The sequence below is a fragment of the Neptunomonas sp. genome, assembly GCF_016744175.1.
In the GTDB taxonomy this organism is placed as follows: domain Bacteria; phylum Pseudomonadota; class Gammaproteobacteria; order Pseudomonadales; family Balneatricaceae; genus Neptunomonas.
Genome location: NZ_JADGEV010000025.1, coordinates 13,580 through 58,181, shown reverse-complemented (window position 1 = coordinate 58,181; position 44,602 = coordinate 13,580). Strand labels below are relative to the sequence as shown.

The following is a 44,602-nucleotide window of genomic DNA, read 5'->3' as shown; positions in this document are numbered from 1 at the left end:
TCTACTCAAAAAGTAAGTATTACCGCGTTCTTATGTTTAAGAGGCAGAAGGTCCACCTCGAGAATGAATTGGCAGCATACTACTCCAATATGAAGAAGATTTTTCGGCTTGTTCTGCTAATCGACGAAGATGGCTAAGAGCATCGAGTAAAGTGACACTCTCGGTTGCATCTAATTTCCCTGATGTGGCGGCATTCAAAATATCTGTTTTTAATGCTTGATAGTTATATTCCAGTTTGTGCAGGATTTTTCGTGCAGGATCGCTTTCGGTGTCGCTCTCTTTTTCAATACGGCTAGCTTGAAGCAATTTGCTAATATCTTTCTTAAAGATAAATACGTTTTGTTTAATGCTGGTATCTGAAATATTTTCAAGTGTTTTATGGTAATCAACAAGGCGAGTTGATAGTCGAGCAACTTCGTTGAGGTAGCGAGCTATACGCATTGATGAAGGCAAAATGTCTGTAATGTCAGGGTCAAGATTTTGCTGTGCGATTTGTTGGTTGAACTTGCCGACAGCGGATACGAGTGTCATTACGCTGCTTAAGTCTTTATCTAGTTGTGGTGGGTTGGGGCCTTCTTCACTGACAGCAGCGAGTGCCATTGAAGAACACAGCCTACTTACCCTTCCTAATTCCATTGTCATTGCTTCAACAGCGAGGTACGGCGTCGATAGTATATTTTTATCCAAATATTGAGGTTTGCTGATGTTTTCTTCTTGAGAAAGAAAGCGCTGTTTTAATAGTTTCACCATCGCATCAGTTAAGGGCCACATGATAACGACACCTAATACGTTGAAGACTGTGTGGAACAATGCAAGTAGTGTGACGGTACTGATAAAGTCTTGATTGTGAAGGTTGTTAACTTGTGATGAGAATAGTAGTAAAAGTGCAAATCCTACAGCGCCAGTGATGACGTTAAAAATAACATGAGCGGCAGCAATTCGTTTGGCATTGGGTGTTGCTCCGATGACTGCGAGCATGGCCGTTGAGGTAGTACCTAAATTAGCACCGATAACAAGCGCTGCAGCTGCCGTAATGCTAATAGATCCGGTAGCCGCTAATGATAAAGTAATAGCCATTGATGCTGCAGATGCTTGCATCAAAAATGTAAGCATGAAGCCTGCAACTAAAAACAATAGTAGGCTGAAAGGTAGGGCACTAATAACAGTGAGATCTATACTTTGTTCTAGATCTTCAAAGCTCTCTTTGAGAAAGTCTAGGCCAATAAAAAAAACGCCAAAGCCTGCTAAAGCGAAACCAATTTGGCGAAACCGCTCTTTTGATGACGCGATATTCATCAGCATACCTAAAGCAATGATAGGTAGAGCAAATGCACTTATTTTAAATTTGAAGCCTATTAGCGCAACGAGCCAACCGGTCATTGTCGTGCCGATATTACAACCATAAATCACCGCAACGGACTGCGGAATGGTTAGTAGTCCGGCATTTACAAAACCGATAGTGGCCACGGTGACGGCACTTGATGATTGGACAAGAGCCGTAATTAATGTGCCAGATAGCAATCCCTTTAGGCGGCTTTTCGTGGCCGCATGGAGCACATTTTTTAATGACTTTCCTGCTGCTTGGCGAAGCCCTTGTGTCATTAAGTGCATGCCCAGTAGGAAAAGACCAATACCGCCCGCGAGGCTACCTAAAATCGTAATATCCAATTACGAACTCCTTTAATTATCGCTTTTAATAATCATAGTCTGAATGAATAAGAGGATCTATTGATTCGGAAAAACTTTGTAAATCAAGTGATAGTAATATTTTCACTATGTGAAATTTATTAATCAGGTGCGGGTGTGCGGGCGATAACCCAGATATCAATTCTTTGTATTCCCGCAAGTCGCAAAACGTCACTGATTTCTTTAACTGTTGTACCTGTCGTAACCACGTCATCAACGAGGGCTATATGGTTATAGCTTGGGCCTTGATAGCTAAAAGCATTCTGTAAATTGGTTTTTCTATCTTGAGCTGATAGCGTTGATTGAGATTTTGTGCGCTTGATTTTTTTTAGATGATTAAGCACTAGCGGAATTTTTAGGTGCTGACTTAGATGGCGAGCGATAAGTGAAGACTGATTAAAACCGCGGCTGATTAGTCGAAACGAGTGAATAGGTACGGGGATAATCGCGTCTGGCCAGGCTTGGGGTTGTTTTAATAAGCGGTTTAATAAGCAGCTGGCGAGCCATGATGTATGATGTAACCCATGGTGGTGCTTAATTTTTGGAATAATGGCATTGATTGGAAAGCGATAAAGAAACACGGCCTGTGTGCTGGAGTATGTAGGTGGGCTTTTTAAGCACTGTCCACAAATACGAGGAGTGTTTGTTGGAATGAGAGGGAGGGCGCAGATGTGGCATGCAGAGGTAAGCCAGGGAAGATCGTTATAACAGTTTTTACAAAGGGCTAGCTCAGAAGATGCTTTTGAGTGGCATAATGCGCAATTCTGGTCTATTTTCGTACAGATGTTTTTAATTAAGCTAAACATGAGTTGACAGTTCCTTCTGTCGAATTATCATTAGTAGTTAATAACAGCATATTGATGTTGAACATCAGATTAAAAGAGGAAGGCTCGCATGACTGGTAAAGCACCTGTTCGTAATGATTGGACTGTAGAAGAGGTGCAAGCCCTTTTTGATCTTCCCTTTAATGACCTTATGTTTAATGCACAAACAGTACATAGGCAATACTTTAATCCTAATGAAGTTCAAGTAAGCACCTTGCTGTCTATTAAGACAGGTGCATGCCCTGAAGATTGCAAATATTGTCCGCAAAGTGGGCACTATAATACGGGCCTTGAAAAAGAACGTTTGATGAAAGTGGATAAAGTGCTTGAAAAAGCCCGTCAGGCAAAAGCTTCAGGATCAACACGCTTCTGTATGGGGGCTGCTTGGAAGCACCCGGCAGATAAAGATATGCCTTATGTCGTTGATATGGTGAAACAGGTTAAAGCATTGGGGCTGGAGACTTGCATGACGTTAGGCATGCTGGATGAAGGAAAGGCAGACCAACTCGCAGATGCAGGCTTGGATTACTATAATCATAATTTAGATACATCTCCTGAATTCTACGACAAAATAATTACTACCCGTACTTTTCAAGATCGCTTAGATACATTGCAAAATGTACGTGACTCTGGAATGAAAATTTGTAGTGGTGGTATCTTAGGTATGGGTGAAACCGCGACGGACCGCATTGGCTTATTGCGTCAGTTAGCAAACATGTCAGTTCAACCAGAAAGCGTACCGATTAATATGCTAGTGAAAGTCAAAGGCACGCCAATGGAGAATGTTGAAGATCTTGATCATCTAACGTTCATTCGTACCATTGCTGTCGCTCGCATTATGATGCCTGCTTCTCATGTGCGCTTATCTGCAGGTCGTGAGAGCATGAGTGACGAAATGCAAGCGATGACTTTCTTTGCAGGGGCAAACTCGATCTTTTACGGAGATTGTTTACTGACAACGCCAAACCCGGAAACAAATCGCGATTTACAACTGTTTAAGCGTCTGGGAATCAATCCTGAGCAGCGGATCTCTGTCGACGATGATGTGCAGGAAGCCGCTATTATCAAAGACCTGCAAAAGCAGCAAGATAGTAAGCATTTTTACGAAGTTTAATGTGTTATCAGGCAGCCCGTTATGTGATGCGGCTGCCTTCCCTCATTCTTGTCTAGACACTCTCAGGTGAATAAAGATGTCATTCGATCAGTTAGCATCTGAGCTGCAGACACGTAAACAAGCATCCTTGTATCGTGAGCGTAGGGTCTTGCAAAGCCCGCAACAACCCGATGTGATTGTTGATGGTAAAGCCTACCTGGCTTTTTGCTCAAATGATTATCTTGGTCTTGCTAATCATCCTGATATCGTTGCCGCATTCAAGCAGGCTGCTGATGAATACGGTGTAGGTGGTGGTGCGTCACACTTGGTTAATGGCCATAGCTTCCACCACCATGCTCTGGAGGAAGAGCTTGCGGCATTTACGGGTCGATCACGTGCTCTGCTTTTTTCAAACGGCTATATGGCTAATCTTGGAGCAGTTAATGCTTTGTTAAACAAGCAAGATGCGGTGTTTGAAGACCGCCTTAATCATGCATCGTTACTCGATGCGGGCTTGCTCAGCGGTGCGCGATTTCAGCGTTATTTACATAATGATGTGAATAGCCTTTCGCAACGTTTGAGTAAAGCTACTGCAAGGCGCTCATTGGTAGTGACAGATGGTGTGTTTAGTATGGATGGAGATATAGCGGATCTCCCAGCTATATGCGAGACCGCCAACGATAATAATGCTTGGGTGATGGTAGATGATGCACATGGTATCGGTTGTTTAGGTCGAAAAGGGGCCGGCTGCGCTGAATTTTTTGATCTATCCCAAGAGCAATTACCTGTATTGATGGGTACCTTGGGAAAAGCTTTTGGGACATCAGGGGCGTTTGTCGCTGGCAGTGAAGAGCTGATTGAAACCCTAGTCCAGCACGCGAGAACTTATATTTACACCACGAGTATGCCTCCCGCGGTTGCTGCCGCAACAAGAGCAAGTCTCAAGCTGGTGCAGGCAGACCTCTGGCGGCGCGAACATTTGAATGAGCTTATTAAGCGCTTTCGTGATGGTTGCGAGCAGCTGGGTCTAGACCTTAGGGACTCGCCGACACCAATACAGCCTATTCTTATTGGTGATGCGGATAGGGCGATGTCTATGAGTGAGGCGTTACGTGAGAAGGGAATGTTTGTTACGGCTATTCGTCCGCCAACTGTCCCTAATGGCAGTGCGCGACTTCGCGTTACTCTCAGTGCTAGCCATTCATTGGAGCATGTTGACCGTCTACTAGATGCTTTGGATCAGGTGAAGTAATGGGCTTATATTATGAGTCTTTTGGCAGTAAAGATAATCCTGCACTGATTTTATTACATGGCTGGGGGATGAGTTCTTCTATTTGGAAGACCCTGCTTCCCATACTAACACCGCATTTTTATGTGACGGTTGTTGATCTTCCAGGGCTAGGCCGTTCAACAAGTACTGACGCCTCTATGACATTAGAGAAGATGTCCTCATCTATTGTTAGTGAGTTAGAAAGCAGCACCGCTGAGCCATTAGCACAGCCGGCCTATTGGTTAGGGTGGTCTCTGGGTGGAATGGTTGCTCTGCAAATTGCCAGTCAATACCCTGAAAAAGTACATGCTTTAATGACGGTCGCTTCTAATCCTTGTTTTGTACAAAAAGAAGACTGGGAACATGGAATGAATTCTGTGATGTACTGCCAGTTTAAAGCGGCGATAGAGTCTTCTCCAGAAAAAACTTTATCACGTTTTGCGATGCTGCAAATACAAGGTGGCCAGGCGGCTAAACCTATTTTAAAACAAATCAAGGCTGTTTTGGCTGATAGCAAGCCTACACAGCTGCTAGCAACATTAGCGTTATTGGAAAATGATCTTAGAGAGCCTTTATCTAAATTGAGTTGCCCTGTGTTACACATGTATGGAACTGAAGATCACTTAGTGCCCAAGAGTGCCGTTGCTGCTATTCAGTCACAGGCTAAGGAACAACAGCAAACAGTATCCTTTACAGGCGCGGGTCATTTACCTTTTTTATCGTCCCCTGACGCTTTTTTACAGGCGGTTTTAGCCTTTATTGACTCGATAAAAAAACATGGGTGAGTTGATAAATAAGCAGCGTGTAGCTGAGTCTTTTAGTAAAGCTGCTCCGACCTATGATAGTGAGGCTGCTTTACAGCGAGATATCGGCCACCAATTGTTACTTAAGTTGTCTGATGACCTAAAGGTGATTAAGCCTTCTAGCATCCTGGATTTAGGGTGTGGCACTGGCTACTTCACTTCGCAGTTGCATAGCATATATCCTGAAAGTCATTTAGTGGGCTTGGATATTGCCTCCGGTATGTTGGCTCATGCTCGCAGCCATCGCCATCTGGGCTGTGAGGTTTCCTGGGTGTGCGGCGATGCTGAGAGTCTTCCTTTAAAAAGCCAATCATCTTCAGTGGTGTTTTCAAGTTTAGCGATTCAATGGTGTGAGAACAGCCAAGCGCTTTTTTCTGAGATTTCTCGTGTTTTGCAGCCAGGCGGTGTTGCGTGCCTTGCTACCTTGGGCCCTAAAACCTTATTTGAATTGCGTGAGGCGTGGTCAACCGTAGATGATTATCGACATGTTAATCAGTTCCAGTCGATGATTAACCTTATTGATGCGCTGCCAAGTGATCTTGACATTGTCAAAAGCGAGAGTGAGATGCGAATATTGCATTACTCTCACTTAAAAGAACTGACTCGTGAGCTCAAAGGAATCGGTGCGCATAATATGAATGTGGGGCAGGCCAAGGGCTTAACAGGTCCAGCCAGAGTCAAAGCCTTTAGAAAGGCATATGAGTTGTTTCGTGACCCACAAGGGTGCCTGCCGGCAAGTTATGAAGTGTTCTATTTGATTTTGAGGAAGCGTTAATGGCCAAGCGACATTTTTTTGTGGCGGGAACTGATACCGATGTAGGTAAAACAGTGATAACCGCAGGCTTGCTTGAAAAAGCCAACCAAAAAGGCCTGCGAACCATTGGTTTGAAGCCTGTGGCAGCTGGTTGTGTGCAGACAGAAGAAGGGCTGCAAAACAGTGATGCACTGCTATTACAAAAAACTGCCAGTGTGAAGCTGAGTTATAGCGAAGTAAACCCTATCGCTTTTGAGGCCGCGATTGCTCCGCATATTGCTGCAGAACAAACGGGCAGACGATTATCAGCGGATCGAATCGCTGCCGTGTGCAGAGGTTCGATGATGAACCCTTGTGATTTTCTGCTAATAGAAGGTGCTGGTGGCTGGCGAGTTCCTTTTAGTCGTAAAGAAACTTTTGCTGATGTTCCAAAACTATTAGGAACTCCTGTGATTCTCGTGGTTGGAGTAAAACTGGGATGTATTAATCATGCATTACTAACGGCAGAGGCGATTGTAAGAGATGGGCTGCAGCTTGTTGGTTGGGTTGCGAATCGTATTGATCCAGATATGAGTTGCTACGAGGATAATGTGGCCACGCTAGAAACAATGTTCCAAGCGCCTTTGCTGGGTGAGGTGCCGTTTCTTGATGATGTCACTCCTACAGTTGTTGCAGGTTTTTTAAATATTAATGATTTGTTAGGCTGAAGTTGTACAAAAAACAGCCAATGTGTTAATTCTGTTCTATACTATGTTTGCGTGTTACTTATTTCACATTTCATATTGAGTATATAGGTTAATACTATGAACGTGATCGGAGCTCTTCAAACAGGTGTCATTGGATTAAACCGCACGTTGGATAACTCACTTAAGTCTTCTAGTGATCAGATTGGTAATGGTAAACCAGAAGTACCAGAGTTAGCATCGGGCAGAAGTTTAAATAATGCTGTAAATGAAACAACGTTGGAAGCAACTACACAGGCGCCTACAACAAAAGTGGTAACAGATGCGAGTGAAGTGTTAGGTACGAATATTGATACACGAGCTTAATTACACAAGCGGGTAACGTGTGGTCAGTCATTAAGTTGAGTCTAATAAAAAAAGGATAGCGGAGTGATTATTAGCAATTACTCTACAATATTGAGAACTGCGCAGGCCGATTCCTCTTCAGCTGCTAAGACGAATGTGTCTGCTCAATCCGAAACTCACCTTTCTTCCTCAAGCGCTCAAACACAATCGGCGATTGCTGACCCAACACAAAAAAATGATAAATTTTCATCTGAAAATGCTTCTCTGAATCAAACCAGTGTTTCTGCTTCGCAAGCAACAACTCACCAGTCTTCTGATAAATCCTCTCAGCAAATAGAAAATGACCAGTTAGTTGCTAAAGATTTAGCACGACGTGACCGAGAAGTGAGAAATCACGAGCGCATACATGCCTCTGTTGGCGGTGCTTTTACTTCAGCGCCGCACTTTAGTTATCAAAAAGGCCCTGATGGTCAGCTATATGCGGTAGGCGGTGATGTTAGTATTGATACTTCAGCAGTAGCCGGTGATCCGCGTGCAACCTTAGAAAAAGCACAAGTTATTATTCGTGCAGCGCTTTCTGTGCCTGAGCCCTCTGTACAGGACCGGCGAGTAGCGGCCCAAGCACGAGTCATGGCAACAGAGGCGCAAGCAGAAATTGCCCAGCTTGAGGTGCCAGGTGAGACGGTAGTCGATAAGGATATTACTCAAGCAACGAATAAGCCCGCTGAGGTAAATAACGAAGCACAAAGTGAAAAAAGGATAGAGGCTTCTGTAAACTCTTCTGAGAAAGAGACTGAAGACAAAGAGTCAGATGAAGATGACAAAAGCAGAAGAACGTTCGCAGAAATAAATGAAGAACAGAACGCTTCAGCGCAAGCTGTGGCCGAGTCTTTGCAAGAGTTTAATAATCGCTTGAATGATATCAATAAAACATTTCATGATATCAATCTTCGTTTAGTGGATGCGGGAGTATTTCAAAAACTATTCCCTGAAGGGACTATCATTGATAAAAATGTATAAGTAATTAACTTCTTACCTTCGTTGTTCAAATTCTACAGTTGTTCTCTTTTATAGACTAAAAGCATATTTTTTATGTCTGTTTTTAGTCAGGCTTGTAAGTAATTAAGTAATAGCTTTGTGAAAACTGTAGGTTTTTCTGCGTGTGGCCAGTGTCCGGCACCCTGTATCAGTTTATATGTTGCTTGAGGAAATAGCCCTAATATTGCATCCCGATGTGCTGCTTGAATATAGTCGGATTCAGCGCCTTTTATAAAGAGTACGTGTCCATTGAATGGGGCGCCTGATGGGGCTTTACTGATGTTGTCATATTCTTTGCTGAGGGTAGGTAAGTTCATTCTCCATTGAAATTTTTTATCACTATCTCGATAAAGATTTTTCAATAAAAAAGCTCTGACACCCGCTTCGCTAATGTAATTTCTGAGTTGCTTGTCTGCTTCAGTACGAGACTTAATGCAGGCAAGATCTACTGAGAATAAGCCTTTTAAGACATCTTTATGGTGGTGCGAATAAGTAACAGGGGATATGTCAACGACAATGAGTTTCTGAATGCGCTCAGGATAGCTGAGAGCTAATTGCATAGCTATTTTTCCGCCCATTGAGTGTCCCATCAAATCGACTGAATCCAGCCCTAACTCATTAAGCAGTTGGATAACATCTTCAACCATTGCCGTGTAATCCATGGTGTCAGAGTGGGGGCTGCGTCCATGGTTTCGTACATCTACAGCAATGACTTGGAAATGTTCAGACAGTGCTTTTATTTGGCTGCCCCAATTCTCCAACGTACCAAATAAGCCATGTAGGATAACCAAAGGTGTACCTGTGCCATGCTGCTGGTGGTGAAGTTTCATGAAAGACCTCGAAGGAAGGTGAGAAATAAAACCGGGCAATTGTTGTTGCCCAGTTTTAGCAACGTTCTACAGAATTTCGAGTAGTTCTACGTCAAATACTAATGTAGCAAATGGAGGGATGCCACCTGGAGAGCCCTGTTCGCCGTAAGCGAGGTGGTAAGGAACAGTTAAGCGCCATTTGGCGCCCGTGTTCATTAGCTGAAGCGCTTCAGTCCAGCCTGCAATAACGCCGTTCACCGGAAACTCAGCTGGTTGACCGCGATCATACGAGCTATCGAAAATCTTACCATCAGGGAAGGTGCCGTGATAATGCACGCGTACAGTAGATGCGGCTGTTGGCTTATCGCTTTCTGCATTACCCGCTTCTGTGACTTCATACTGAAGACCAGACTCAAGTACGACAACACCTTCACGTTTTGCATTTTCAGCCAAAAGAGCTTCGCCAGCGGCACCAGCTTCTTTAGCTGCTACTTCACGTGCTGCCTGAATACGAGTATTGATTTCGTTGAAAGCTGCTTGAATGCTTTCAACAGGTACTGCTAACTCTTCACCTGTGTAAGAGTCTTTCAGGCCAGCTGCAACTGCATCAAGGTCGATACCTTCGAAGCCGTTCTGTGCAAGTTGGTCACCCATTTGGCGACCAATACCATAGCTTGCGTGTTGTTCTAGTGTTTCAAATTTTAGTTCAGACATTCTCTTTTCTACCAATAAAAATGAAGCTGCAGATTAACATATTATTATTGGCTTTTCTCGGTCACAAACAGGAGAGGGTCGACGCGTGTATTGTTTAAGCTAACGCTCCAATGAAGGTGCGGCCCAGTAACACGCCCTGTCTTGCCAATCTTGCCTATTACATCGCCTGTGCTGAGTTTATCACCTACTTTGACATCAATTTTGCTCATGTGGCAGTACATAGTTGTTAGGCCGTTGCCGTGATCCAAAATAACGGTGTTACCATTAAAAAAATAGTTACCTACAGCTGCAACGGTAGCGCTTGCCGGAGCCCATATAGGATCACTCATTGGGGCTGCGATATCTAATCCACTATGAGGGTTGCGTGCTTGTTTGTTGAAAAAACGCTTCAACCCGAAAGGGCTGCTAAAAGGGCCTTTGGCAGGCAAAATAAACTCACTAACCGTTTGTGCCGGTGTAGTCCATTGTTTGAAAGCAGCCTTCATTTCAGCTTTCTCACGTTTCCAGCGTTCTATTTGCTTAGGATCTGGATTGACATGCTTCTTATTTTTAATGGTGAGATACTGTGCTTTGTATTCTTTATCTTCAATATGAAATGGGTAGGAAATGCCATTGGCGACCAATAACTGTTCTTTGGTATGTTTGGCTGATAGACGAATACCTACAATAGCTAACCATTTTGCCTTATCTTCATAAGCTGTGGCCTTACTAGTAACCACCATGACACGGTTACTACGGTACCAGGCATTGGGTAAGCGCTCTGCTGTAATACCCTCAAGTGGCACAATCACTATGCCTCCTGGGGTGTTGGAGTCTTTTGGTAAGGTTAGCGCGTAACTGCTAACTGAAAGTAAAAGGCCAATAAAAACCATAAAAGATTTAATCATGTTCATTCCTTGGATTAGCCGGTTTATTCTCTGGATAGATGGCTTCAATACGGCTGTTAAATGAGCCTTTGTGAAGGCGGTTAGTGACTATATCACCTATATTGATCTGTGCTGTTTGCGTAATCACTTGGCTATCACTGTTTTGAACAATAGCATAGCCTCGCTCAAGGGTGGCCAAAGGGCTGACAGCATTAAGGCGTGTGATAAGTTGCCCTAGAGAGTACCGCTTTTGATCATTGCGTTGATGTAGTAAATGAGTGAGACGCTCTTCATGCCTTAGCAGTAGTGAGCGCCTTTGCTCGATTTTACTGTTGGGGTGAAATTGATTGAGCTTTTGATCTTGTAAAGAGTAGAGGTGTTTGGCTTTTGTTAGGTATTGATTAATTGCCAAGATCAAGCGCTGCTCGGTGGTGTTTAGTTTGTTTTGTTGTCCTTTTATCCTCTCTCCAGGGTGGCGTAAGCGTTGGCGCAAATGCGAAACGCGTTGGTGTTGGTAGTTCAGTTTTTCTTTGAGTTGTCTGTGTAAGCGGTTTGTTTGCTGGTCTAGCAGAATACGCATGGCATCTTGATCAGGGCTGATCAGCTCTGCCGCTGCAGAGGGTGTGGGTGCTCTCAGATCAGCGACTAGATCTGCTATAGAAAAATCGACTTCATGCCCGACGGCGCTAATAATGGGAACTGGGCAGGCAAATATAGCCCGTGCTAGGGCCTCATCATTGAATGGCCAAAGATCTTCTAGAGAACCTCCGCCACGGCCAATAATGATTAAGTCGGCCTGTTTGTGTTGTAGGGCTAACGTCAGTGCCGCTTTTAATTGTGCAGCGGCTTCTGTTCCCTGTACGGCTGATGGATAAATAGTGACAGGAAGGCTTGGAAAGCGACGCTTAAGAACTGACAAAACATCATGAATGGCAGCTCCGCTTGCTGAGGTGATAACACCCAAGTGCTTGGGGTGGCTTGGGATTGCTTGCTTGTGAGTTGCGGAAAATAAGCCTTCTTTGGAAAGTGAGGTTTTTAGTGCCTCGTAGGCTTGTTGTAGTTGGCCTTCACCGTCAGCTTCAAGCATTTCTCCAATGAGTTGGAAATCACCGCGGCCCTCGTAAAGGCTAACTTTAGCCGTGAGTACTACTTGATCACCGTCTTTGGGTAAAAATTTAACGCGAAGGTTTTTATTGCGAAAAAGTGCGCATTTAACCTGTGCCTTTCCATCTTTTAAGGTGAAATACCAGTGGCCAGAAGAGGGCTTGGCAAAGTTAGAAATCTCCCCTTGAACCCTGACTTGTAAAAAGGAGGATTCGAGTAGTGACTTAACTTGGCGGTTAAGTTCGGAAACACTAAAAGCGTGATGAGATCGGTCAGAAAATGAGTGCATGTCACTATCTTAATCGAAGCTTTGCAGAATAGTCATTAAGCTAAAACATTTCAGTGCTTAAAATGCAAATATGATTGTTCGTATATAGCTAAATCTGTATAATTGATCGATTAAATTTTTCTTAAAGAAACGGGTTGTTTAGACAATGTTACGAATCGTTGAAGAAGCACTGACTTTTGATGATGTTTTACTGATGCCTGGCTATTCAGAAGTTCTGCCGAAGGACGTTTCTCTGGCCACTCAGATCACTAAAGGGATCTCTCTGAATATACCATTGGTGTCTGCTGCGATGGATACGGTAACTGAGTCTCGATTGGCGATTGCCATGGCTCAGGAAGGTGGTATTGGTATTATTCATAAAAACCTGACCATTGAAGAGCAGGCAAACGAAGTTCGTAAAGTTAAAAAATACGAAGCGGGCGTTGTTAGCGATCCTATTACGTGCTCTTCAGATATGACGGTTGGCGAACTGCGCCAAATGGCTGCTAGATTAGGTTTTTCAGGCTTCCCTGTGATCGATAATGGTGAGCTGGTCGGTATTGTTACTAGCCGTGATATGCGTTTTGAAAACTATCTGGATGCTACGGTTGCTTCTGTTATGACGCCTAAAGATCGTTTAGTAACGGTTGATGAGGGTGTAGATAAAGATAAAGTTCGTAATTTGTTACGTAAGCACCGCATTGAAAAGATTTTAGTCGTCGATGGAGCCTTTAAGCTAAAAGGCATGATGACTGTTAAAGATATGTACAAAGCTGAAGCTTTTCCACACGCGGCAAAAGACAGTAAAGGACGTTTGATTGTAGGTGCGGCTGTTGGTACAGGCCCTGAAACACCGGATCGTGTGACAGCACTGGCTGAAGCGGGAGTAGATGTTATTGTTGTTGATACAGCGCATGGCCACTCTAAGGGTGTAATTGAGCGCGTATCTTGGGTTAAGAAAAACTTTCCTAAGGTGCAGGTTATTGGCGGAAACATTGCTACAGCCGCTGCAGCGACGGCATTGGCTGATGCCGGTGCCGACGGTGTAAAAGTAGGTATTGGTCCTGGTTCTATTTGCACAACACGTATTGTCTCGGGTATTGGTGTTCCACAAATCACAGCAGTAGCAAATGTTGCTGAAGCCTTAAAAGGGCGCGGTGTACCTTTAATTGCTGATGGTGGTATTCGTTTTTCTGGTGATATAGCTAAGGCGATTGCAGCAGGAGCCTCTGCAGTAATGGTTGGATCTATGTTGGCGGGAACGGATGAAGCACCTGGTGAAGTAGAACTTTTCCAGGGGCGTGCTTATAAATCATACCGTGGTATGGGTTCTATTGGTGCGATGGCGCAAAGCACAGGTTCATCAGATCGCTACTTCCAAGATGCTTCAGAAGGTGCTGAAAAACTAGTGCCTGAAGGTATTGAGGGGCGTGTTGCCTGTAAAGGACCTATGGTAGGCGTTGTTCATCAATTGATGGGTGGTGTGCGTGCTTCAATGGGTTATACCGGTAGCCAGGATATTGAAGAGATGCGTACTAAGCCTCAATTTGTACGTATTACCAATGCAGGTATGAATGAGAGCCACGTACATGATGTGAGCATCACTAAAGAAGCTCCTAACTATCGCGTCGGTTAAATTTATAGATTTTTATCAAGTGGGGCGCTGCTATGGTTGCCCCATTTTTAGTTTTAAGGGCTGTTAAACAGCCATTTGGTGGAGCCGCTGAGCATGACTACAGATATTCACGCACAACGTATACTAATTCTTGATTTTGGATCTCAATACACGCAGCTAATAGCGCGCCGTATTCGTGAGATTGGGGTGTATTGTGAAATTCGCGCTTGGGATATGGAAGAGACTGAGATACGGGAGTTTAATCCAAAAGGGATTATTCTTGCCGGTGGTCCTGAATCCGTAACTGAGGGCGATTCGCCAAGAGCTCCAGCGCTAGTGTTTGATCTAGGTGTTCCCGTGTTGGGTATCTGTTATGGCATGCAAACTATGGCGGCGCAGTTAGGAGGCAAAGTAGAAACCTCTGACAACCGTGAGTTTGGGTATGCAAAAGTACGTTTGTCCGATAGCGCTAGTCGCTTATTGGAAGGTATCGAAGACCATATCGCTAATAATGGGTCTTTGTTGCTGGATGTGTGGATGAGTCATGGCGATAAAGTGACAGAGTTGCCGGAAGGCTTTTCTGTTATTGCCTCTACTGACTCTGCTCCAATAGCGGCTATCTGTAACCCTGCTAAGTATTTTTACGGTGTTCAGTTTCATCCTGAAGTTACACACACTAAGCAAGGTGGACGTATCCTTGAGCGTTTCGTGCGTGAAATTTGTCAGACAGAAGCGTTGTGGACTGCTGAAAATATTATCAGTGATCAGATTGATAAAGTGCGTGAGCAAGTTGGCGATCAAAAAGTGCTTTTGGGGCTTTCTGGTGGTGTGGATTCCTCTGTTGTAGCAGCATTGTTGCACAAGGCCATTGGTGATCAGCTGACATGTGTCTTCGTTGATAACGGTTTGTTGCGTAAGAACGAAGGTGATCAGGTGATGGACATGTTCGCTAAGAACATGGGCGTTAAAGTGATTCGTTCAGATAGTGCAGATCTGTTTTTAGGTCGTTTGAAAGGCGAAAACGATCCTGAGAAAAAACGTAAAATCATTGGTAATTCTTTTATCGAAGTATTTGATGAAGAAGCGACCAAGCTTAAAGATGTTAACTTCCTTGCGCAGGGTACTATTTATCCTGACGTAATTGAGTCTGCTGGTGCTAAAACGGGTAAAGCGCACGTTATTAAATCGCATCATAATGTGGGCGGTTTGCCTGATGACATGAAGATGGACTTAGTTGAGCCTCTACGTGAGTTATTTAAAGACGAAGTCCGAAAAATCGGTCTTGAATTAGGTTTGCCATACGATATGGTTTATCGCCACCCGTTCCCTGGGCCTGGTTTAGGTGTGCGTATCTTAGGTGAAGTTAAAGAAGAGTATGCGGATATTCTGCGTGAGGCGGATGCAATTTTTCTTGAAGAATTACACAAAGCGGATTGGTACCATAAAACAAGCCAAGCATTTGCTGTTTTCTTACCGGTGAAGTCTGTCGGAGTTGTAGGTGATGGGCGTCGTTATGAATATGTTATTGCTATTCGAGCCGTTGAAACAATCGACTTTATGACAGCGCGCTGGGCACATCTTCCTTACGAATTGCTGGAAACGGTATCAGGTCGTATTATTAACGAAATTCCTAAGGTTTCCCGAGTAGCTTACGACGTATCTAGTAAGCCGCCTGCGACTATCGAGTGGGAATAGCGCCATAGCTAGATTATTAATAACATTTAAAAGCTCACCTAAGGTGAGCTTTTTTATAGGTGGATAGATAAGTGCAGCAAGAAGATGAGCTAAAAAATGATGAGAGGAGTGAGTCTTCTCAACAAAAGTCTCAGCAAGAATTGATAGATCAGGGTTGGATGTTAAAGGCTTTGTTGCTTGCAGATAAGGCAGCGAACCTTGGAGAGGTGCCTGTGGGCGCTGTTGTGGTTCTGGATGGGGAAATCATCGGGCAAGGGTGGAATCAGCCGATCGGTCTTCATGACCCAACAGCCCACGCTGAAATAATCGCGTTACGTGAGGCGGCGTCTCACGTAGGGAATTACCGTGTTGTTAATGCAGACCTTTACGTGACACTGGAGCCTTGCTCTATGTGTGCTGGCGCGATGGTGCATGCGCGTGTTCGTCGTGTTATTTTTGGTGCTTATGAGCCAAAATCTGGTGTGATTGTGAGTCAGCAGCATTTTTTAAAGCAGCGTTGGTTGAATCATGATGTAGATTATACTGCAGGAGTTTTGGCTGACACTTGCAGTGAAAAACTAAGCCAGTTTTTTAAAGCTAGACGAGCACAAAAGCGTTTAGAAAAAGAACGCGAATAGTATGAGGTTATAATGTGGCGGGAATATTTTGTAGCTCAATTAGTGTAGCTGGCTCTGTTTTAGCCTTTTCTTCGGCGCGTAATGATGCGTCTCGTGCTTTTCTTATCTGCTGAATTTGTTTTTCCCATTCGAGCAGTTCTATGTACTTCTTTATGTTTGCAACGTACTGCACGGGTTCCTGACCACGCGCATAACCGTACTTCACGGTAGAAAAATATTTCTTTTTAGAGAGTAACGGTAAAAATTCTTTCACGTCATCCCATTTGTCGGGGTCTTTTTTTGCTCTTTGCGTTAGTACTCTGGCATCTTCTAAGTGGCCAAATCCTACGTTGTAACCTGCTAGGGCAAACCAAGTATGGTCAGGTTCTTTTATGCGCTCAGGGATTTTTCTTTTCACATTGAGTAAGTACTCTGCTCCTCCTCGAATACTTTGGATGGGATCGGTCCGGTCTGAAACGTTTACTTCTTTCGCGGCTGCTTTGGTTAGCATCATTATGCCTCTGACCCCGGTGGGGGAAACGGCATCGGCTTTCCAGTGAGACTCTTGATAGGCGATGGAAGCGAGTAGCATCCAATCAATATCTGTTTCTTGTTCTGCCATATAGAAGTATTGCTCTAAGCAGGCTAGGCGTTCTTCCATATCTTGTTTGAAAGTAACGGTGTCAAAATAGTTAAGAGGATTGCGCTTTTCGAAATATTTCGTTTTTAATTGAGCAATCAATTCTTTGGTTTGTGGCTTGCTAAGAAAAGCATCAACGGCACGTTGAAGCGAGCCGTCTTGGTTGGGAGTAAGAATCCAGGCGATGGGTTGGCTTTTCCCTATGGTGAATGCTGAGTTAAGGCCGGGGTAAAATGAGCTTTGAGACTCATAGACAGTTGAGTCTACAATGGCGTAATCGACTTCTTGCGTGAATACCTTGTCAAGAATATCTGTGTTGGTTAGTTCCTCTGTTTCTTGCCAGCTTAAATTTGCATGCTCTTTTTTGATGCTTTTGAGCTGCTCTGCTTGTATTGAGTTGGCCAATACCAGCGTTTTTTTGCCAATTAAATCAGTAATTGTGACAGGGGCGGGTATGCCTTGTTTGATTCGATAAATGACTGTGGAAATACTTTCAGCGTAAGGGGTTGAAAATTCGAAAGAGTTTTGGCGGACAGTGGATACGTTGATACCCGCCGCGACGATGTGGGCATCCCGCTTCGTGATTGTTTGGAAAAGTCCATCAATGGTATCAGGGACGATGAGGTCGACCTGTACTTCGAGTTCATCTGCAAATGATTTGGCTAGTTCGTATTCAAATCCTGCCGGTCCGCTTTTATCAATATAGTAAGAGCTGGGTGTGTTGCGTGTAGCGACTCTGATGCTGCCGTTAGTTTGTATGACTTCGAGTTGGGAAATGGTGTTATAGCTGACAAGCGCAGGTAAGCTGATAATCACGAGGATTGTCAGTAAGTGTAAAACATCTTTTTTTTTGCGTAAGTTAAATAACATAGGGTGCTTGTCTGGTACTCAAGTGGTTATTTCAGGTAAAATACTGCTTTTCTTTCCTGTCTGTTTTGGCTCATTCAAGAGGCTCGAGATCAACATGCTAGTAATGCGTGGAGCGCCCGCTCTTTCTGCCTTCCGTCACGATAAACTGTTAGCTGCTTTGCAGAGTGAAATTTCTGTAGTGACAGCCGTTTATGGTGAATTTTATCATTTTGCTGATATCTCTGAAGCATTGTCCGATGACGAGCAGCAAATACTGTCTCGAATTCTTCGTTATGGTCCAAAAGCCGAGGTCCAAGAGCCTGCAGGTTTGTTGCAATTGGTTGTTCCTCGTCCTGGTACTATCTCTCCTTGGTCAAGCAAGGCAACAGATATTGCCAGAAATTGCGGCCTAAGCAAAATTAATCGTCTCGAAAGGGGGGTAGCATACTCTGTCGAGTCCTCGGTAATACTGTCTGATGAACAAAAAAATGCTGTAGCAGCATTGCTACATGACCGTATGGTTGAGCGGGTATTACCTGCCATTGAAACGGCCAGTGAGTTATTTATTCATACACAGCCTAAGCCGCTTAACATTATTAGCCTTGAAGGTGACGGTCATAAAGCGTTAGCAAAAGCCAATGTTGAATTAGGTCTGGCGTTAGCTGAAGATGAAATCGATTATCTGGTTTCTAGTTTTACAACGCTGCAGCGTGACCCTTCTGATGTTGAGTTGATGATGTTTGCCCAAGCTAACTCTGAGCATTGTCGTCATAAGATTTTTAATGCATCGTGGGACATTGATGGTGAAGCACAAGATAAATCACTATTTTCGATGATCCGGAATACGAATGAGCTTGGCGGTGAAAATGTACTGTCGGCTTATTCGGATAACGCAGCTGTCATTGCTGGAAGTAAAGCGGGGCGTTTCTTTCCTGATCCACAAACGGCTGAATATTCTGCTAATCAGGAAGATATACATATCTTGATTAAAGTAGAAACGCATAACCACCCAACCGCGATTGCTCCGCATCCTGGTGCAGCGACAGGCTCCGGTGGTGAAATTCGTGATGAAGGAGCCACAGGAAAGGGTGGTAAGCCAAAAGCAGGCTTGTCAGGGTTTACGGTTTCGGATTTAAATATCCCCGGTTTTAGTCAGCCTTGGGAATCCCAATATGGTAAACCAGGGCGGATTGTTTCTGCGCTGGACATTATGCTTGAGGGTCCTATCGGTGGAGCAGCGTTTAATAATGAGTTTGGGCGCCCTAATTTGACGGGTTATTTCAGAACATTCGAGCAAAAAGTGAATGGCGCTGCAGGTGAAGAAGTGCGTGGCTATCATAAGCCGATCATGATTGCGGGTGGTATGGGCAATATCCGTGATGGGCATGTCGATAAAGGCCAGATTAGTGTTGGTGCTAAGTTGATATGTTTGGGTGGCCCGGCCATGTTGATAGGTTTGGGTGGTGGTGCTGCATCCTCTATGTCATCGGGTACTTCTTCAGAGAATTTAGATTTTGCTTCGGTTCAGCGTGATAATCCTGAGTTGGAGCGTCGTTGTCAGGAAGTGATTGATCGCTGCTGGCAGCAAGGAGAAAACAACCCTGTCGCATTCATTCATGATGTTGGAGCGGGTGGCTTATCTAATGCATTTCCTGAGTTAGTTAAAGATGGTGGCTGTGGTGGTCATTTTGAATTGCGTAATGTGAATAATGATGAGCCAGGAATGTCTCCTTTGGAGATCTGGTGTAACGAAGCTCAAGAGCGCTATGTGCTTGCCGTTAAACCAGAGGATATGGAGCGCTTTGAGGCTTTATGCGCACGTGAACGCTGTCCTTATGCGGTTGTAGGTGATGCAACAAAAGAGCATCACTTAACCTTGGGTGATACGCATTTTGACAACAAGCCTGTGGACCTGCCTATGAGTGTGCTTTTTGGTAAGCCGCCTAAAATGCATCGCTCAGTCGAGCGCATTGCTTATCAAGTTCCTGAGTTTGTAACGACCGATATTCAGTTGGATGATGCGATTGAGCGTGTTCTTAAATTCCCTGCGGTAGCTTCTAAATCATTCTTGATTACGATTGGTGATCGTTCTATTACGGGGCAGGTTGCGCGTGATCAGATGGTGGGCCCTTGGCAGGTTCCTGTCGCTGATTGTGCTGTTACTACTGCGGCATATGATACTTATGCCGGTGAAGCGATGGCTATGGGGGAGCGTACGCCCCTTGCTTTGGTTGATGCCGCCGCTTCAGGGCGAATGGCTATAGGTGAAGTGCTAACAAATATTGCAGCAGCGCCTATTGCTGATATTTCTGATGTTAAGTTATCCGCTAACTGGATGTGTGCAGCAGGGCACCCGGGTGAAGATGAAAAGCTGTATGATACGGTGAAAGCTGTTGGTATGGAGCTGTGTCCTGAGTTGGGCATTACGGTGCCAGTGGGTAAAGACTCTATGTCGATGCGCACTGTATGGAAAGATGGGGAGGAAGATAAAAGCGTAACAGCGCCACTATCGCTCATTATTTCTGGTTTTGCCCCAGTGACTGACGCGCGTAAAGCTTTGACGCCGCAACTGCGTTCTGATCAAGGTGTGACAGATCTGATTCTGCTTGATCTTGGTAATGGCAAAAACCGTTTGGGTTTATCTGCCTTAGCTCAGGTTTATAACCGAGTTGGCACGACGGTACCTAATGTTGATGATGCGCATCAGTTAGCGACTTTCTTCTCGGCTATTCAAGAGCTTAATAATTTAGGATTGTTGTTGGCTTATCATGATCGTTCTGATGGTGGGTTGTTGGCAACCATTACTGAGATGTCTTTTGCTGGACATATTGGTGTTGATCTTAATCTGGACCTCATTGCATCTGATAAGTCAGAGTGGCTTGCGTCGCTCTTTAATGAAGAGTTGGGTGCGGTTATTCAGGTTAAACGTGAAGATACTGAGCGCGTGCTGGTAGAGCTAAATGCTGCTGGCTTAGGTGATATTGTCATGGTTGTAGGATCTACTAACCCTGATGATGAGGTACGCCTGCACTTTGACGAAGATGAGATTTATAGTGCATCACGTGTGCAGCTGCAGCGCTGGTGGTCTGAAACTTCTTATCGTTTGCAGGCGTTGCGGGATAACTCAGCGTGCGCAGATCAAGAGTTTGATCGTGTGCTGGATAAAGAAGATCCCGGTATTCAAGTGGCATTGTCGTATGATGTTAATGAAGATGTGACTGCGCCGTTTATTGCCTCTGGTGAGCGTCCGCGCGTTGCGATTTTGCGTGAGCAAGGTGTGAATGGACAGATAGAGATGGCAGCTGCATTTGATCGTGCCGGTTTTTCTGCTATTGATGTTCATATGAGCGACATCCTTGAAGGGCGTGTTTCTTTAGATACGTTTAAAGGCTTGGTGGCCTGTGGTGGTTTCTCGTACGGTGATGTGTTGGGAGCAGGTGAAGGTTGGGCTAAGTCCATTCTTTTCAATCAGCTTGCGCGTGAGCAGTTTAGTGAATTCTTTAAACGCGAAGATACGTTTACGCTAGGTGTTTGTAATGGCTGTCAAATGCTATCTAATTTACATGAGCTTATTCCGGGTGCAGAGCTGTGGCCTCATTTCGTACGAAATATGTCAGAGCAGTTTGAGGCACGTGTTGCTACGGTTGAAGTTCAAGAAAGCGATTCTATTTTCTTAAAAGGAATGGCGGGGTCGCGGATGCCAATCGCTGTAGCTCATGGAGAAGGGCATGCGGAATTTGCATCTTCTGAGCAGCTGTCTGCGTTACAGGCTTCCGGTACGGTTGCATTAAAGTATGTGGATAACTACGGAAAAGTAACTGAGGAGTATCCTTTGAATCCGAATGGCTCTGCTGGAGGTATTACTGGACTGACTACGCCTGATGGGCGAGTTACTATTATGATGCCTCACCCGGAGCGTGTATTTAGAGCGGTTCAGAATTCTTGGGCACCGGATGAGTGGAGTGAAGACGGAGCGTGGATGCGGATGTTCCGCAATGCGCGTGTTTGGGTTGGTTAGTCGCTTATCTGCACACTAAATATATACCTTCAAAAGACAGCTAATTTAGCTGTCTTTTTTTATGATTTTTGTGTGGGGAAGTTGTATTTCCACCATGCTCGCATTCCCCCGCTGAGCTCATATGCATCATATCCATGGCGTAGTAATTCTCTAGTAATAGGAGTGCTTCGGTGTGCTGTTAGGCAGACGCAGACAATGGTTTTATCTTTGGGTATATTGGCTAAATTCGTCTTGAAAACTGGGTGAGAGTGGCTTGAGGGGATATGGCTTAATTTCCACTCAGTATGACTACGTACATCAAGTAAGAAAAAATTGTTATCCCCTGCTAGCTGAGTATTTAGTGCTTCAGCAGAGATTTGGGGAACGGGGGTAAATGAAAACCAGTCTTTTATTTTCATGGGCGTACGTATATATAGCCTTTTTGTTGTAGGTCTACAATGGTAGGTAAACCGGCCTGAACAACATCTTCTTCTTCAACTTCGTAAAGATCTTCGCGGGTAATGTTGTAACCGTCCAGTGTATTACCACACATAATGAACTGTACATCTCTAAGGCGAAGAGAGTCTATGGTGATCTGTTTTTCCTGACTTTTTAGTGCGTCGATAAAGTATTCAATAGCCTTTCCATGAACAACTACTTTGATATCAATATGACCTTCTCCGAGGGATTGGAGGTGGTTTGAAATATTGGTCATTGTTTCAGCTATGCGGCTCTCATCATGATAGTTCATATGATAGACAACTTTTTGATCGTTATAAAAGGAACTTGAAAGGCTCAAAGGGCTTAGTAATAAGCTGGCTATTAGCAAAAGTGTTTTAAGTGCGCGCATAAAATGACCTGCTGAAAAAAGACTAAAAAAAAGGCCGACACATGGTCAGCCTTTTTCTAAAAGCAAAGTATTACTTCTTGCCAGAGATCTGGATGTCTACACGACGGTCAGCACGTAGGCAGCTAATTAAAGCAGCACCGCGGCCAGAACACTGAGCGATAGGTGCGGTTTCACCAAGAGCGTCAACAGTCATAGCGTTGCTATCAACACCTGCAGAGCGAAGAGCAGAAGCAACGTTATCAGCACGACGACGAGATAGAGCGTCGTTGTATGCGCTTGAACCGATGTGGTCAGCGTTACCGATTAGGCGGATGCTTTTAACTGTAGCCAAACCATTAACGTAGTTTGCGATATCAGAAACGCTATCTACAACAGCGCTATCAAAATCAAAGAAAATAGCGAATTTTTTATCTGCAGCCATCATTGCTGGAGCAGCAACTGGAGCGGCAACGGTTGGAGCTGTAACAGCAGCCGCTGTTTGCTGGTATCCGTCACAACCAACAACGGTTGCGTCGTCTTTTGACCAGAAACCAGTATGCAGGCACTCACCAGAACCTGTGCGCCATACAGTATCACCAGGGCCAGTAACGTAACCGCTGTTGACTGGGTGAGCCAGGGCAGCAGCTGACATGCTCATCGCAAGAGCGAAACCTGCGGTCATAGCGAGCTTTTTCATATTAATATCCTTGTGAATAGTGGGTTATAGCATTCTTAAAATTTTATGAATCTAGCCCACTGTCTATTAACCTATATTTAACAGATCTGAAATGGGGAAGCATTCACACACATAAGCTTATATAGTATTTTACGTTGACTATGGCAAGTTTGGAACCGCTAAAAGCCACTATTATTAATAATTTAGTCTATTTATGGCAATACTTTCTTGTAAGGCTTAACAGTTACTTTGGCATAGACCCCTGCTTTGATGTAGGGATCATTGTTGGCCCAGTCTTGTGCGACTGTTAGAGAGTCGAATTCTGCAATGACTAGGCTTCCGGTAAAGCCAGCAGGGCCTGGGTCATCTGAATCTATTGCTGGGTGTGGTCCTGCAGCAAACAACTTGCCTTGTTCTTTAAGTTCGATAAGTCTGGCGAGATGATCTGGACGAGCCGCCATGCGCTCATCCTGTGTGCCAGGGTTGTCTTCTGCGATAATAGCGTAAAACATCAGATAAGCTCCTAATCAGTATTCTTTATATACTTGGACATATAAAGTCCTTGTATAACGATGAAGACGACGGTTAAGCCGAGCATGCCGAATAATTTGAAGTTGACCCACGTCTCTTCAGAAAAGTTGTAGGCAACAAATAGATTGATCACGCCCATAGCAATGAAAAAGAAAACCCAAGCGAAGTTAAGAGTTCTCCATGCATGTTGTGGTAGCTCTATGTTAGCGGCCATGATTCTTTCAATAATGGTTTTGTCACCTATGAACTGGCTCCCTAAGAAAACTACGCCAAATAGCCAATTAACAACAGTAGGTTTCCATTGAATAAAAGTTTTATCTTGGAATATGACGGTGGCACCACCCATTATTATTACCAGAAATAGGGTTACCAGCTGCATTTTTTCTATTTTTCGCTCTTTGGTCCATGTGTAAAGTATCTGAAGTAGCGTTGCAGGGATCAGAACAGCCGTCGCCATAATGATATCATCCGTGTACTTGTACACGCCGAAGAAAATAATTATTGGGAAAAAGTCGAGAAGTAGTTTCATAGTCGTATAATTAGTTAGAGGGCTCTAAAGTATATAGAGCTGTTCCTCGCTAATAAACCAGGAATTGATATGCTTGCGCATTCTTATGATTTTCACACTCATTCAACAGCGTCTGACGGGACTTTGGCTCCTTCTGTCTTGATAGAAAAGGCATGTGAGGCTGGTGTGAAGTTGATGGCTTTGACCGATCATGACTCAATGAGTGGGTATAAAGCACTAGTGGCGTCGGGTTATAGCTCAGATATTGAGCTTATTTCTGGGGTTGAGTTAACCTGTAAGCTAGAAAAACAGGTGGTGCATGTAGTTGGTTTGAATCTTGATGCGGCGCATGAGCGCTTAAATGTGCATTTGCTAAACCTTGATCAGCTGAGAATGGATAGAGCTAAAGCGATTGCTCTACGTTTACAAAAGGCGGGGTTGCCTGATTTGCTAGACGCGGCTATTAATTGTTCCAATGGTGGTCAAATAGGGCGTCCGCATTTTGCTCAGGCATTATTAAATCTTGGACTGGTGACGGATCAGCAGCAAGCATTTAAAAAATATTTAGGTGCGGGTAAAAAAGGGGATGTTAAGGTTGAATGGCCGAGTTTGGCCACGGTTATTGACATCATTCGTGAAGCGGCTGGTTTAAGCGTACTGGCGCATCCTACAAAATATAATTTAACATTAAACAAAGTTCGCTATTTGGTTGCACAATATAGTGAGTTGGGTGGTGATGCGTTAGAAGTTGGATATCCTGCTGTTACGGTTGACCATCAAAGATCATTATCAGCTTTAGTAGAAAAGCATCAATTAATGGCTTCTGGAGGAAGTGACTTTCATAATCCTGAATATCATTGGACAGGGTTGGGGTGTTTTCCGGGAGTACCGAATAGTCTGCCGCACGTATTGGATGCGATTTGTTAGCAGTAATTAAACTTGGGGTTATATTGTGAGTCAGTTTTTTCAAATACACACGGAAAATCCGCAAAAAAGATTAATCCAGCAAGCGGTAGATATTATTAATAAAGGTGGTGTTATTGTTTATCCAACGGATTGTGCTTATGCGTTGGGTTGTCATTTAGGTGATAAGTCTGCTTTAGATAAAATAAAGCGAATTCGTAAGTTAGATGATAAACATAACTTTACATTAGTCTGTCGTGATTTAAGTGAAATAAGTACATATGCCAAAGTTGATAATCGGATGTATCGGTTTTTAAAAGCTCATACTCCGGGTGCCTATACTTTTATATTAAAAGCAACGACAGAAGTTCCGCGTCGATTATTGCACCCAAAAAGACGTGCAATTGGTTTGCGGGTTCCGGATAATAAAATAGTTCAAGCAATTCTGGAGGAGCTAGGTGAGCCTATAATGAGTACCTCCTTGATAATGCCGGGAGAAAGTGAACCGCTGAGTGATCCTTATGATATCCGCGATTTATTGCAGCATGAAATAGATTTAGTTATTGACGGAGGTTATTGTGGAACTGCAGCCACAACAGTTATTAGTTTGATGGATGATCAACCTGAAATTATCAGGAAGGGAGCAGGTGATGTTTCTGATTTTGAATAAAAAGACGATATTTTAGGAAATATTAAATAATAAAATGTTAATTTCTTGAATTAATAATTTATTTGACGATAATGACTTGTAAGTTAATAACTATGAATAGAGTTGAATAATGACTGATATCGTAAAAATCTTAACAAGGAAGAATTCTCTGCGTAAGCAGTGTCAGGATTTATCAATCACGGATGTTGAAAAAATAATTGTAGATCTTTCAGATATATTGAAAGAAAAAGAAGCGTTTGAATTAGAGCGTGTCGAAGCTGATCGTGAGAAAAATGCGAAAATAGATATGATTCGCAAAACAATGCAGGAAGCGGGCATTGGCTTTGATGATATTAAAGATTTAGTAGCAACTACCACCAAGAAAAAGGTAGAGGCTAAGTACCGTATTACAGATGCAAACGGCGATACACATGAATGGTCTGGTCGTGGTAGAACTCCACTGGCCTTCCAGGAATACTTCGATACGCATGGCGTAACTAAGGATGCTTGTTTAATTAAGTAATTCTATTGTTTGTAATTTGTTATTATAAGCTCTTCGGCTTTTGTTGAAGGGCTTTTTTTGTTTTCTGCGTAGGAGCGTCACATGTCAGATGAAAAGTTACAAAAAGTGTTGGCGCGCTCTGGATATGGCTCACGTCGTGAGATGGAGCGCTGGATAGGTGAGGGGAGAGTGTCTGTTAATGGGCGTTCTGCTACTTTGGGGGATCGGGTTAGTCATCGCGACCAGATTCAAGTGAACGGGCGGGCAGCAACAATAGTCTCCGAAGCTGAAAGCCCGCGGCGAGTGCTGATTTATAATAAGCCTGTGGGGGAAGTGTCTACACGTCACGACCCAGAAGGCCGTCCTACTGTTTATGACCATCTTCCGCCGTTGCGAACGGGGCGTTGGATTGCTATAGGGCGATTAGATTTGAATACTAGTGGATTACTGGTGTTCACCACTGATGGTGAGTTGGCGCATATGATGATGCACCCATCTGCCAATATTGATCGCGAATACGCGGTACGTGTTTTAGGTAATGTGCCAGAAGAGATGCTGACGCGTCTGAAAGAAGGTGTTTTACTAGAAGATGGAATGGCTAAATTCACGGATGTTCGTTTCTTTGATGGCGATGGCGCTAATAAGTGGTATCACTGTGTGGTAATGGAAGGGCGTAATCGTGAAGTTCGGCGTCTGTGGGAGTCTCAGGGCTTGCAGGTTAGTCGTTTGAAGCGTGTGCGTTATGGTTCTCTGTTTTTGCCAAGTGATGTTAAGGCGGGTACTTGGAAAGAGTTGACTCAAAAAGACATTAAAGTACTGTCTTCAAAGTTAGGTTTGGACCAGAAGAAACCTGTGCGTATGAAGCCTGCAGAGAAGGAGAAGCTTGAGCGTCGCTATAAGCATCAGCAGATACGCCACAGTGTTGGGCCAAAACACCGTAAAGATTAATTATTGATATGGTTTCGATAAAAACGCAGCTTAAGAGCTGCGTTTTTTTTGAGTAGCTTGGCGAGAGTGGTTCGTTGTGGGTGTGCTTATTGGGCGTTCAGTGATTGCCCATTAATCTTGTTACTGTCATCGCCCATTAGGTGCAAATAAAGTGGCATGATTTCGGCTGGTTCGGGATTATTTTCTGGGTTTTCGCCTGGGTATGCGTACGCTCGCATTTGGGTGCGAGTTGCGCCAGGGTTGATGCAATTAACTCGAATGTTGGTAGTGTTATCAAGTTCGTCAGCCATGACCTGCATGAGGCCTTCGGTTGCAAATTTTGATACGCAGTATGCGCCCCAGTATGCTCGGCCTTCTCTTCCAACGCCTGAGGAAGTGAAAATGATGGATGCATTTTCGGAGCGGTGTAATAAGGGCATAAGTGTTTGTGTAAGAATGAAGGGGGCGTTAATGTTCACTTGCATGACTTGCTGCCAGATAATAGGGTCGTATGACTCTATAGGTGTTCGAACACCTAGCAGTGAAGCGTTATGCAGTAGCCCATCGATGTGCCCAAACTCTTTGTCTAGAATATTGGTTAAGTCGATGTAGTCGTGCTCTGTTGCTGTTTCAAGGTTCAGAGGCACTATCGCAGGTTTAGGGCCTCCGGCTGCTTCAATTTCATCATAAACCTGTTCTAATTTTTCAGTAGTTTTACCTACAAGTATAACGGTGGCTCCATGTGCAGCGTATGCCAATGCAGCAGCTCGTCCGATACCAGCGCCAGCGCCAGTAACAAGAATGATTTTATTATCTAATAGATTGTTGGGAGCGTGATATTTATACATCGAAAGCGTCCTTATTTCAGTGCGACGGCTCTCAAAAATGCGCGTCTATTACAGATAGAATCTGATCTGCATGCTTCACGTAGGCGTTAGCATTCCAGTTATCAGCGTTCTCCGATTTGTTAATATAGCCATATAGTGCGCCAATTGTGAACATCTGTGCGCGATTTCCTGCGTCAATATCGCGTATATGGTCACCAATATAAATGCAGTTTTGTGGAGTTGCTTGAATTTGTTGGCAGGCTAAAAGCAGTGCTTCAGGGTTCGGTTTTGTTTTGCTTACGTGGTCTGGGCAGATGGTGCTTGCGCTGCGAGTATTTAATTTAAGCTTTGATAAAATGGGAGTGGTGAAGCGTTGCGGCTTGTTGGTGACGATGCCCCATGGAATGCGCTCTTTTTCCAGCGAGCCTAGTAGTGCATCAATGCCAGGAAATAGCGTGCTGTCTATCGCTAAGTGCTGATCATATAGGTTGAGCATCTGTTTGTGTAAAATAGGAAGTTTACAGTCGTTTTCATTAAGCTGAAATGCTGCTTTTAACATAGCGTTAGCGCCGTTAGAAACATGTGTGCGTAGTTCGGCATAGGCTTGTGTTGGTAAGCCGTGTTCAGTCAGTAGTTGGTTGATTACCCAGTGAAAATCTGGCGCTGTATCGAGTAGAGTTCCATCAAGGTCAAATAGGACAGCTTCGGGTCTTTTTGTATTACCTATTTTCACTATTATAGCTCGGGGCGTGTTGTCGCAATGATGAAATTGACGTCAACATCAGATGGGTCTAAGCGATATTGTTTGGTAAGCGGGTTGTATGTCATGCCTGTAATGTCGTTAGTTTTTAATTTTGATTGACGTATCCAAGTGGCAAGCTCAGAAGGTCTAATAAATTTTTTGAAGTCATGCGTGCCCTGTGGCACAAGTTTTAATAAATGTTCTGCACCAAATATGGCAAATAAATAGCTTTTGGGATTGCGGTTAAGTGTCGAAAAGAAAACATGCCCGCCTGGTTTAACCATTTTGGCGCATGCCCGGACAATGGAAGATGGATCAGGAACGTGTTCCAGCATTTCCATGCAGGTGACAACATCAAAAGTATCGGGGTTGGCTTCAGCCATTTCTTCAGCAGTGATTTGTTGGTAGTTAACAGATACGCCGCTTTCTAGGCCGTGCAGCTTGGCGATTTTTAGAGGTGCAGCTCCCATATCTATACCAGAAACTTCGGCGCCTCTTAATGCCATCGATTCGGACAGAATTCCACCACCGCAGCCAACGTCCAGAACTTTTTTCCCTGCAAGTGATGCAATGCGATCAATATAACCAACCCGCAGCGGATTTATGTCGTGAAGAGGTTTGAACTCGCTGTTTTTGTCCCACCACCGGCTTGCCAGTTCTTCAAATTTGGCGATCTCAGAGGGGTCAATGTTTGCAGAAAACGTTTGATCGGTCATAGGGAATAGTATCTAAATTACATTTCGAATGATTCTATTCTAGCACCGGCCGTCGCTCTTAAACAGCTAGCGCAACATATTCATTTTGCGGGAATCTTTTTGAAATCTTGTGGTATACTCGTTCGGTTAAAAACAGGTCCTGTTTTTCTGGGCTTGATTGACTAGAACTAATCAAGATTAGCAGACCGAATCAAGGAAAGCTGAAACGCATGGGTGATTTAACCAAAGAAATTTTGCCGGTAAATATCGAAGATGAGATGAAACAATCTTATCTTGATTATGCCATGAGTGTTATCGTTGGCCGGGCCTTGCCTGATGTCCGTGATGGCTTAAAGCCTGTTCATCGTCGCGTATTGTTTGCGATGAGTGAACTTAGCAATGACTGGAACAAACCGTATAAAAAATCTGCACGTGTGGTAGGTGATGTAATCGGTAAGTATCACCCGCACGGTGATAGCGCTGTTTATGACACTATTGTTCGTATGGCGCAGGATTTTTCGATGCGTTATACGCTGGTAGATGGACAAGGTAACTTCGGTTCCGTCGACGGCGATTCAGCAGCAGCAATGCGATATACAGAAATTCGCATGGATAAAATCTCTCATGAGCTGCTATCTGACTTAGATAAAGAGACTGTTGATTTTGTACCTAACTATGATGGTACAGAGTTTATTCCAGAAGTCTTGCCGTCACGCGTTCCTAACTTGCTGGTGAATGGCTCTTCCGGTATCGCTGTAGGTATGGCAACAAATATCCCGCCGCATAATTTACGCGAAGTTGTCAGTGGCTGCCTTGCGCTTATCGAGAACTCAGAACTCACTGTTGATGAGTTAATGGAATATATTCCAGGTCCTGATTTTCCGACGGGCGCCATTATTAATGGGCGCGCGGGTATTCTTGAAGCGTATCGTACAGGCCGTGGCCGTATCTACATTCGCTCTAAATACCATGTGGAAGAGAACAGTAAGGGCCGTATTGCCATTATTGTGACTGAAATACCGTACCAGCTGAATAAAGCTCGCTTGATTGAAAAAATCGCGGAGCTGGTAAAAGAGAAAAAACTCGAAGGTATCAGTGAACTACGTGACGAGTCCGATAAAGATGGTATGCGAATCTATATCGAATTAAAGCGTGGCGAAATGCCGGAAGTTATTGCCAATAATCTATTTGCACAAACGCAGATGGAGGGTGTATTTGGTATTAATGTTGTGGCATTGGTTGATGGTCAACCGAAAATCCTGAACCTGAAAGAACTGATCGAAAACTTTATTCGTCATCGTCGAGAAGTTGTGACGCGCCGTACCGTTTACTTGTTACGCAAAGCGCGTGAGCGAGGACATGTTCTAGAAGGTTTAGCTATTGCATTAGCTAATATCGATGAAGTGATTCAGCTTATTAAGCAGTCACCAACACCATCAGAAGCGAAAGAGCGACTAACAGAGATGGCCTGGGCGCCTGGTTCTGTTGTCGATATGCTTGAGCGTGCTGGTGAGCATGCTTGTCGTCCTGATGATCTGGATCCTCAATTTGGTATGCGTGAAGGTAAATATTACCTTTCACCTGTACAAGCTCAGGCTATTCTGGACCTTCGTTTACATCGCTTGACTGGCCTCGAACATGAAAAACTGATCAACGAATATCAGGAGCTTCTGGTTAAAATTGCTGAATTACTTGAAATTTTGGGTTCTTATACTCGGTTGATGGAAGTGATTCGCGAAGAATTAGAAGCGATTGTAGCTGAGTTTGGTGATGAGCGCCGTACTGAAATTATCGCGTCTCGACTTGATTTGACGGTTGCTGATCTAATCACAGAAGAAGACATGGTAGTCACCATATCTCATGGTGGTTATGCGAAGACACAACCGTTAACTGATTATCAGTCACAGCGCCGTGGCGGTAAAGGTAAATCAGTAACGGCAGTAAAAGATGAAGATTTTGTTGAGCATCTTCTTATCGCAAGTACGCATGCAACTATTTTGTGCTTTACCAATAAAGGTAAAGTTTACTGGTTGAAGGTATATGAAATACCGCCAGCGAGTCGTGCTGCTCGTGGTCGCCCAATTGTGAATATTTTGCCATTGGATGAAGGAGAGCGTATATCGACTATTCTTCCAGTAAATGAATACAGTGAAGACCGCTTTGTCTTTATGGCAACAGCGAGTGGTACCGTTAAGAAGACCTCTTTGGTCAACTTCTCACGCCCAAGATCATCTGGCTTAATTGCCGTTGATCTACTCGATGATGATGCACTGATAGGTGCTGCTATTACTGAAGGCGATGACGATATTCTACTGGTAACAGATGCAGGCAAAGTAGCACGTTTCCACGAAGGCGAAGTGCGTGCGATGGGTCGTACAGCGCGTGGTGTTCGTGGCGTTAAAATGAAAGGTACTGCACGTGTTATCTCTCTGATTATTCCTCAGGAAGGTGGCAACGTATTAACAGCGTCTGAGCGTGGTTTCGGTAAGCAGACTGCGGTTGAAGACTTCCCTTGTAAAGGGCGTGGTAACCAAGGTGTGATTGGTATGCAGTGTACTGATCGTAACGGTAACCTTGCTGGAGCCGTGCAGGTCTTTGAAGGCGATGATGTGATGCTGATCAGTGATCAGGGAACCATGGTTCGCACACGTACTTCTGAGATATCTGTTCTGGGCCGTAATACGCAAGGTGTGATGCTGATTCGCGTCGCAGGCGATGAGAATTTGGTGAGCCTGGCACGTATAGAAGAACCAGAAGTACCCGATGAAGATGGCCTAGAAGGCGAAGAAGTCGTTCTGGATGCTGAAGGTAATATCATTGAAGGTAGCGTAGTTGAAGATGCTGAAGAAGTAACAGCAGAAGATACTGCCACACCAGTGGATGATGCCGCCGGCGAAGAGCCCGACGCAGAGTAAGTTAATAAGCGCGGCTCAGGCCGCGCTTATTATTTATGCTTGGTAATTTTAAGAGAAAAAGTAGAAATGATCCGTAAGTTGAATTTCAGTGCAGGGCCTGCAGCCTTACCAGAAGAGGTATTACAACAGGCGCAGGAAGAAATGCTTGATTGGCATGGGCATGGGCTCTCTATTATGGAAATGAGCCATCGTAGCAAAGAGTATGTGTCAGTGGCAGAACAAGCAGAACGAGATCTTCGTGAGCTTATGCAAATACCAGACAACTATAAAGTGCTGTTCTTGCAAGGTGGTGCCACTACTCAGTTCTCGATGATTCCGCTGAACCTCTTACGTGATAAAAAGACAGCTGATTATATAAATACCGGCGTTTGGTCTAAAAAGGCTATCGCTGAAGCTAAACGTTATTGTGAAGTGAATATTGCCGCAACAACTGAGCATAACAACTTTACATCAGCACCCTCTCAGGATGAGCTGAAACTGAATCCTGATGCGGCTTATGTACATTACACGCCGAATGAAACTATTGGCGGTGTTGAATTTGACTATATTCCTGAAACAGGTGGCGTGCCATTAGTTGCGGATATGTCATCAAGTATTCTGTCGCGATCTATCGACGTGTCTCGCTTTGGTTTAATTTATGCGGGAGCGCAAAAGAATATAGGCCCTGCCGGCTTAACAGTAGTGATTGTTCGTGATGATTTGATCGGCCAAATGCTCCCGAACGCGCCGACAATGTTTGATTATTCGGTACATGCAGCAGCTGATTCCATGAATAACACCCCGCCAACTTTTGGTTGGTATTTGGCGGGTTTGATTTTTCAATGGCTTAAGCGTCAAGGTGGTGTTGAAGAAATGCAGATTATCAATCAGCGTAAAGCAGAAAAGCTCTATGCAGCCATTGATCAAAGTAGTTTCTATGCAAACCCTATTGCCGTAGCCAATCGCTCTTGGATGAACGTTCCTTTTACGCTTGCTGATGCAGGTCTGGATAAAGCCTTTCTTGAGGAAGCGGAACAATCGGGTCTGCTGAATTTGAAGGGGCATCGTTCTGTGGGTGGTATGCGTGCCAGTATATATAATGCAGTACCTGAGACTGCTGTTGATTCGTTGATAGCATTTATGGCTGAGTTTGAACGTAAACATGGTTAACCTGTTGAAATAGGATCCTTGGATGACTGAACAAGAACAGGCGCTCAAAGTACTGCGCGATCAAATTGATTCAATCGATAAGCAAATTCATGTGCTAATGAATCAACGAGCTATGTGCGCTCAAAATGTAGCTGAAGTTAAAGAGCAGTATCAAGGTGAGGAAGTTGCCGTTTTTTACCGGCCTGAACGAGAAGCTCAGGTTCTAAAACGGGTTATGGAGCGTAATGAAGGCCCGTTGGCGGACAAGGAAGTGGCGCGTTTATTTCGCGAAATAATGTCTGTTTGTTTAGCACTCGAAAAGCCCATGCGAATCTCTTTTCTTGGGCCTGAGGGTACCTTTACACAGCAGGCAGCTTTAAAACATTTTGGGCACTCCGCTGAAAGTGCACCAATGGCTACGTTGGACCAAGTTTTTAGAGAGGTGGAAGCCGGGGCCGCTCATTATGGGGTTGTGCCTATTGAGAACTCATCTGAAGGCATGGCCACGCATACATTGGATCTGTTTAAGCGTTTCAGTCTGCGTATTTGTGGTGAGCTGGAATTGAAAATCCATCACCATTTATTAGCGCAGGAAAATACGGACTCAGAACTGATAAGCCGTATTTATGCCCACCAAGAATCATTTGCGCAGTGTCGAAGTTGGTTGGATGCTAACTACCCACAAGCAGAGCATATAGTTGTTAGCTCAAATGCAGAAGGTGCTAGGTTGGCAGCTCAAGAAGTTGGAACAGCTGCGATTGCAGGCGATATGGCTGTAGATTTATATGGCTTGCAGATTTTAGAACGCAATATTGAAGATCAACCGGATAACAGTACACGCTTTCTCATCATCGGGGATCAGGATGTAGGCCCAAGCGGGGACGATAAGACGTCAATATTGATGTCTGCTCATGATAAACCAGGAGTATTGTATACACTTCTTGAGCCTTTTCATCGCCATGGTATCAGTCTCACGCGAATAGAAACCCGACCCGCAAAGCAAGGCGGTTGGAGCTATATGTTCTATATAGACTTTGAAGGTCATGCTGACGAAGAAAAAGTACAGAACGTACTCTGTGAGCTGGAAACTAGCTCGGTAGAGTTGAAGCTGTTGGGGTCTTACCCTAAAGCGGTATTATAATAATTATAAAGAGCGCATATGAAACTAGTTTTTCGTGTGAATAAGCTGCAGTGGAGTATGGTCCTGTGAGCTTTATGGTCAATCGTGTGTTGATTATTGGTCTAGGCCTTATTGGTGGATCATTAGCTAAAGCACTAAAAAAGAAGCAATTTGCAAATGTTATTGTCGGTTATGATCGCAACTCTGATGATGTCCAAACAGGTTTGGATTTAAGCATTATCGATGAAGGCAGTCATCATTTAGCAGATGCAGTGAAAGTTGCTGATATTATAGTTTTGGCGGTGCCGGTTAAGGCAACTGAAGCTGTTTTATTTGATTTAAAACCTTACTTGCAAGCGCACACAGTTATTACCGATGTAGGTAGTACGAAAAGTAATGTTATAGCCGCAGCTCAAAATGTTTTCGGTTCGATACCCTGTAATTTTATCCCTGGCCATCCTATTGCGGGTTCTGAAAAAAGTGGTGTTGCCTCAGCTGACGACACCTTGTTTGCAAAGCATAAAGTTATACTAACGCCACTGCCTGAGTCAGATAAGAGCGCAACGAGCTTGATTGCTCGAATGTGGCAGTGTACTGGCGCCGAAGTTTTACAAATGGACATCGAGCGGCATGACGAAGTGTTAGCTGCAACCAGCCATTTACCCCATCTTCTTGCGTTTTCACTCGTCGATACTTTGGCTAAAGAACAGGACAGTACTGAAATTTTTCGTTATGCCGCAGGTGGTTTTCGAGACTTTACTCGTATTGCTGCTTCCGACCCGACTATGTGGCATGACGTCTGCTTGGCTAATAGGCAGCAAATACTAAGTCAGATTGATAATTTTACTGATGGCCTGGCGGTGTTGCGAGAAGCTATTGTTAAAGGTGATAGTCAATCTATGCTGGGTGTTTTTACGCGCGCAAAGTCAGCGAGAGAGCATTTCAGCAAAATGCTAAGCGGTACGGCATATTCACAACCTCATCATAATTCGCAAGTAACATTCTTTGTTAGATCTGCTGCCTCTTTGCAGGGACGGATTCGTGTACCTGGCGACAAATCAATGTCTCATCGCGCAGTAATGATAGGGGCGTTGGCTGAAGGTGTGACACATCTCTCTGGGTTTTTAGAAAGTGAGGATAGTCTGGCGACAGTGCAAGCATTTCGAGACATGGGGGTAGTCATTGAGGGGCCTCACCAGGGGCGAGTGAAAATATATGGTGTAGGGCTTCACGGTTTGTACCAGCCACCGGGGCCTTTGTACTTAGGTAACTCGGGTACATCTATGCGATTACTAAGCGGACTACTGGCTGGTCAATCATTTGATACTGAGCTATTAGGTGATGAATCACTTTCAAATAGACCTATGGAAAGAGTGGCGGAACCTTTAAGGAAAATGGGAGCCTCTATAAGTACATCTAAAAATGGAGGGGCGCCGGTTAGCATAAAAGGTCATCAAAAATTATTTGCTATTGATTATGAAATGCCAGTGGCCAGTGCCCAGGTTAAGTCAGGGCTCTTGCTTGCAGGGCTTTACGCTAAAGGTGAAACGAGAATTAGGCAGGGTGCTATTACGCGTGATCATACAGAGCGTATGCTGAAAAATTTTGGCGTTGAACTTTCTACAGTGAATGGCGTAATTAGCATGGCCTCTGGTCAAACGCTGAAGGCAACCAATTTAGATATTCCTGCTGACATTTCATCTGCTGCCTTTTTTATTGTGGCAGCGGCTATTAATCCAGGATCTGACTTGGTAATTGAGCAAGTCGGAGTGAACCCGAGTCGGTCTGGTATTTTAGATATTATGAAATTAATGGGAGCAGATATATCACTGAATAATTCGACAACTCACAACGGAGAGCCTGTTGCTGATGTGCATGTGCGCTATTCACCTCTCAACGGTATTGTAATTCCTGAAAAACTGGTATCTGTCGCGATTGATGAATTTCCTGTGATTCTTGTTGCAGCAGCGGCTGCAAATGGAGTTACTTGTCTCACAGGAGTAGGGGAGTTACGTTATAAAGAAAGTGATCGTATAGAAGCTATGCAGCAAGGATTGCTGCGAATGGGAATAGATGTTGTTGTTAAGGGGGATGATATATTTATCACTGGCGGCGAATTAAGAGGAGCTAGTATCAGTAGTTATGATGACCACCGGATAACAATGGCGTTTGCTATAGCTGGCACTATTGCCAAAGAAGAAGTAATGATTGAAGCCTGTAGTCATGTAGCAACCTCTTTTCCAGAGTTTGTTGAGGTTGCTCAAAAAGCAGGAATACGCATTCATAAGGAGAAGGCGAATGTCTCAAGTTAACACGAGTGTGCCTGTTATTACCGTTGATGGACCTAGTGGTTCAGGGAAAGGAACCGTGTGCCGGTTGCTGGCTGAAAACTTAGGATGGAGGTTATTAGACAGTGGAGCGCTTTACCGGTTAACAGCGCTGGCAGCTAGCCATCATGGTGTTCGTATCGAAGATGAAGAAGCTTTAGTCGTTTTAGCAGCTCACTTAGATGTACAGTTCTCTTCGCGTGATGATGATATTCAGATTGTGTTAGAAGGTGAAGAGGTAACGCAGGCAATACGAAGTGAATCTGTTGGAAATGATGCTTCAGTCATTGCTGCAATAGGCTCTGTAAGGCTTGCTTTGCTTGAAAGGCAGCGTGCGTTTGCCGAGTTACCAGGGTTAATTGCTGATGGGCGAGATATGGGAACTGTTGTCTTTCCTGAAGCTACATTAAAAGTCTATTTAGACGCTAGCGTGGAAGAAAGAGCAACTAGACGATATAACCAGTTGATAAATAAGGGACTCGATGCTAGCCTTGAAATCATACTGGGAGACTTGCAACAACGTGACGCGCGTGATATGAACAGAAGTGTAGCGCCATTAAAGCCTGCAAGTGATGCGCTGGTACTGGATTCGACCAGTATGAGTATTGAAGAGGTTCTAAGTGCGGTCCTTGAAGAAGTTCGCCATAAAGGATTGCGTTAGATGTTCATAATGGAACTGTGATAACAGGCAACGAAAGTTGCGAGGGTGTTTAGATGATGAGCGAAAGTTTTGCTGATCTCTTCGAAGAGAGTCTGCAAGGATTGAATATGGCGCCCGGATCAATTGTGACGGGTACAGTAATAGCGATAGAGAATGATTTCGTTGTTGTTCATGCAGGACTTAAATCTGAAGGCGTAATACCTAGATCGCAGTTTCAAGACGAAAAAGGCGAGCTTACCGTCGTTGTTGGCGATGAAGTCCGGGTTGCCCTGGAAAGCGTTGAAGATGGCTATGGTGCTACAAAACTTTCTCGTGATAAGGCAAAACATGCCGAAGCGTGGGCTGTTCTTGAACAAGCTTTCGAGAAAGGCGAAATTATTACCGGAGCGATTACTGGCAAGGTACGTGGTGGATTTACCGTATCAGTTGGCAATGTAGATGCTTTTTTACCGGGTTCGTTATTAGATATTAGGCCTTTAAAAGACAGCACTCATCTTGAAGGAAAAGAGCTTGAGTTTAAGCTAGTGAAGCTTGATGCAAAACGAAACAACATTGTTGTTTCTCGTCGCGCAGTGCTTGAAGAATTAAATAGCGCCGACCGCGATAAATTGATTGAAACCTTGGCTGAAGGTATTGAGCTAAAAGGCATTGTTAAAAACCTAACCGATTACGGCGCATTTATAGATTTAGGCGGCGTTGATGGATTACTGCATATCACTGACATAGCTTGGAAGCGTGTAAAACATCCAAGTGAAGTACTAGCCGTCGGTGATGAGATCAATGTAAAGGTTCTAAAGTATGATCCTGAGAAGACGCGTGTTTCGCTAGGCATAAAACAGTTAATGGCTGATCCATGGGAAGAGACCATCGCTACCATTAATGTAGGCGATAAAAAAAGTGCTCGTGTCACTAATTTAACAGAGTATGGCTGTTTTGCTCAGATAGCAGATGGTATTGAAGGGTTGGTCCATGTTTCTCAAATGGATTGGGCTAATAAAAATATTCACCCTTCTAAAGTTGTGCATGTCGGACAAGACGTTGATGTTATGGTATTGGCGATTGATAAAGAGCGACGCCGAATCTCTTTAGGAATGAAGCAGTGCCAACAAAACCCGTGGGATGCATTTTCTGAGAAGTTTAAGGCGGGTGATAAGCTAACAGGAGCCATTAAATCTATTACTGACTTTGGTGTTTTTGTTGGCCTTGATGGAGATATAGATGGATTAATCCATTTGTCGGATTTGTCTTGGGACTTGCCGGGTAATGAGGCGGTTAAGCAATTTCATAAAGGTGATGAAGTTGAAGCGGTTCTAGTATCCGTTGATGTTGAACGTTCGCGTATCGCTTTAAGTATTAAACAATTAGAAAGCGATCCTTTTAGTGACTATGTTTCTACTAAAGCTAAGGGGCATGAAGTAGTAGGTACCGTAACAGCTGTTGAAAAACAGCAAGCGACAGTGCAGCTCAGTGAGGGTGTTGAAGCCATATTGAAAGCTGCAGATTTTTCACGCGACCGTACCAGTGATCTTACAGAGCAGCTGAACGTTGGTGACCAAGTGTCGGCACTCATTGCGGCAATAGATAGTAAGAACCGAAAGATCAGTCTTTCTATTAAACAGAAAGAAATGAAGCAAGAAAAAGAAGCATTGCAATCAGTACAGCAGCAAACAGTTGAGGCGTCTGGACCTACAACTATTGGTGATCTGATAAAACAGCAAATGAGTAAAAAGGACTCCTGAACCCTGAAAGCGACATATGACGCTTTTTTTTACAGGGCATGTCGGGGATATATAGTGTGTGAGGCAGTGGAGGGAGTATAATGACAAAATCAGAATTGATAGAGCATCTGATTGATCGGCATCCTGAACTTTCTGTAAAAGATGTAGAGCTGGCGGTTAAAGCAATGCTTGACCATATGACAGAGTCACTCGCCAATGGTGATCGCATAGAAATTCGCGGTTTTGGTAGTTTTTCTCTTCATTTTCGAGCACCTCGGATAGGGAGGAACCCAAAAACGGGCGACTCTGTATCGTTAACGGCTAAATATGTTCCTCATTTTAAACCAGGAAAGGAATTACGAGAGCAGGTTAATGAGAGTATTGAGCATGGCTTTTAAGCGGTGGTAAAAACCGTTACAAAGCAGTATTCGGAGATTATATTGTGCGTTGGTTAAAAATATTAATAATATTTCTGTTGTCAGCTGTAATTCTGATGGTAGGAATTATGTTTACAATTCATAACACAGAGAAAGTGTCGATTGATTTAGTATTCCTTACATTGCCTGAAGCGAGTTTGTCTCTTTGGTTAATAGCTGCCTTTGTATTGGGTGGCTTATCTGGATTCTTGCTGAGCAGTGTGGCTGTTGTTTCTCTAAAGGCTCGGTTGATGGGGAGCCGTCGCAAGATAAACGCGACAAACAAAGAGCTTGATCAGTTGAGGATGGCGACGCTTAAAGACGCTGCATAACGTGCAAAATACTTGGCTTATCGTTCCCTTTGTTGTCGCCATTTTTATTGGCTGGTTACTCGGACGAAAAAGCCTTAGGCAAGATATGAAGCCTGCATCTGAGGGTGTGTTGAGTCGTGATTACTTTATTGGACTTGATCACCTGCTAAATGAGAAAACAGATGCAGCAATAGAAAGCTTTATTCGTGCGCTGGAAGTGAATAGTGAAACTATTCCTGCTCACTTGGCTTTAGCCAAGTTGTTTAGACGTAAGGGTGATGTTCAGCGTGCCATTAATATTCATCAAAACCTTTTAGCGCGGCCTGATTTATCCAGAGAGGATTCACTTAGAGTCCAGATGGCGCTTGCGTTAGATTATGATGCAGTAGGGCTGTTGGATCGTACCGAAAACCTGCTCAAAGATATTGTTAAGCAAAACCCTCCGCGTGAAACTCGTCGCAAAGCATTGACTGTATTAACTAAGCTCTATGAAAAAGAGCAAGAATGGCATGCGGCATTAGAAACAGCTCAAAAACTTAACCCTGATGAAGCAGTTAATATTCGGCATGAATGTGCACACTATTTTTGCGAGCTTGCGGAAAAAAGCTTAAAAGAAGGGCGCTATAAAGAGGCTGCTGACTTTACAAAGCAAGGATTACAGTTGGACTCTCAGTCTGTGCGGGTCTCATTGCTACAGTCACATATTGCAATGGAACAGCAGCAGTGGAAAACAGCCATACGCGCGTTGCGTAATGTTGAAAAACAAAATGTAAAATTTGTATCAGAGACAATTAAAGATCTAGAACAGTGCTATTCATCATTACAAAATCGTACAGAATATGAAGCCTATTTACGGCACTGTTTATCGAGTGCGCCGTCAGCAACGGTTATTTTGGCACTAGCCGAAACCATTAAAGAAGATCGAGGGATCTATGCTGCAGGTATATTTATTACGGATGAGTTAAAGCACCGTCCATCGATAAAAGGTTTTAATCGCTTAATAGCTATGCACATAGAGCATGGCAGTGAAAATGCTCGAGACAGTTTAAAAACATTGCGAAGCTTAATTGGCACTCTAGAAATGAGTAAGCCACGTTATCTTTGCCAGAAGTGTGGTTTTTCTAGTCGGTCATTAGTCTGGCAATGTCCGTCTTGTAAGAGTTGGAGTACAACCAAGCCTATTCAAGGTTTGGAAGGCGAATAACGAGTCATAGTTTTTATTACTAAAGTCAGTTAAAAGTGAATGAGAGTAGATTAAAGTGACCCTTGATAAAAAACGCATCATTGTTGCATTGGATTACCCTACTGTTGAGCAAGCCCTGTCGATGGCTGATCAGCTAGACCCTTTGCGCTGTAGGTTAAAAGTGGGTAAAGAGTTATTTACGCGTGGCGGCCCTGCCATCGTTGAGCAATTGCAACGTAAGGGGTTTGATGTTTTTCTTGACCTGAAATTTCATGATATCCCGAATACAACCGCAAAAGCAGTACGAGCAGCAGGTGAATTAGGTGTTTGGATGGTCAATGTTCATGCAACGGGTGGGCGCCGCATGATGGAAGCTGCTCGTAATGAGTTAGCGCAGGTGACAAACAACACTACCTTACTTATTGCTGTCACTGTGCTTACCAGTATGGAGCGAGAAGACTTAAAAGAAGTGGGGTTGGATCTTGATCCGCTTGACCATGTGAAACGCCTTGCTGCTTTAACAGAGTCTTGTGGATTAGACGGAGTAGTGTGCTCTGCTCAGGAAGTTAAACCATTAAGAACTATTATCTCGCCAAGCTTTAACTTAGTAACACCGGGTATTCGCCCAGCAGATAGTGTAGCAGGCGATCAACGTCGGATTATGACACCTGCTGAAGCGATACAGGCAGGGAGTACATATCTGGTGATTGGGCGTCCAATTACTCAAGCACAAAACCCATTGATTGCATTGGAATCTATTGAAAAAGAGATAACGCCTTTTATCTGACTCTTGCTTATTAAGTCGTAGGCCATAACCAAGCGGCGCCTCTCACGCCGCTTGAGTCTCCATGTATTGCCTTGGCAAGCTTGGTGTTTACCGTATCTGAAAAGATATACTGCCCCCACACTTTAGGAAGTTCATCGTAAAGACGGTTTATATTCGACAAGCCTCCACCTAAAACAATGATGTCAGGGTCGAGTACATTAATAACGCCGGAAAGACTGCGAGCCAATCTGTCGATATATAAATGGCAATAAGCTTGTGAAAGGGTGCAGCCTTGCTCAGCCCTTTGCCAAATCAAATCAGGTGTCGTTGCTAGAGCTAGAAGTTCGGAAGGTCTGTTTAGCTCGTTTGCGCTGGATACTTCAATATTGTAATGCGCGGTGGAACCAGGGCCTGATAGATAACTCTCAATACAGCCGTATTTCTTACAGTAGCATTGTGAGCCTGGCAGCTCTTCATTTGAGGGGTAAGGAAGAGGGTTATGTCCCCATTCACCAGCGATAGAATTAGAGCCATTTAAGACCTGTTGGTTAACCACTATCGCGCCACCTACACCTGTTCCTAAAATCACACCGAAGACAACGCAGTGGCCTTGCCCTGCACCATCGATAGCTTCTGATAAAGCAAAGCAGTTGGCATCATTGCTTAAGCGTATTGGGCGCTCAAGGATGTGTTCCAGGTCTTGTTGTAATGGTTGGCCAATAAGACAGGTGGAATTTGCATTTTTGACCCGCAGTGTTTTGGAGGAGATTGCTCCAGGAATACCAATGCCGATAGTGGCGCTTTCCCCAAGATGTTTTTCAGTGTGCCTGACTAAATCTGTGATAGCGGAAACAGTTGCGTTGTAATTATTTTGCGGCGTTGCGATGCGTTTACGATAAATAATTTTATCATTAAGCGCAACAATCTCTATCTTTGTACCGCCTAGGTCAATTCCAATACGCATATGGATTCACAGTAAGAAAGTATGCTGTTCAGAATAAATCTAACGGCTAAGAGAATAAAGCTTAGTCATCAAAGAATAAAAAATAGGGTAGCAGGAATAATAATTAAACTACCTATATTGCCCAATAATACAATTGAAGCAACTTGATGAGGTTCCTGCTGATAGCGCTCTGAAACCATATAATTCAGAACAGCCGGCGGCATCGCGCCAAACAGTATTAGATAGGTAAAATGTAGAGGCTCAAGTTGTAACAGGGGTTGTAGAGCAAGTGCAATAACGAGGCCGCTGAGAGGGCATAGAATAGCGCCCCAAATACCAATTTTCCAATGGGTGAGGTCAACGTTGGTCATCCTAACACCTAAAGCAAATAGCATAAGAGGAATAGATATCTGTCCCAGCATATCAATAAACGTAGCAACAGCAACCGGAAGGTGTAGGTCAAAAGTACTCCAGATTAAACCGGCTATAGTAGCGATAATCATAGGCATTTTGAGTACATTGATCGGGTTTGTTTTATGATCAAGAATATATAAACCGACGGTGAAGTGAAGAAGGTTCTCGACCAAAAATAGCACGACAGCAGCAGGTAAGGCGTGTTCTCCAAAGGCGAGTACAGCCAAAGGTAAGCCTAAATTTCCGCTATTGCTGAACATCATCGGAGGCAGGAATGTTTTAGGGCTAACGCCTAATAACTTACAGACAGGCAAGAGTAATAAACCTGAACCTAAAACAACGATGGCCGCTCCAATGGCCAGCATTTGAAATTGGGGTAAATCAAAAGATTTTGCAGACAAAACTGAAAAAATGAGTGCTGGAACAAATATGTCGATGTTTATGGTGTTAGCAGTCGACATATCTGTATGACGTTTACGAGCATAAAAGAAGCCCACACTGACAATCGCGACAAGCGGGAAAACTGTTAGAAAAATCCTTTCTAGTAGTGCCAGTGTGGAGCTATCCATAAATGTACTCAATCGATGATATTAGTCGTACTTTTTGCCGGTAGGTACAATAACGACGGGTAGCTTAGCATGTTTAACCACTTGTGCAGTGGTATGGCTATGTCGGCCGAAAGTATTCTCTGCACCCATAACAATCATCTGTACATTGCGCTTTTTAGCTTCGTTGAGAATGGAGTCAGTGTGATTACCTTCGACAATGGCGTATTCGATATCCACGTCGATCTCTTCAGGTAGGCTGTTCATTTCTTCGGCACAGAATTTTTCGATTCTTTCATGCATTTCCTGATGGATTACATTAATCCCTTCGTCGTGCATCTGCTTAACAAGCTCATCAGACAAGTAGTTCTTTATTAGTGCCGAGCCCATTTCTCCAATCGGCTCTACTACGTGCAAAATAACAATTTTAGCGTTAAGTGCTCCGGCTAGCTTTACGGCGTGGCGAAAAACTGGGCGCGTATGTTTACCAAGAGAAGTAGTATAAAGAATAGTATTGATATCAGGTAAAGCCATGTTGGTATCCTCACAACGGTCAATTTGAGTATGTGTTCAGGCCTTATGGGCTTGAATACGATTGTTTTCTTCAGTTGAAGGTGTTTGACTCAATTTTGGTTGAGTACAGCGATCAACGAGATAAATGATTGATTTGTAATCAATTCCACTGTGGTGGCTTAAACCAATTTCGCAGGTGCGACT

43 protein-coding genes are annotated in these 44,602 nt (G+C 44.0%); 25 read left to right on the top strand and 18 right to left on the bottom strand.

Features of this window, described 5'->3' with window-relative positions; all coding sequences use genetic code 11:
• Positions 1 to 36 precede the first annotated feature (36 nt).
• Together QZZ55_RS12500 and QZZ55_RS12495 are read right to left on the bottom strand one after the other, a co-directional pair.
• Positions 37 to 1,668 carry a Na/Pi cotransporter family protein gene (locus QZZ55_RS12500; RefSeq protein ID WP_293267667.1) on the bottom strand — a complete coding sequence of 544 codons (1,632 nt, stop codon included), beginning with the start codon at positions 1,666 to 1,668 and terminating at the stop codon, positions 37 to 39.
• Between the two features lie 119 nt (positions 1,669 to 1,787).
• A complete protein-coding gene (locus QZZ55_RS12495) occupies positions 1,788 to 2,492 on the bottom strand; it encodes a ComF family protein (RefSeq protein ID WP_293267666.1) in 705 nt (234 codons plus the stop codon).
• Between the two features lie 88 nt (positions 2,493 to 2,580).
• Here QZZ55_RS12495 and bioB point away from each other — a divergent pair, with 88 nt between their 5' ends.
• From bioB to QZZ55_RS12460, 7 genes are all read left to right on the top strand, one after another.
• Entirely contained in the window at positions 2,581 to 3,624 is a 1,044-nt protein-coding gene (bioB, locus tag QZZ55_RS12490) for a biotin synthase BioB (protein WP_293267665.1), read from the top strand.
• A gap of 76 nt (positions 3,625 to 3,700) precedes the next feature.
• Positions 3,701 to 4,855, top strand: a complete 1,155-nt coding sequence (gene bioF, locus QZZ55_RS12485; RefSeq protein WP_293267664.1) for an 8-amino-7-oxononanoate synthase — start codon at positions 3,701 to 3,703, stop codon at positions 4,853 to 4,855.
• A complete protein-coding gene (bioH, locus tag QZZ55_RS12480; RefSeq protein WP_293267663.1) occupies positions 4,855 to 5,658 on the top strand; it encodes a pimeloyl-ACP methyl ester esterase BioH in 804 nt (267 codons plus the stop codon). Before bioF ends, bioH begins: the two co-directional genes overlap by 1 nt.
• The gene (gene bioC, locus QZZ55_RS12475) at positions 5,651 to 6,451 is read left to right on the top strand and encodes a malonyl-ACP O-methyltransferase BioC (RefSeq protein WP_293267662.1); all 801 of its coding nucleotides are present in this window, start codon (positions 5,651 to 5,653) and stop codon (positions 6,449 to 6,451) included. Before bioH ends, bioC begins: the two co-directional genes overlap by 8 nt.
• A complete protein-coding gene (bioD, locus tag QZZ55_RS12470) occupies positions 6,451 to 7,137 on the top strand; it encodes a dethiobiotin synthase (RefSeq protein ID WP_293267661.1) in 687 nt (228 codons plus the stop codon). Before bioC ends, bioD begins: the two co-directional genes overlap by 1 nt.
• Positions 7,138 to 7,233: 96 nt before the next feature.
• Positions 7,234 to 7,479, top strand: coding sequence for a hypothetical protein (locus QZZ55_RS12465; protein ID WP_293267660.1), 246 nt, complete (start codon positions 7,234 to 7,236; stop codon positions 7,477 to 7,479).
• Positions 7,480 to 7,542: 63 nt separating this feature from the next.
• Positions 7,543 to 8,478: a putative metalloprotease CJM1_0395 family protein gene (locus QZZ55_RS12460; RefSeq protein ID WP_293267659.1), complete on the top strand. Its 936-nt coding sequence runs from the start codon at positions 7,543 to 7,545 to the stop codon at positions 8,476 to 8,478.
• Positions 8,479 to 8,564: 86 nt separating this feature from the next.
• On the opposite strand, the gene QZZ55_RS12455 is transcribed toward QZZ55_RS12460, so the two are convergent.
• From QZZ55_RS12455 to xseA, 4 genes are all read right to left on the bottom strand, one after another.
• Positions 8,565 to 9,326 carry an alpha/beta fold hydrolase gene (locus tag QZZ55_RS12455; RefSeq protein ID WP_293267658.1) on the bottom strand — a complete coding sequence of 254 codons (762 nt, stop codon included), beginning with the start codon at positions 9,324 to 9,326 and terminating at the stop codon, positions 8,565 to 8,567.
• 66 nt (positions 9,327 to 9,392) lie between these two features.
• Complete coding sequence (locus QZZ55_RS12450; RefSeq protein ID WP_293267657.1) at positions 9,393 to 10,019, bottom strand: FKBP-type peptidyl-prolyl cis-trans isomerase; 627 nt, start codon at positions 10,017 to 10,019, stop codon at positions 9,393 to 9,395.
• A 44-nt stretch (positions 10,020 to 10,063) separates the two neighbouring features.
• The gene (locus QZZ55_RS12445; protein ID WP_293267656.1) at positions 10,064 to 10,906 is read right to left on the bottom strand and encodes a M23 family metallopeptidase; all 843 of its coding nucleotides are present in this window, start codon (positions 10,904 to 10,906) and stop codon (positions 10,064 to 10,066) included.
• Entirely contained in the window at positions 10,899 to 12,278 is a 1,380-nt protein-coding gene (xseA, locus tag QZZ55_RS12440) for an exodeoxyribonuclease VII large subunit (protein ID WP_293267655.1), read from the bottom strand. Before xseA ends, QZZ55_RS12445 begins: the two co-directional genes overlap by 8 nt.
• 145 nt (positions 12,279 to 12,423) lie before the next feature.
• Between xseA and guaB the strand changes: the two genes are divergently transcribed.
• The 3 genes from guaB to tadA all read left to right on the top strand — a co-directional run bounded on the left by guaB (position 12,424) and on the right by tadA (position 16,184).
• Positions 12,424 to 13,893 carry an IMP dehydrogenase gene (guaB, locus tag QZZ55_RS12435; RefSeq protein ID WP_293267654.1) on the top strand — a complete coding sequence of 490 codons (1,470 nt, stop codon included), beginning with the start codon at positions 12,424 to 12,426 and terminating at the stop codon, positions 13,891 to 13,893.
• A 93-nt stretch (positions 13,894 to 13,986) separates the two neighbouring features.
• Positions 13,987 to 15,567: a glutamine-hydrolyzing GMP synthase gene (gene guaA, locus QZZ55_RS12430; protein ID WP_293267653.1), complete on the top strand. Its 1,581-nt coding sequence runs from the start codon at positions 13,987 to 13,989 to the stop codon at positions 15,565 to 15,567.
• A 71-nt stretch (positions 15,568 to 15,638) separates the two neighbouring features.
• Complete coding sequence (gene tadA / locus QZZ55_RS12425) at positions 15,639 to 16,184, top strand: tRNA adenosine(34) deaminase TadA (RefSeq protein ID WP_366512321.1); 546 nt, start codon at positions 15,639 to 15,641, stop codon at positions 16,182 to 16,184.
• A gap of 7 nt (positions 16,185 to 16,191) precedes the next feature.
• Here tadA and mltF read toward each other — a convergent pair whose 3' ends face one another.
• On the bottom strand, positions 16,192 to 17,673 hold the full coding sequence (mltF, locus tag QZZ55_RS12420) for a membrane-bound lytic murein transglycosylase MltF (protein WP_293267652.1): 1,482 nt from the start codon (positions 17,671 to 17,673) through the stop codon (positions 16,192 to 16,194).
• Positions 17,674 to 17,767: 94 nt separating this feature from the next.
• Between mltF and purL the strand changes: the two genes are divergently transcribed.
• Positions 17,768 to 21,670 (top strand): phosphoribosylformylglycinamidine synthase, encoded by a 3,903-nt coding sequence (purL, locus tag QZZ55_RS12415; protein WP_293267651.1) that lies wholly within the window; start codon positions 17,768 to 17,770, stop codon positions 21,668 to 21,670.
• Between the two features lie 59 nt (positions 21,671 to 21,729).
• On the opposite strand, the gene QZZ55_RS12410 is transcribed toward purL, so the two are convergent.
• The 5 genes from QZZ55_RS12410 to QZZ55_RS12390 all read right to left on the bottom strand — a co-directional run bounded on the left by QZZ55_RS12410 (position 21,730) and on the right by QZZ55_RS12390 (position 24,214).
• Positions 21,730 to 22,068, bottom strand: coding sequence for a rhodanese-like domain-containing protein (locus QZZ55_RS12410; RefSeq protein WP_293267650.1), 339 nt, complete (start codon positions 22,066 to 22,068; stop codon positions 21,730 to 21,732).
• Positions 22,065 to 22,499 carry a DsrE family protein gene (locus tag QZZ55_RS12405; protein ID WP_293267649.1) on the bottom strand — a complete coding sequence of 145 codons (435 nt, stop codon included), beginning with the start codon at positions 22,497 to 22,499 and terminating at the stop codon, positions 22,065 to 22,067. The genes QZZ55_RS12410 and QZZ55_RS12405 overlap by 4 nt, the downstream gene beginning before the upstream one ends.
• Positions 22,500 to 22,569: 70 nt before the next feature.
• Complete coding sequence (locus QZZ55_RS12400) at positions 22,570 to 23,175, bottom strand: OmpA family protein (protein WP_293267648.1); 606 nt, start codon at positions 23,173 to 23,175, stop codon at positions 22,570 to 22,572.
• Between the two features lie 191 nt (positions 23,176 to 23,366).
• On the bottom strand, positions 23,367 to 23,666 hold the full coding sequence (locus QZZ55_RS12395) for a YciI family protein (protein WP_293267647.1): 300 nt from the start codon (positions 23,664 to 23,666) through the stop codon (positions 23,367 to 23,369).
• Between the two features lie 11 nt (positions 23,667 to 23,677).
• Positions 23,678 to 24,214, bottom strand: coding sequence for a septation protein A (locus QZZ55_RS12390; RefSeq protein WP_293267646.1), 537 nt, complete (start codon positions 24,212 to 24,214; stop codon positions 23,678 to 23,680).
• A 69-nt stretch (positions 24,215 to 24,283) separates the two neighbouring features.
• Here QZZ55_RS12390 and QZZ55_RS12385 point away from each other — a divergent pair, with 69 nt between their 5' ends.
• The 4 genes from QZZ55_RS12385 to rluB all read left to right on the top strand — a co-directional run bounded on the left by QZZ55_RS12385 (position 24,284) and on the right by rluB (position 27,195).
• On the top strand, positions 24,284 to 25,120 hold the full coding sequence (locus QZZ55_RS12385) for a PHP domain-containing protein (protein WP_293267645.1): 837 nt from the start codon (positions 24,284 to 24,286) through the stop codon (positions 25,118 to 25,120).
• A gap of 25 nt (positions 25,121 to 25,145) precedes the next feature.
• Positions 25,146 to 25,766: an L-threonylcarbamoyladenylate synthase gene (locus tag QZZ55_RS12380; protein WP_293267644.1), complete on the top strand. Its 621-nt coding sequence runs from the start codon at positions 25,146 to 25,148 to the stop codon at positions 25,764 to 25,766.
• A gap of 109 nt (positions 25,767 to 25,875) precedes the next feature.
• Entirely contained in the window at positions 25,876 to 26,268 is a 393-nt protein-coding gene (locus tag QZZ55_RS12375; RefSeq protein WP_293267643.1) for an H-NS histone family protein, read from the top strand.
• 81 nt (positions 26,269 to 26,349) lie between these two features.
• Positions 26,350 to 27,195 (top strand): 23S rRNA pseudouridine(2605) synthase RluB, encoded by an 846-nt coding sequence (gene rluB / locus QZZ55_RS12370; RefSeq protein ID WP_293267642.1) that lies wholly within the window; start codon positions 26,350 to 26,352, stop codon positions 27,193 to 27,195.
• Between the two features lie 86 nt (positions 27,196 to 27,281).
• On the opposite strand, the gene QZZ55_RS12365 is transcribed toward rluB, so the two are convergent.
• Genes QZZ55_RS12365 through ubiG form a run of 3 tightly spaced genes read right to left on the bottom strand, consistent with a single transcriptional unit; the run spans position 27,282 to position 29,459 of the window.
• The gene (locus tag QZZ55_RS12365) at positions 27,282 to 28,022 is read right to left on the bottom strand and encodes a YciK family oxidoreductase (protein ID WP_293267641.1); all 741 of its coding nucleotides are present in this window, start codon (positions 28,020 to 28,022) and stop codon (positions 27,282 to 27,284) included.
• 31 nt (positions 28,023 to 28,053) lie between these two features.
• Positions 28,054 to 28,734: an HAD-IA family hydrolase gene (locus tag QZZ55_RS12360; RefSeq protein ID WP_293267640.1), complete on the bottom strand. Its 681-nt coding sequence runs from the start codon at positions 28,732 to 28,734 to the stop codon at positions 28,054 to 28,056.
• A 2-nt stretch (positions 28,735 to 28,736) separates the two neighbouring features.
• Positions 28,737 to 29,459 carry a bifunctional 2-polyprenyl-6-hydroxyphenol methylase/3-demethylubiquinol 3-O-methyltransferase UbiG gene (gene ubiG, locus QZZ55_RS12355; RefSeq protein WP_293267639.1) on the bottom strand — a complete coding sequence of 241 codons (723 nt, stop codon included), beginning with the start codon at positions 29,457 to 29,459 and terminating at the stop codon, positions 28,737 to 28,739.
• A gap of 209 nt (positions 29,460 to 29,668) precedes the next feature.
• On the opposite strand from ubiG, the gene gyrA reads away from it, so the two are divergent.
• The 10 genes from gyrA (at position 29,669) to pyrF (ending at position 42,004) form a co-directional block, all read left to right on the top strand.
• Positions 29,669 to 32,353, top strand: a complete 2,685-nt coding sequence (gene gyrA, locus QZZ55_RS12350) for a DNA gyrase subunit A (protein ID WP_293267638.1) — start codon at positions 29,669 to 29,671, stop codon at positions 32,351 to 32,353.
• A 66-nt stretch (positions 32,354 to 32,419) separates the two neighbouring features.
• Entirely contained in the window at positions 32,420 to 33,502 is a 1,083-nt protein-coding gene (serC, locus tag QZZ55_RS12345) for a 3-phosphoserine/phosphohydroxythreonine transaminase (protein ID WP_293267637.1), read from the top strand.
• Positions 33,503 to 33,524: 22 nt separating this feature from the next.
• Positions 33,525 to 34,622, top strand: a complete 1,098-nt coding sequence (pheA, locus tag QZZ55_RS12340) for a prephenate dehydratase (protein WP_293267636.1) — start codon at positions 33,525 to 33,527, stop codon at positions 34,620 to 34,622.
• Positions 34,623 to 34,696: 74 nt separating this feature from the next.
• Positions 34,697 to 36,913 carry a bifunctional prephenate dehydrogenase/3-phosphoshikimate 1-carboxyvinyltransferase gene (locus QZZ55_RS12335; protein WP_293267671.1) on the top strand — a complete coding sequence of 739 codons (2,217 nt, stop codon included), beginning with the start codon at positions 34,697 to 34,699 and terminating at the stop codon, positions 36,911 to 36,913.
• Positions 36,900 to 37,589: a (d)CMP kinase gene (gene cmk, locus QZZ55_RS12330; RefSeq protein WP_293267635.1), complete on the top strand. Its 690-nt coding sequence runs from the start codon at positions 36,900 to 36,902 to the stop codon at positions 37,587 to 37,589. The genes QZZ55_RS12335 and cmk overlap by 14 nt, the downstream gene beginning before the upstream one ends.
• A 56-nt stretch (positions 37,590 to 37,645) precedes the next feature.
• Positions 37,646 to 39,328, top strand: a complete 1,683-nt coding sequence (rpsA, locus tag QZZ55_RS12325) for a 30S ribosomal protein S1 (protein WP_293267670.1) — start codon at positions 37,646 to 37,648, stop codon at positions 39,326 to 39,328.
• An 80-nt stretch (positions 39,329 to 39,408) separates the two neighbouring features.
• On the top strand, positions 39,409 to 39,705 hold the full coding sequence (locus QZZ55_RS12320) for an integration host factor subunit beta (protein ID WP_293267634.1): 297 nt from the start codon (positions 39,409 to 39,411) through the stop codon (positions 39,703 to 39,705).
• 107 nt (positions 39,706 to 39,812) lie between these two features.
• Entirely contained in the window at positions 39,813 to 40,055 is a 243-nt protein-coding gene (locus QZZ55_RS12315; protein ID WP_293267633.1) for a LapA family protein, read from the top strand.
• 1 nt (position 40,056) lies between these two features.
• On the top strand, positions 40,057 to 41,238 hold the full coding sequence (gene lapB, locus QZZ55_RS12310) for a lipopolysaccharide assembly protein LapB (RefSeq protein ID WP_293267632.1): 1,182 nt from the start codon (positions 40,057 to 40,059) through the stop codon (positions 41,236 to 41,238).
• Between the two features lie 55 nt (positions 41,239 to 41,293).
• On the top strand, positions 41,294 to 42,004 hold the full coding sequence (pyrF, locus tag QZZ55_RS12305; protein ID WP_293267631.1) for an orotidine-5'-phosphate decarboxylase: 711 nt from the start codon (positions 41,294 to 41,296) through the stop codon (positions 42,002 to 42,004).
• 10 nt (positions 42,005 to 42,014) lie between these two features.
• On the opposite strand, the gene QZZ55_RS12300 is transcribed toward pyrF, so the two are convergent.
• The 3 genes from QZZ55_RS12300 to QZZ55_RS12290 form a co-directional block, all read right to left on the bottom strand.
• Entirely contained in the window at positions 42,015 to 42,947 is a 933-nt protein-coding gene (locus QZZ55_RS12300; protein WP_293267630.1) for an ROK family protein, read from the bottom strand.
• A 68-nt stretch (positions 42,948 to 43,015) separates the two neighbouring features.
• The gene (locus tag QZZ55_RS12295; protein ID WP_293267629.1) at positions 43,016 to 43,909 is read right to left on the bottom strand and encodes an AEC family transporter; all 894 of its coding nucleotides are present in this window, start codon (positions 43,907 to 43,909) and stop codon (positions 43,016 to 43,018) included.
• Between the two features lie 21 nt (positions 43,910 to 43,930).
• Positions 43,931 to 44,419, bottom strand: a complete 489-nt coding sequence (locus QZZ55_RS12290) for a universal stress protein (RefSeq protein WP_293267628.1) — start codon at positions 44,417 to 44,419, stop codon at positions 43,931 to 43,933.
• Between the last annotated feature and the right edge of the window lie 183 nt (positions 44,420 to 44,602).

Excerpts from the sequence above, each read along its gene's own strand:
- QZZ55_RS12495 (WP_293267666.1), bottom strand. The coding sequence starts at position 2,492 with ATGTTTAGCTTAATTAAAAACATCTGTACGAAAATAGACCAGAATTGC.
- bioB (WP_293267665.1), top strand. The coding sequence starts at position 2,581 with ATGACTGGTAAAGCACCTGTTCGTAATGATTGGACTGTAGAAGAGGTG.
- bioF (WP_293267664.1), top strand. The coding sequence starts at position 3,701 with ATGTCATTCGATCAGTTAGCATCTGAGCTGCAGACACGTAAACAAGCA.
- bioH (WP_293267663.1), top strand. The coding sequence starts at position 4,855 with ATGGGCTTATATTATGAGTCTTTTGGCAGTAAAGATAATCCTGCACTG.
- bioC (WP_293267662.1), top strand. The coding sequence starts at position 5,651 with ATGGGTGAGTTGATAAATAAGCAGCGTGTAGCTGAGTCTTTTAGTAAA.
- bioD (WP_293267661.1), top strand. The coding sequence starts at position 6,451 with ATGGCCAAGCGACATTTTTTTGTGGCGGGAACTGATACCGATGTAGGT.
- QZZ55_RS12465 (WP_293267660.1), top strand. The coding sequence starts at position 7,234 with ATGAACGTGATCGGAGCTCTTCAAACAGGTGTCATTGGATTAAACCGC.
- QZZ55_RS12455 (WP_293267658.1), bottom strand. The coding sequence starts at position 9,326 with ATGAAACTTCACCACCAGCAGCATGGCACAGGTACACCTTTGGTTATC.
- QZZ55_RS12450 (WP_293267657.1), bottom strand. The coding sequence starts at position 10,019 with ATGTCTGAACTAAAATTTGAAACACTAGAACAACACGCAAGCTATGGT.
- QZZ55_RS12445 (WP_293267656.1), bottom strand. The coding sequence starts at position 10,906 with ATGATTAAATCTTTTATGGTTTTTATTGGCCTTTTACTTTCAGTTAGC.
- xseA (WP_293267655.1), bottom strand. The coding sequence starts at position 12,278 with ATGCACTCATTTTCTGACCGATCTCATCACGCTTTTAGTGTTTCCGAA.
- guaB (WP_293267654.1), top strand. The coding sequence starts at position 12,424 with ATGTTACGAATCGTTGAAGAAGCACTGACTTTTGATGATGTTTTACTG.
- guaA (WP_293267653.1), top strand. The coding sequence starts at position 13,987 with ATGACTACAGATATTCACGCACAACGTATACTAATTCTTGATTTTGGA.
- mltF (WP_293267652.1), bottom strand. The coding sequence starts at position 17,673 with ATGTTATTTAACTTACGCAAAAAAAAAGATGTTTTACACTTACTGACA.
- purL (WP_293267651.1), top strand. The coding sequence starts at position 17,768 with ATGCTAGTAATGCGTGGAGCGCCCGCTCTTTCTGCCTTCCGTCACGAT.
- QZZ55_RS12410 (WP_293267650.1), bottom strand. The coding sequence starts at position 22,068 with ATGAAAATAAAAGACTGGTTTTCATTTACCCCCGTTCCCCAAATCTCT.
- QZZ55_RS12405 (WP_293267649.1), bottom strand. The coding sequence starts at position 22,499 with ATGCGCGCACTTAAAACACTTTTGCTAATAGCCAGCTTATTACTAAGC.
- QZZ55_RS12400 (WP_293267648.1), bottom strand. The coding sequence starts at position 23,175 with ATGAAAAAGCTCGCTATGACCGCAGGTTTCGCTCTTGCGATGAGCATG.
- QZZ55_RS12395 (WP_293267647.1), bottom strand. The coding sequence starts at position 23,666 with ATGTTTTACGCTATTATCGCAGAAGACAACCCTGGCACACAGGATGAG.
- QZZ55_RS12390 (WP_293267646.1), bottom strand. The coding sequence starts at position 24,214 with ATGAAACTACTTCTCGACTTTTTCCCAATAATTATTTTCTTCGGCGTG.
- QZZ55_RS12385 (WP_293267645.1), top strand. The coding sequence starts at position 24,284 with ATGCTTGCGCATTCTTATGATTTTCACACTCATTCAACAGCGTCTGAC.
- QZZ55_RS12375 (WP_293267643.1), top strand. The coding sequence starts at position 25,876 with ATGACTGATATCGTAAAAATCTTAACAAGGAAGAATTCTCTGCGTAAG.
- rluB (WP_293267642.1), top strand. The coding sequence starts at position 26,350 with ATGTCAGATGAAAAGTTACAAAAAGTGTTGGCGCGCTCTGGATATGGC.
- QZZ55_RS12365 (WP_293267641.1), bottom strand. The coding sequence starts at position 28,022 with ATGTATAAATATCACGCTCCCAACAATCTATTAGATAATAAAATCATT.
- ubiG (WP_293267639.1), bottom strand. The coding sequence starts at position 29,459 with ATGACCGATCAAACGTTTTCTGCAAACATTGACCCCTCTGAGATCGCC.
- gyrA (WP_293267638.1), top strand. The coding sequence starts at position 29,669 with ATGGGTGATTTAACCAAAGAAATTTTGCCGGTAAATATCGAAGATGAG.
- serC (WP_293267637.1), top strand. The coding sequence starts at position 32,420 with ATGATCCGTAAGTTGAATTTCAGTGCAGGGCCTGCAGCCTTACCAGAA.
- pheA (WP_293267636.1), top strand. The coding sequence starts at position 33,525 with ATGACTGAACAAGAACAGGCGCTCAAAGTACTGCGCGATCAAATTGAT.
- QZZ55_RS12335 (WP_293267671.1), top strand. The coding sequence starts at position 34,697 with ATGGTCAATCGTGTGTTGATTATTGGTCTAGGCCTTATTGGTGGATCA.
- cmk (WP_293267635.1), top strand. The coding sequence starts at position 36,900 with ATGTCTCAAGTTAACACGAGTGTGCCTGTTATTACCGTTGATGGACCT.
- rpsA (WP_293267670.1), top strand. The coding sequence starts at position 37,646 with ATGAGCGAAAGTTTTGCTGATCTCTTCGAAGAGAGTCTGCAAGGATTG.
- QZZ55_RS12320 (WP_293267634.1), top strand. The coding sequence starts at position 39,409 with ATGACAAAATCAGAATTGATAGAGCATCTGATTGATCGGCATCCTGAA.
- QZZ55_RS12315 (WP_293267633.1), top strand. The coding sequence starts at position 39,813 with ATGTTTACAATTCATAACACAGAGAAAGTGTCGATTGATTTAGTATTC.
- QZZ55_RS12300 (WP_293267630.1), bottom strand. The coding sequence starts at position 42,947 with ATGCGTATTGGAATTGACCTAGGCGGTACAAAGATAGAGATTGTTGCG.
- QZZ55_RS12295 (WP_293267629.1), bottom strand. The coding sequence starts at position 43,909 with ATGGATAGCTCCACACTGGCACTACTAGAAAGGATTTTTCTAACAGTT.
- QZZ55_RS12290 (WP_293267628.1), bottom strand. The coding sequence starts at position 44,419 with ATGGCTTTACCTGATATCAATACTATTCTTTATACTACTTCTCTTGGT.